Below are 43,177 nucleotides of genomic sequence, written 5' to 3' on the forward strand. Positions count from 1 at the left end.
CATCGGTGCGTCACTCGTCAGATGGAATTCGACTGGACGATCCTCAGGAATGTAGAGGTAGTTCACTGTCGCAATGTTCTGCTCTGGATAGGTGAACAGCCATTTCCAGTCAAGCGATGTCGCTTCGATAACGAGCGGCTCTTTGTCCGACTCCAGCGGCTTCGATGGTTCCAGTGCATACGTATATTTGACCGTAAACACAGCAATAACGCCGATAATGATGATCGGGATCCCCCACCAAATCGTCTCGGCAAGCGCGCTATGCGACCAAGTCGGCATGTACTTCGATTTGTTGTCTTTCGTATCGCGGTAGCGCCATACGATCCAAGCCGTCAGCAAGATAACCGGCACCATAACGATGGCACACAGAATCGTAACGATGTAGATCAAGTCGCGCTGATCCGATCCGACCGGCCCCTTAGGATCGAGTACCATCATGTCTGTGCTGCAGCCCGACAGCATGACCATCATCAGCATGATTAGCAGCGGAGCTGCATACTTGGTTAGTTTTCTCCGCATGATTGTTTTCATCTCCCTCATCCGCCCGAACGCCTCCGTTCGAGAGGTCTTATCCGAGTTGTTCTTTTCCGTAAGTCCAACATAACAGAACGCCGCAAGTTTTACGCCCCAGTTTGCAAATACGTCAATCTTTATTCTCTTTTCTGTAAAACAATTTTCACCACTTTGACACGACATAGGATGGAACTGCCATTGACCGAACCAATTACGCATTTTAATCCATTGTACCTGTTAATTTGCACGTAAAAACGGGGATTCAACCATGGAAAATATGTCGGAAGTTTGCATACCGCTCCACAATTGTGACAGACACAAAAAAAATCCCTTCCGGCCAAGCCGGAAGGGATGTCTTCTTATATAGAAGGTTTACGATTGATCATTGTCGGATTGCTGCTGCGCACGCCGTTCATTAACGAGGTGGATCGCAGTTTTGATTACATAAATATGAACGCTGCCAACTAAGAAACCGATACCGATCATCAGCTGCCAGTTGCGATCGTTGAATGGACGAAGATACATAAGGCACATTACAACGCCGATCGTCAGCGCCGCCCATGCCGCCACCGTCATTAGCCATACAAGCGGTCTAAAACCGCGCTCCGTCGATAATACGCTTGTCGATGATGTCTTTGTCGTCATGGTCAAAACGCTCCTTCATATCGTTGTAAGTGCTTCCATGTCCATAGTATATCACAAACGATCGAAGAATGTTCATATTTTGTTCAAAAAATCATCAAATTTTGTTCAAATAATGATCAACCGACAGACACATTTGCGCATTGCTCTGTCGCAACTCTCTATAGTATGGCGTTTAGAACTCAAAATATGCTTGCGCGTTGTCATAGCAAATGCCGCGTACGATCGTGCCGAGAAGCTCGTCATCGTCCGGCGCTTCGCCATTTTCGACCCATTCGCCGATCAAGTCGCATAGAATACGGCGGAAATATTCATGCCGCGTATAGGACAAGAAGCTGCGCGAGTCCGTTAGCATGCCGATGAAGCGGCTGAGCAAACCAAAATTCGCCAACGCCTTCATTTGCTCGATCATGCCGTCCTTCGTGTCGTTGAACCACCAAGCGGAACCGAATTGAATTTTGCCCGGCGTACCGCCGCCCTGGAAGCTGCCCATGATCGTGCCGATTGCATGGTAGTCGTTCGGGTTGAGCGAGTACAGAATCGTCTTCGGCAGCTTGTCATCCGCATCAAGGGCTCCGAGAATGTGAGCCAGCCCGTAAGCAACAGGGCTATCATTAATGGAGTCGTAGCCTGTGTCTGGACCAAGCTTCGCGAACATGCGGCTGTTGTTGTTGCGAGCAGCATTGATGTGGAACTGCATCGCCCAGCCGTACTCCGCGTATTGACGGCAGATGTGAAGCAGTGTAAACGTCTTGTACTTCGCTTCCGTCTCAGCGCTTGCTTTCTCGCCGCGGAGTGCTGCTGCGAACGCAGCAGCCGCTTCTTCATGCGTTGCATCTGCATATACCATGACGTCGATCGCAAGGTCCGCAACGCGGCAGCCCGTTTCATTAAAGAAGGCGATACGTGCGTCCAGCGCACTTAGCAGATCGTCATAGGCTGCGATCGGCTTGCCATTCACAGATGCCAGCTTATCGATCCAAGCCGTGAAGCCTTCACGATTGAGCTCCAACGCCTTATCCGGGCGGAACGAAGGCAGCACCTTCACGTCTTGGAAGTCTGCATCCTGCTTCAACTTAATATGATATTCGAGCGAATCCGTCGGATCGTCTGTCGTGCAGACAACGCGAACGTTCGATTTGCGGATCAAGTCGCGGGCGCTGAAGCCCTCGCCATCCAGCTGAGCTTGCACGCGATCCCAAATCGAGCGCGCATTGCGCTCATTGATGAGATCGTAGATGCCGAAGAAGCGCTGCAGCTCCAGATGGGACCAATGGTACAGCGGGTTGCCGATCGTCATTGGAACGGTCCGCGCGTAAGCGAGGAAACGGTCATAGTCGTCTGCCGGGCCAGTAACGAGATGCTCGGGCTCGCCATTCGCGCGCATCGCACGCCATTTGTAATGGTCGCCGTACAGCCAAGCTTCGGTTAAGTTATTGAATCTTTTGTTCTCGTAAATTTCTTGCGGGCTGAGGTGGCAGTGATAGTCGATAATCGGCAGGTCTTTCGCATGCTGTTCATACAGCTTTACGGCTGTAGGCGTGCGGAGTAAAAACTGTTCATTCATGAAAGGCTTCATTCGAGGAGACACCCTTCCTTCTTATCATTAATAATGAGAATGACAACTTGCCTGTTGGCTCATTCGATCCCGATGTATGCGCATTCAGAATACGATATCAGCCGCTTAATCCTTATCCTACTCTTTCTGTTTGTGACATTCAATGGATTTTTAACAACGTTGTTATTAATTTTTAAAGAAGGGTCGTCTAGCCGGGTTCAATAGCGATGGGCTACACTAGAAAAGACCATGTACATGCAGGATCGAATAGGAGGATTAGACGAATGAGTACGAGCAAATGGGCAGGTAAAAAGGCTGTGTTCCTTGGTGACAGCATCACGGAAGGCGTTGGCACAGCAAAGACTTATCACGCTTTTCTGAACGAGATGATCGGTTTCGGCCATCTGCTGCATTACGGTATTAGCGGCACTCGTATCGCAAGTCGGCCAGACGATGGCGGCAGTGCCATGTCCGTTCGTTATACGGGAATGGCTGATGAGGCCGATCTCGTTGTTGTGTTCGGGGGCACGAATGATTTCGGACACGGGACGGCACCGATCGGCACGACGGAGGACTTCGCAACGGATACCTATCTCGGCGCGCTGAATGTGCTGATGACTGGGCTGATTGAAAAATATCCGGCAGCCTCCATCTGCTTCCTGACGCCGCTGCACCGTGACTTCTACGATGGCTATGGCGAGCTCAATCCCGAAACCGGTCTGACGCTAACGCAATTCGCTGAGCATCTGAAGGAACGCGCGCGCTATTACGCGCTGCCGGTACTCGACCTGTATGCGATGAGCGGCATGCAGCCGAAGCTGCAGATCATCAAGGATCGGTACATGCCGGACGGTCTGCATCCGAACGAGGCCGGTCACCGACTGATGGCGCAGCGGATCGCTCCGTTCCTTGAGACGCTGTAGCTTATGGAAGTCTGCGCTTCATCACGAGCAGTGAACGCAGCCGGACATAAGTCCGTTTAACGCGCGGGATAGGATACCTAGTTGTATTCTATCCCCTAATTATCTGAGGGCCGAGCTAGATAGGATACTTTCATGTACACTAACTCGCCACTATCCGCCAAGCGAGCCTAATACGATACTCTAACGTACACTAAACACATCCAATTTGGCCACCAAACCACTTACGATCCTTTATTATGTTCTAACCAGGTGCTTTAACGGCCATTCTTCGATTCTGTCGGTTTTCCGAGCTTCTCCGCAGCCGCTGGCTGCAGCGGAATCGTGACCTCGAACGTCGTACCTTGACCCTGCACACTGCTCGCGTTTATCGTACCGCCGTGCTGACGAACGATCGTTGCAGCGATTGCAAGACCAAGGCCGCTGCCGCCTTTGGAGCTGGTGCGAGCTTTATCCGCCTTATAGAACCGCTCGAATACATGCGGCAGGTCCTCCTCGGCGATGCCGATCCCCGTATCGGCGATCGTTACAAATGCATGCTGCTGTTCCTTCTTCAATTGGATGCGAATCGTTCCATCCTCCGGTGTGAACTTGATCGCGTTGTGCAGCAGATTCGTCCATACTTGGCGCAGGGCATCCTCATCGCCTGTCACGGTTGCATGCTCCAAATCAATATCGAGCTCAATCCGTTTGCCCAGCCATTGCGGCTCCAGCGCCAGCGCAGTGCGCTTCAGCTGCATATCGAGCTCATAGGAGCAGGGCTCCATTATCTCTCGCTGCGCTTCAAGCATCGTCAGCTTGAGCAGGCTGTCGCTCAGCTTCGATAAACGCATGCTCTCCGCCTCAATCCGTTCCAAATAATCGAGCCGTGTCTCCTTCGACAATGTCTCATTATGAAGCGCCCTCGCGAAACCAGTTATAGAAGTAAGAGGCGACTGCAGTTCATGCGACACGTCCGAAATGAACCGCTGACGCGTCTGCTCCAATTGCTGCAGCTCGGTCGCCATATCGCTTAGTCCCTCGACGATGACCTCCATATCTCCCGACCGATTCACCTTCGGAAGCTCCACCGCGAAATCTCCTGATGCAATGCGGCTCATGGCATCCAGCATCATCTTCATTAATTGCATTTGTTTCCGCCAAGGGGTAGCAAAGAGGGCCAACAACGCAATCGTTAGGACAAACAACAGCTGCGGGGAGACCGCATAATAAAAATGATCATACCAAGCAGCCAGCGGCTTATTGATCGCCAATCGATAGGAGGTTCCGTCGCTGCCTTGAACGGTTGTCATAAGTACAGCATCGCGTGTTGTAAATGGATTGTTCCAGCGGTAGTGGTACCACTCGTCAGAACCCGTTGTGGATAATTGCTTCCGGAGACGGTCCGCTCCTTCTCCATAGATATTCCACTGTTCATTGCCCGATTGAAGCGCAATTGTTGCATTCAATTGGCGGGCATTCAGTGTAATCAGATTCGCCTGTGCAGCCGATGCTGGCTCTGCATGCGCTGCCTCCAACATCTCGACGATATGATGCAAATCTTCAAGCAGCTCATCCCGAGTGTCGTCACGATGCAGTCCATCAGCAGCATAGGCGACGACCGAGTACATAGCGGACCAGAAGATGACGACTACGATCGTCATCCCGAAGAAAGCTCCGACGATTTTCATGCGCATGTTGCTATAAAATCGTTCGTACGCGCTGGCCTTCGGCTTCTCCTTGTCCTTCTTCCTCCTCTTCATTCAGCCCCTGCCTCCATCCGGTAGCCAAGCCCGCGTACCGTTGCTATGCGGAATCCCGCCTCCGCCTCGGGAAACCGCTCGCGAAGCCGATTCACATGAACATCCAGCGTTCGTTCGTTGCCATCAAAGTCGACGCCCCAGATCGCTTCAATAAGCTGCTCACGCAGCAGCGTCTGCCCAGGATAGCTCGCCAGCTTGAACAGCAGCTCGAATTCCTTCAGCGGAAGCGAGATGCTTGCCTCCTTCATTGTCGTCTCGAACGTCCGTCGATTCAGCGTCACCTGGCCGATCTGTACCGTAGAAGAAACCGCAATCCGATACCGTTTCAACAGCGCCTTTACTCGTGCAACAAGCTCTTCCGGTACGAACGGCTTTACGACATAGTCGTCAGTGCCAAGGTCGAACCCTTTAATCTTCTGGGATGTCTCCCCCATCGCAGTGAGCATGAGCAGCGGCATATCGGGATAAAATTCGCGCAGCTCCCTACACAGCTTCCACCCGTCCATCTCTGGCATCATGAGATCGAGAATAACAAGATCCGCCTTGAACGACTCCAGCTTCCGCAGCGCATCGAATCCGTTCTCCGCATCTTCCACCGTATAGCCTGCTTCACTCATAAAATGTCCAACAAGCTTCCGAATGGACGCGTCGTCATCGACAACTAATATATTCACCATAGCTTCGAAGCACATCCTTTCCTGTCCGTGAGGCTGTGGCACTGCAAGCTTGAAACCTGTGTACCGCAGCTCTCCTTGCGAGCTTCTTCTATTATATCGAGTCAATGTAAATCGAATTTAAACAAACTTTGCTGTTCCCATTTTACTACAGTTGAAGTTCATGCACGCTTCGAACGATGGATGCTATTCCACTGTGAAGGTTGTGTTATATTTTGTTACATTGGACTAACAACTCTACACCTCGCCTTCATATACTGTTATATAACAGCATGGAAGAGCGGGGTGACAAAGATGGGAAGCAGGCCGCGGAAGGTAGCCATTATCGGGGTCGGGCATGTGGGAGCAAGTTGTGCTTATGCACTCATCAATCAGTCCATCTGTGATGAGATTATGCTGGTTGGCAGAACGCCGGAGCGCGCCTATGCGCAGGCACTCGACCTCTCTCATTGCATGGATTTCACTTATACGCGAACCAAAATCTATACTGGCAGTTGGGATGATTGCGGCGATGCCGATATCATCATCCTATGTGCAGGCGGGTATCCGAAGAGCGGCAGCAACCGACTCGATCTGCTCGACAGCGCCTTTGAGCTGTATCAAGAGATCGTGCCGCGCATCATGGCAAGCGGCTTCGACGGTTTGTTTATTGCAGCAGCTAATCCTGTCGACATCGTCACCCAAATGGTGTGGAAGCTGTCTGGCTTGCCGCGTGAACGTGTCATTGGAACGGGCACCTCCATCGATACGTCGCGGCTGAAGACACTGATCGCTGAGTTCCTGCCGGTCGATCCGCGCAGCGTGTGCGGTTACGTGCTTGGCGAGCATGGGGAATCACAGTTCCCCGCATGGTCGCATGTATCGGTTGGCGGCAAGCCGATTCTCGATATTCTGAGCCAGCATCCGCAGCGCTTCAGCTTGCTGAAGCTCGACGATATCGAAGCGAAAACTCGAAACGCTGGATGGGAGATCTATCAGCACAAAGGCTCGACGCATTACGGTATTGCGAATGCAATTGCTCATATTGTGCGATCGATCCTCAATGATGATTACAATATAACGGCCGTTTCTGCTATTCTTGAAGGCGAATATGGAGAACGTGACGTATGCACCGGCGTTCCGGCCATTCTGACACGGCGAGGCATTGCCGAGCTGGTGGAGCTGAATTTGACGTCGCAGGAGCAGGCGCGATTCGCCCATTCCTGCGCCGTTCTTCGATCGGCGTCTGCACATCTTGCGCTATAGGATACAGGAATGGAAGGAATTGATCGATGAGGATGAAGAGCCGGGCGCAAGCCAGGCTTTATTTTTGGCTAATACTAGTCCTTGGAGCGTTCTGGAACAACATAGTCGGCGTGTCGTTGGCATATAGTGAGAAACTCGGCTTATTGTGCAGGACGAGCTGAATCGTTTCACGAACGTTCGGAATTTCTGCCTTTTAACCTTTGACATTGTTAGCATTACTAACATAGATTAGAAAGAACAACATCTCGACGCCATGCGAGGAGACAGGAGGCGATGCACATGGATTTGCGCAAAATGCGGTTGGACGAACCGGCAATCGGCACGTTCAGCGAGGAACGAGAAGAATATGAACGAGATTATGCCCGCCTGATCCAGTCCCCGGCCTTTCGCAGGCTGCAGGGCAAATCGCAAGTGTTCGGCGCCGGTTCCGGCGACTATTATCGAACACGGCTGACGCACTCGCTTGAAGTATCCCAGATTGCGCGGGAAGTGTCCCGCAGGCTGGGCAAGCAATACCCCTTCCTTGATCGACGTGAGCATCCGGGACTGCTGCTTGATCCGACCGTTGTGGAGTGTGCGGCGCTTGCGCATGATTTTGGCCATCCGCCGTTTGGGCATAAAGGGGAAGAAGTGCTCAACGAGCTGCTGCAGGAGTTCCATGGCATGAAATATGAAGGCAACGCGCAGAACTACCGGATTCTCATGTTCCTGGAGAAGCGTGCCGGAAGCGGCAGCGGACTGGATCTGACGGCATCGGTTCTGCTAGGCGTGAACAAATATCCGTTTTGTCTCGATGATCCAGGTCGGCTAAAAGGCGTATACCGTGAGGAATGGGAACGAATCAACTATCTTCGTGATCTATGGGGCATGCCCGTGGAATGTTCGACGCTTGAAGCGCAGCTAATGGACCTATGCGACGACATCGCCTATTCGACGCATGATATAGAAGACGGTATTCGCGCCGGCAAAATCCAAATGAACCGCACGTTCTTCGAGGATGATCGGCTCATCGACAATCTCATTCATGAGATTGAAGTCGACCAAGGCAATGGCCGCCTACGCTGGGACGAGGTCGATGTGCGGGCCATGTGCCGCCAAACGATGGACGTATACCTCGAACAGTGGGAAGAGCTCTACATTCAGTGCGAGCGTGAATCGTCGAGAACGCGGCGAGAAATGAAAGCCCGCTGGGTGAGCACGTTCGCCGGCCGCGTCGGCATTATCGACGATCCGGATAAAGGATGGAAACGCGTCACGTTCGTTCGTGAAGGCGTGGAGGATCTCGATCTGCTGCGGACGATGGAGATTCTGAAGAAGCTCGCGTGGGTGACGCTTATTAAGGACTTCCGTATCCAGCGGCTTCAAATGCGCAGCGAGATTATGATCCGCCGACTGTGGGACAGCTTTATTGACCCCGATCGCGGCCGGCTCATTCTGCCGCCTGACTGGATCGAGAGCTTCGAGCGCCACAAGTCGCACTGGTCATGGCCGCGCTTCATCGCGGACTACATCTCCGGCATGACGGACGCCTATGCGTCCAAAGTGTACAATGAGCTGTACGCGAGCAAGACCGGCTCGATTTATGAGATGGACTGAGGTAAGGTTCGACAAGCCAATGGCCGCTCTTCATGCTGATAAATGCATGAGGCGGCTGTTGGCTTTTTTACTAATTAAATTTCAGTGAACCTTCAGTCACGCTTCAATTTATATTCAGTCTTGTTAAATAGACTGGGGCCTAGATGATCTCAGATCTCAGATCAGATGGGATCATAAATCGAGCTTAAACGGAGGTCTTAAATTTGAAGAAAATTTCGTCTAAAGGAATGAAGGGCTTTGCCGTCGGCGTTGCGGTAACCGCTGTCATGACGGTTCCGTTCACCTCGTATGCAGAAACGCTCAAGCAATCGATTGCGGTGACGTACAACGATATTCTGGTCAAAGTAAACGGAACAACCGTCACGTTGAAGGATGCGTCGGGAAATGCGTTGGAACCATTCAACTATAACGGTTCGGTATACGTGCCGCTTCGGGGCGTATCCGAAGCGCTCGGGATGAACGTAACGTATGACAGCGCGAATAAAACAGTCAACATTGCTGGCAGCAGCTCCAGTTCAACCGGAGCAGCATCAACAGACGGCAAAGACGGTTCGCCACCAGACGGCATGCCGCCGGAAGGTTCGCCAGGAGGCACTCCGCCTTCAGGGACGAACGGAGCTGCCGCTAATCGCGTAACGGACGTTGCGGCAAATATCGTCAATGATCCCGCCGAATCAGACGAAAGCGTAGTAGCGTTGACCAAAGCGTTCATGGCGACCTTGTCGGATGACGAGCTTGAATCGCTGCAATACGATATGACTGCCGATAACGCTGCCGTATGGTCGAACCTGCCGGTAGGAGCAGCCCAACGTAACGGACTGATGCTGGGCAGCTTAGACGAGGATAGCCTTGATGCGTTCAAGTCGCTTGCCGCCGCAGCGCTGGGCAATAGCGGATATGATACGCTGAAATCAATCATTCTGGCGGATGAATATCTTACGACAGACACCGGCAACAACATGTGGGATTCTGACCTTTATTATGTGGCGGTTTTGGGCGAGCCTTCGGACACTTCACCATGGATTTTGCAAATTGGCGGTCACCACTATGCAACAAACCTTACTTACAATACGGCGACGGAAAGCCCGACCCCTATGTTCGTCGGCGTCGAGCCGCAAACCTTCACGAGCAACGGTGTTACTTATTCGCCGCTTGAATCGCGCCGCAGCGCCATGTACAGTATGATCAATTCGCTTAGCGATACGGAGCTGAGCAGCGCGAAAATCTCGAAAACGTACGACGACGTTTTACTTGGACCTGGACAAGACAACAAATTCCCGACCACGAGCGAAGGCATACTCGTCTCCTCGCTCGACAGCAGCCAGAAAGAGCTGGTAAAAGCGGCGATTACGGCATGGGTACAAGATACATCGCCAGACATTTCCGAGGAACTGCTCGCCTCCTACTTGTCCGACGATGCGCTTAACCAGACGAAAATCGGCTGGTCCGGCTCGACGGATTCAACTGTTCACGGCTCCTATATTCGAATCGACGGACCTCGGGTATGGATCGAATTCGTCTGCCAAACGGGCGTCGCGTACACGGATCAAATTCACTTCCATACTGTATGGCGTGATAAAACAGCCGACTACGGCGGAAGCTTCGGGGGTTAATGTATGATCAAGCGGAAAATAATCGCACTGTTGACCGTAACGTTGATTCTCCTTTCCACGATGGCATCGGTCGCTTCGGCGCATTCCATGCCAAGCTCGGTTGTCTCGCTGGATTTCAATGATAACGTAGTAACAGCCGAGCTTATTCTTCCGCTTGACCGTCTTGAAATCTCGTTCGGCAAAACGCTGACGGACGCGCCAGCCGAGGTGCTTGACAAGTATCAGGCGGAGCTGACAGCTTATGTGAAGCAGCATATCAATCCCGTATCGCCGAACGATGAGCGTTGGACGGTTGACGTAACTGGAATGTCGCTCCAATTGAGCGCGGAGCCTTACGACTTAATCGTTGACCTGTCCATGTCGCCTCCTGATGGAGCACCGTCCGATCATTTTACATTAAATTACGACGTTATCCTTCATGAGATCGTAACGCACTCCGTCCTCGTGTCAGTGCGCAGCGATTGGAATCATGCCGTAACCAGCGACAAGCCGGTCCTGCTGGGAACGCTTCGAGCCGACGTAACCTCCATCGAAATCGATCGCAGCGGCGGCAATTGGTGGACCGGTTTCGAAAATATTGTGCGGATGGGTATATCGCACATTGCCGAAGGAACAGACCATCTGCTGTTTCTGCTTGTACTGCTGCTCCCGGCGCCTTTGGTTGCGCACAACAAGCGATGGAAGGAGTTCGGCGGCGTTCGCCATAGCATCCTTCAGCTGCTTAAGGTCGTAACCGCCTTTACACTTGGCCACTCTTTGACGCTCATTGCCGGCGCACTCGACTGGATTCCGGGCACCAGTCAACTGATCGAAGTGCTCATCGCTTTTTCGATATTGATATCGGCCGTTCACGCTCTTCGTCCGCTGTTCCCGGGACGCGAGGCGCTCGTCGCGTTCGGCTTCGGTCTGATCCACGGCATGGCATTCGCATCGCTGATCGGAGATATCGGTATAAGTCCATGGCATATGGTATCCAGCATATTCGCTTTCAATATCGGCATCGAGCTGATGCAGCTGACGGTCATCGCCGTTACGATGCCATGGCTTTTGCTGCTCAGCGTAACACGCGTATTCCCGTACGTACGAATTGTCGGTGCCTGTATCGCAATTACCGCATCCGTGGGCTGGATAGCCGAACGCATCATGTCGAAATCCAATCCCGTTGCGGCTGTCGTGAATGTATCCACGCCATATGCAGCTTGGCTGGTTGTTGCGCTAGCCGTGCTCGCGATCGCTGCGACTTTAAAGCGGACTGTGATGACGAAGAAGCATCGTTCTAAGTATGTGTAGAACGCTTAAAGGGCTCCGGACTTTATCCGGCAGCCCTTATTTTATGCGATCAGCATAGGGAACCATTATATCATTCGAACGCCCCACTCCCCGAGCAAGGCTCTTGCACAAGTTAGGCACATGCTTGTGAGGAGGCCCTGCTCATACAGGCATTGGTTTAATCCGCTCTATTCACCTCTACTTTAACTTATACCCGACGGTCTACCATCGTCACTTCCGCAGCATCAACAAACCGAGCCTTTGTGCGGTTATCTTGCTATCACCGCCGCACTCCCTCTTAACACGTTCCATCCCTGCCGAAATACCCACCTTGAAAATACAAACCTACATCCTTAAGTTCGCACATTGTTGAAATAGTCCTGTCCAGAGCATAATAAGGTCACACCAAACAAGGGGGAATCAATCAATGCGCACGAGCTTTAAATGGATGAGCCTCGCAGCTGCAGCAGCACTTATGGTTTCGCTCGCAGCTTGCGGCAACAGTGACAAGGATGAAACGACAAACACAGACAACGGTTCGGCTTCCACTGACAAGGCAGAGAATGTGACGATTACCTTCCAGAACATTTATCCGGACCCGAACACGCCATCTTACAAAATCGCGCACCAAATCGGCGATCAATACACGAAGGATCACCCGAACGTGAAAATCGAGTGGGACTCGCTCAACACGGATCAACAGAAGCTGAAGCTGAAGACGCAAGCGGCTTCCAAAGAAGTTCCGGACATCACGATCGTTAACCCAGCAGCACAAATGAAGGACTTCGTTGATGCGGGACTGTTCGCTCCACTGAACGACATGCTCGATCAGAACGGTCTGAAAGACACGTTCCAAGAAGGCATCCTTGATTTCTATAGCTTCGACAACAACGTATACGCACTGCCGGACGGCAACAACGTAGGCGTTATGTTCTACAACAAAAAACTGTTCGAGCAAGCTGGCATTACAGCTACGCCAACCACATTCGACGAACTAATCAATGATGTTAAAACATTAAAAGCTAAAGGCATCACGCCAATGGTTACAGGCGAAAAAGATACGTGGACAGGCTCCTTCCTGTTCATGAACGTACTGCTCCGCACGAACAACGGCCCAGGCTTCCTGTCCGATGTCGCTGCAGGCACGAAGACGTTTAACGATCCAGCATTCGTTGAAGCTGTAGACAGCTTCGAGAAGCTCGTTCAAGCAGGCGCGTTCCAAGATGGCGCTACGTCGATGGACTACAACGCTGGCGAATCCCTCTTCAAAACGGGTAAAGCAGCGATGTACTACATGGGTACGTGGGCAACCGGCGCAATCGATCAATCCGATGTTGGCGCGGACGTGGGCGTATTCAAGTTCCCTACGGTTAACGGCAAAGGCAACGCAGACGAGTACATGCTGGCTCCAGGCAGCGCGTTCGCAATCTCGGCTAACAGCAAGCACCTGCAAGAAACAAAGGACTTCCTCAACTACTTCATGCTGCAATATCCGAAAGTGTCGTTCGACATGAAGAACGCCGTTTCCGTTGCACAAAAAGTAGAAGGCGACTTCGCAGCAGCAGGCTACTCCGCTCTGCAAATGGAAGTAGCGGGTCTGAAAGGCGCAGTTAAAGGCGGCGACCTGTCGTTCGATAATACGATGAACCCAGCAACGTCCCAAGCTCACTTGACGAGCATCCAAAACCTGTTCGTACAACAAGTTGATCCAGCTTCCGTTGCCAAAGAGCACCAATCCGCATTCGAAGCTAACAAGTAAGACATGGATTTAAACGGAAACAGATGATCCATTCGCTAAGACCGGCGAAAGGGAGCGCTCCGTCGCTCCCTTTCTTCTGTGTTAGCCCTTGAATGGCCATCCCCATGATTTTGAAGGAGGCGAGCCCAATGAATGCGCTCAAAGTGCCTGCACGTACGATTGCCGTGTTCGTGCTGCCATGTCTGCTACTGTATGTCTGCCTCGTGTTTGTTCCGATCTTCTTCAGTATGTACAACAGTACGTTTGACTGGAACGGCATTGGCGTTAAAAAGTTCGTCGGTTTAGACAACTACGTAACACTGTTAACCAAAGACAATGTATTCTGGCCGGCAGTCCGACACACCTTGATGTTTGCCGTATTCTCCATGCTTGAGATTCCATTTGCACTGTACCTTGCTACACTGATCAACCGTTATGTGAAGAAACCGAATTTCTTCGTTACCAGCTATTTCGTTCCCGTTATCCTCTCGGTCGTTATTATCGGCCAGCTCTGGAAAACGATCTACAACCCAGCTTCGCTTGGCGGCATGCTCAACCAAGTGCTCGACGGCCTTGGTCTTCACAGCTGGACGCACGCTTGGCTCTCTGAACCAGACTATGCCATGTATGCACTCTACTTCGTTGCGCTGTGGCAATATCTCGGATACCACCTGCTCATTCAGTTCACGGGTATCTCGAACATCCCTACGGAAATTTACGAGGCAGCCAAAATCGATGGAGCAGACGGTTTCAAAGCAGACTGGTTCATTACGTTCCCGTTGGTTGTCCCGATTTTCAAAATATCGATCATTCTCGCTTTCATCGGTTCCCTGCAGTCGTTCGACATGATTATGGTCATGACCGGCGGCGGTCCCGCCCATTCGACAGATGTTATCGCAACGCATATGTACAACATGTCCTTCATGTCGTCGAAGTTCGGCTACGGCAGTTCGATTGCGATGGTACTGGTCGCTGTCTGTCTGATTGCAACTGTCATTATTAACGCGCTGTTCAATAAGGTTGAGAAGAAAATCGGCTAATGGATTGATCACAACCTGCATTGTACTCGCGAAAGGAGTTATGACCCATGAGTCAGACATTCTCAACGGCGGCTGCCCGTATGGATGAGCCTGGTCGGAAGCGATTCTCGATCGTCAAGCCACTCGTATTCATCCTGCTCGGCGTCCTGCTCGTCACGCAGCTGTATCCGCTGCTGTGGCTGCTCACCTATTCATTGAAAACGAACGATGAAATATTGTCCGGGAAATTTTTTGCGCTGCCGAAGACTATGCAATGGAACAACTATAAGCAAGCCATTGATGCACACTACTGGCAGTACTTATTCAACAGCATATATGTCACGCTTGTCACGCTCGTTTGCGTTATCGTATTAGCGAGCATGGTCGCTTACGCGATTACCCGTTTCAAATGGAAGCTTGGTCCGGTCGTCATGCTCGTCTTCCTGATCGGTATGATGATCCCTGTACAAGCAACCCTGCTTCCGCTTATGCTGATCTTTAAGCACATTCATATCGGCGATCACGGTCTGATGGGTACACGCTGGTCGATTATTTTGCCTTACATCGCTTACCAAACGCCAATTGCCGTCTTCATTCTGAGCGGCTTCATGCGGACGATTCCACATGAGATTGAAGAATCGGCACATATGGACGGCGCGGGCGTCTTCCGTACGTTCCGCAGCATCATCCTGCCAATCTCGATTCCACCGATTATGACCGTCTGCATCCTGACGTTCATTAACATCTGGAACGAATATATCTTGGCTGCTACATTCATCTCTGCCGAGAAGCTCAAGACGCTTCCGTTCGGCGTGAACAGCTTCGTCAGCCAATACTCGTCCAACTATGGCGCGATTGGCGCATATCTTGTACTAGGTGCATTGCCTGTTATCGTGCTGTACTTCCTACTCTCCGAGAAAATTACGAAGGGTATGGTTGCCGGCGCAGTTAAAGGCTAAGCATCCGTCAAACGCAACCCACATAGCATGAAAAACCTCCGAGCAGCTTTTGCGGCGCGCTCGGAGGTTTTAGTGCTATTGTGGGGTATTCCATTTAGGAGGCGTCACCGGTCATGATCCGCGGTTTTCGAGGCTTTCGCAGCTTCCGCACGTTCCGTGCCAGGCTGTTCATTCTGCTCATCATTAGCATGATCAGCCTATTGTCGATCGTCAGCTACTTGTATTATCGGCAAGCAACAACCCAATACCATGACAAAGTGACCGAGATCGCTGAGAAGAACGTCAAGCAGGCCATGCAGGTGTACGATCTGCTGCTCGACAGCTACAACAGCTTATCCAAGTCGCTGGTCGGCAACGCGGATATGCTGCGGATCCTGCCGCAGACGCATACGGATAATCCAGCGCTGAACATTATCAACGAGCGTGCCGTACAGAACATTATTGGAACCGTATTCTACTCGCGTGAAGATATCGTATCGGTTCACGTGTTCTCGCAGAGCGGTGCTGTATTCAGCTACGGCAACTTCCTCAACGTCGTTGACCCTAACTTTGCCCAGCGCGAGTGGTATAACCGGATCAAGCAATCCGATGGCGGCATGGTGTGGCTCGGTGCATTCAAACACTCTCTAACCGACCAGACCGTCGCTCAGCCGGTCTTCGCCTTCGGCCGATTGCTGTTCGACCTGACAGCGCATAAGCCTATTGGCGTGCTGCTCTTCCAGATGGATGCCTCGGCAGCGATGTCGGCACTCGGCAACATGCGGCTTGGACCGGACAGTGACGTATACATTATGTCGGAAGACGGCCGTCTGCTCGCATCCGATGACCCAGAGGAAATATCCTCCGTTCCATGGAGCGTCCATGCTGGCGACGATTTCGACTCTGACACGTTCCATACACCAAATTCGGCTGAGAGCGCCGAAAGCATGGCAGCTGATTCACTTAACGAGAACGGCACGAAGCCTGCCCATCTGCAAGCACTTGAGCTGCTGCTCTCGCTGCATGAGAACGTGTCTCCTAACGAGGTCCTCTTCGACCAACGTGCAAACGATCTGGTCGTTGCAGCCAAGGCGAAGGAGGTCGACTGGACGTTCATTAGTCGGACACCGAACAGCAACTTGAACGTCGAGTTCAAGCAGACGCGGCATTTCTTCTTAATTGTCGTCTCAGTTCTTGTGCTTGTATCCATTGCGATTGCGAGCTTTATCGCCCGAACCATTACAATGCCGCTCAAACGGCTCGTACAGGAAATGCGACAGGTCGAGATCGGTAATTTCCGCGGTGTGGCTCATCCCAAATCCACCTATGAGGAGATTGATATTCTTGTCTCCTCGTTTAATCAAATGGTGCACCGGATGGATGACCTCATTCAACGGGAGAAAGAGTCTTCCGGCCGCGAGAAGCAGGCGCAGCTGCAGGCACTGCAATCGCAGGTGAATCCACATTTTCTATATAACACGTTGAACATGATCTACTGGCTGCTAGATGAGCAGGAGAATGATAAGCTAGCACGAATCGTCTTGTCACTGTCACAAATGTTCCAATACAGCAGCGAGTGGGAAGACAATTCCAACTCCACGCTTGGCGAGGAACTGGAGCAAATCCGGCATTATTTGACCATTATCGAAGCAAGGCTGGAGGATCGACTGACCGCCGACATTGAAGTTGCACCAGCGTTTCTGGACGTCCAATTGCCGAAGATGACGCTTCAGCCGATCATCGAGAACGCCGTCAAACACGGACTTGAGCCTGCCTATACTCCCGGTATTCTGACCGTTCGGGCACAAGCGGAAGGCCAGCGGCTGCATATTACGATTACAGACAATGGCGTTGGCATGGAGCCAGCGGCACTCAGCCAGCTCCAGCAAGCGCTTGGCCAGCCTCCTTCCAAGGCGCAATCTGGCGAGGCCGTGCAGCGAAGCAGCGCCGGGCGCCGAGGAATTGGCATCGCGAACGTCCACCACCGCCTCGTATTAATGCATGGTGAATCCTATGGTTTGTCCGCAGACAGCAAGGAAGGTATCGGAACGACGATTATCGTTACCCTGCCGCTCCCTCCACGCATCGTCTATGACCGATCACCGGAATAAAAGCTACACTGGAAAGGAGTATCAGACGATCATGAACATTCTAGTCGTTGATGATGAGAACGTCATTCGCAGCGGCATCAAACGAACGATCCAGACTCATTATCCCGATTGTCGGATTTCTCTTGCCTCATCGGCTGATGAAGCGGTCGTTCAACTGCGCAATGAACCGATCGACCTCGTATTGAGCGATATTATGATGCCGGGCATGTCCGGCCTTGAGCTAATGAAGCTCGCCAAGCCGCAGCACCCGCATGTGCGGTGGGTGTTTATATCCGCGAAATCCGAATTTTCTTATGCACAGGAGGCACTTCGGCTCGGAGCCCGCGATTACATTCTTAAGCCGATTGGCAAAGAGCGGATCGTCGAAATCATCGATAAGTTTCAAGAGGATGTACGACGCGAATCGGAGCAGACGCGGGAGGCGCGCGGCCTTACAATGAACTTGAAATATTTGCGAGAGGCAGTATTCCAACGTTGGGCCGCCGGGCTTGATATCGGCAACTTCGACATGAAGCCGCTAGCCGATACGTATTCTTCTTTTTACCTTGTCATGGTCAAAATGGATGCGGATCGCCCCGTTCATTTGGAGCATTTTATAATCGATAACGTGCTTGCCGAGCTGATCGAGCGATACGGACACGGCTTCGTCATAAGCTATGATGCGCAAAGCCTGCTGGGGCTCATCTCCTTGCCAGAGGCGTCGCTGCCCCTGCTCGTGAACGAGCTTCGGACGCATCTGCGTCAATATTTGCGCGTTCCATTCCAAGCGATTGCTTCCGAGCTGATCGAGAACTTCCACCTCGTGCCTGATGAGATCCGCCGTCTGCGTCAGGCGTCGCATACCCAAATGTACGAGCAGGATGAACGCGGCGGCGATCGTGCAATAGAGACTTCGATTCAGTACATTAAATCGCACTTCAACGAGGATCTATCGCTTGAGAAGATTGCCTCCATCGTCTATTTGAACCCGGTCTACTTCAGCCAGCTGTTCAAGCAGAAGACAGGGCAAGGCTACAAGGAGTTCGTCATCCAGCTGCGTCTTGAGCAAGCGAAGCGGCTGCTCAACAATCCTAGCCTGAAGCTTGCCGACGTAGCAGAGAGGATCGGCTACCAGGACTTGCGCCACTTCTCGCAGCAGTTCCGCAAACGGTTCAGCCTTACGCCATCCGAATACCGTCAACAGCTGCAAGCGAACAGCACGCAGTTGAATTGGTAACACAAAGAAGCCTGAACATCGATGCACGTTTACCGCGCATGGATGTTCAGGCTTCTTCTACTATTCAGAGACCTTGATCTGTGCTGCTCAGCGGCTCTCCGCCTTTCGGCGACTCCCCCTCCTGCTCCGCAAGGCGTGCCTCATAAGTCTTGCCCCATTCATAGATTTGAAGGATGATCGGCTTCAATGTGAGCCCGAACGGCGTAAGCGAATACTCAACGCGCGGGGGCACCTCCCGATACACCTCGCGGTGGACGATGCCGTCCTGCTCCAGCTCCCGAAGCTGAAGCGTCAGCATACGCTGCGTGATCATCGGCATGAGGCGGCGAAACTCATTGAACCGACGAGGTGAACCCGTGATCAGATGGAAGACGATAATTCCCTTCCACTTGCCCCCGATGACATCCAGGGCAGCCTCGACCGAACAGGTATAGCGGCTCCCTGCCGCAGGCTGTTCACATTGTTCACTGGCAGCCGCGATCAACTGCTCCTTCTTCATGCTCATCGGACTTCACTCCGTTCCAATAGTACCTTTTTTAATACTATATCACAAAAATGTGCGTACTTTCCAAGACGAAACTATCCTCCTATAATGAAGCCATTCCCAGTGAATTGGATGCGAAAGGATGATGGATCATGGAAACAACTCGCCTTACGAAAGCCGAAATTATGGATGCTTATCAATTCCGACATGCCACCAAATTATTCGATCCCGCGCGCAAAATTGCCGATGAAGACTTCGATTTTATTTTGGAGACAGGACGTCTATCACCTAGTTCCTTCGGCTTCGAGCCTTGGCGATTCGTCGTTGTTCAGAACGAAGTGATTCGTGAACGAATCCGCGCTGCAGCATGGGGTGCACAGCGTTCGCTGCCTACAGCCAGCCATTTCATCGTACTGCTGACTCGCACCGCACCGTCACTCCAACCGGACTCGTCATATATTACGCACATGATAGAGCAAATCCAGCAGCTTCCGCCAGAAGTCGCGAACGGGAAGCGCCAAGCCTATCGAAACTTCCTTGAATCGGATTTCCATCTACTCAGCGATGACCGCTATGTGTTCGAATGGGCTAGTCGTCAGACGTATATCGCCCTTGGCAATATGATGACTGCTGCTGCGCTCATTGGGATCGATTCCTGCCCGATAGAAGGATTCGTGCTGGATGACCTGAATCGTGTCCTCGCAGAAGAAGGAATACTTGATCCCGATCAGTTCAGTGTTTCTGCGATGGCTGCTTTCGGCTATCGTGCGCAGGAGCCGCGTGCGAAAACACGCCGTACCATCGACAACGTCGTTCACTGGGTTCGCTGACGCTAGGTTTCGCACACCCACCCAAACCCTCCCTCTCCCGAGAGGGAGGGCTCCAAGGGTTGCACCCTTTGGAATCCCGCAGGACTGGTCTAGATACGGTCGGGCATGTGCTCGCTTGTCGTCCCTGCGGGACACGCTCTTGGTCGGTGCTCGACCGGATAAAGGGGCTTTGCCCCTTCAGAACTTGCTTCTGAACGAAAAAGCCCCCGATCAACAGTGGCGCGAATGCGCCGCTTGAACGGGGGCTAACGTTTTATTGCTTATCGATTACCTTCACCGGCACTTCAAGCTGCACGCCTGACGGCCAGAATTCCAGTGTGATGGTTGCATCTTTATCGAACATATTAGCGAATCGGGCCTTCAGGTAGACACGATTCGCATCGAAGGAGTAATCATCCGATAGATTCACATACTGCTTATCCTTCCACTCCGTATGGACGGGCTGGCCATCTGCCTCGACTGCCTTCAGCCGCGCCAACTCCGTACCGTTGAACGCCAGGCCAATCTCGACATCGCTGACGATATCCCCGCCGCTTCGATCAATGACCAGCTCTTTCTGCTCCAGCACAGGGTCGGTGTACTGATGAACGTGGACAATCTGATCAGCGCCTTGTGAGAAGCGGAATGTGAGCTGTCCGATATCGCCTAATTCCTTGTCCCTCAGCATCCCTTCCAGGTACGCCTGCTTAATCGTAACCTTCGCTTGATCCTCATCGTAGGTATAGTCGTCTTGTCCGAGCGGAGAGTCCCCGTTGTATATACCCACCAGTGCGTTTCCGTTCAACTCCAGCTGAAGCACTGTATCCTGCGCCATGCTCTGCCGAATATACAGATCGCCAGTCTCAACGAACGAGTTTGCTATCCCACGTGACGCATTCACGATAATATCCTTCATAACGGGGTCGTTCCACGATCCGCGCAGCCGATCGAGGTGCTCGCCATTGTCCCACCAGACAGATACAATGCCATATTTCTTCGCGGTGCGTACAAAATAATCGTGGTAGAGCCACTTCGAATGCCGCTCATTCGTGCCGAGCGTACCAAATTCTCCGATAATAATCGGCTGCCCATCAGCAACGAATTTGTCATGCAGACGCTTGAACATCTTATCGAAATAAGCTTTATCACTGTCCGTTCCCCATGTAATATGGCCCCACCAATTAGCGACATAATCCCATGGCTCATAATTATGGACGGTCAGAATGACATAAGGATCATTCGGCTTCTTGAAAGTCCTGATCGTCTCATTCATATTCGTATGAAGCCCAGGCTCCACGACAAGCCGTTCCTTGTTATTGCCGCCTGAGCTTCGAATCAGCTGCAGGATCTGCTCATTCAGCTCGTCCAGCCTGCTCGGATCCATATCCGTCGGCTCATTAAGCGTCTCCAGCATGAGCTTCTCGCTCTTGCCGCTGAATCGCTGCGCGATCTGCTCCCAAACCTTCATAAACTTGCGCATCGATTCGTCTGGATCTGCCTGTTTGTCCAAATTCATATACTTCCATGAATCATGATGGACGTTAAGCATGACCCACATATCCCGTTCTAACGCCCAGTCAACGACTTCTTCCACACGGTCCATCCACACGATGTCGATCTTATAATCAGGAGCAGCGCCAATATGATCGTTCCAAGAAACCGGAATCCGAACCAGATCGAAGCCGGCTGCCTTCACCTCATCGAACACGCTTGCATCAACAATGCCATTGCCCCAATCTCCCTCACCCGGCATCGCATCAAGCTGATTGCCTAGATTCCAGCCTACGCCGATCTGAGCGACCGCATCGATGGCTGTAACCGGCAGGAAAGGGGCTGCCTTCTCCACGGCCTGAATTTGTCCCGCTTCATAGTCTGTTGGTTGTAACACACCTGTACGGATGGAGTCTCCACTGTGCCCACTCTGCAGTGGACTTACACGCTTATCCTTCGGTAGTTCCGGCTTATCCTCACGAACTAGGAACAGCGCCGAGATGATGACCAGCATGCTAATCACAAGAACGACATACAGCCCGTATCTGCCGCGTGATTGCATCTCTTATCTCCTCTCATTAACTCGCAATGATTCACAAACAAGATTCGAAACCGTTTTCAAAATAGGTTGCAACAACCAAATTACATCGACTGTTATGCGCCTGCAGACGGCCACAACACGTATTTAGTAGTTCTATTGTATGACGCCAATGTAAGAGATTTCAACTATTATTTTACATTACAAGCACGTTCTGACCCTTTAAGAATGGATGGGTGAGACGGGACACTTTTCCTGCTCCACGCAAGTATAAAACCATAACAAAAAAGCCCATCCTTAGAATGAGCGGGTAGTCTGTCATCCTACCGCTACAACGAAGGACAGGAGGTGACATCTATGGCAAAAGACGTTCTGTGTGAAGTAAATTCGTGCAAATATTGGGCAGCAGGCAACAAATGCAGCGCAACCTCGATCTATGTGGTTAGCCGTTCGAATCAACCGCGGCAATCCGAAGAAACGGACTGCAAAACATTCGAATCCAAAATCTAATCCTTTCACTTGCGTGCAAACGGGGTCTTAAGCCTTCGTACTGGGCAGCCTTGCCGAGAGGCTGCCCATTTACTTCCGATCCTTCCGCCACCTGTATTATATCCAATAATGATAATTATTATCACCCCATACAATATATCTGTTGAAGCACAACTTAATGCTTCAACAGTTTGCCTGACAACAACTCCTGCTTCTGCTGCTTGATTGGCAGCGTTACGGATACCGTCGTTCCGACACCCACCACACTATCGAAATGAATCGTACCTCCATGCCGTTCCACAATGCTGGCTGTCATCATCAGCCCGAGCCCGTTGCCTTTTTCCTTCGTTGTATAGAATGGCTCTGTCAGCCGAGCCAACTGCTCTGGCGGCATACCTTTTCCTTGGTCCTTCACGACGACTCGTACGTTGTCCTCATCCGCTCGCTCAATGCAGACCTTAATGACCCCGTTCTCCTCCATCGATTCGATTGCATTCTTGAGCAGATTAACGAACACTTGCTTAATTCTTCGCTGCTCGCATTCAATTGGCGGAACAGGATCGAAGAGGCGTTCGATTTCGATGCCTTTCATGACAGCCTGCGTACTAAGCAATTCAATAATATAATCAAGCAGCTCATCCATCGGGTAGAGGGCGAGCTCCATAATCTGCGGCTTGGACAACACAAGCATCTCATTGACGATAAGCTCGATACGATCCAACTCACCCTTCATAATATCCAGGTACCGAAGCTCCCTTGTCTGCAGGGCAGGCTCAATGAGACGAATGAACCCCTTCAACGAGGTGAGCGGGTTCCGAATTTCGTGCGCTACGCCGGCAGCCAGCTGCCCGATCATCGACAGCATCTCCGAGCGGCCGAGCAAGTCTTTCGTCTCCCTCAGCTCGCTAACGTCCTTCATAATAATGGCGAAGCCTTCTTGATCAGGAAAAGGAATCATGGACAGCAGTCCCGTCATGATCGTACCATCGCCACGTACAACGTCGATCTCCTGACTTTGGATGCCGCCGCATTGTATGAAGCCCTTCAATTGTTCATCCGAGTGTGCAATCGAACGGGCGAAAGGCATCTCCATCAGCTTCATCGTTCCTAGCGCCTGAGCTTGATTAGAATAGCCAAAGACGCGCTCAAACGCTGCGTTCACTTGACGCACAGATCCATCATTATGGAAGAAGCCGATGGCATCCGGATTGTAGGCAATGAAGCTTTCCAGCTCCGCCTTCGCTTCCCGTACTTGGCGATACGCCTCCTGCTGCCCGGTGTGGTCACGTAATATTGCGATCCAGGTAGCCGATTTATTCTGCCCGCCAGCCATTGGCGTGATCGACAGCAGCATGTTGAGAGGCGTTCCGTCCTTCTTCAGCCGCAGCGTATCAATGACGAGAGCCTTGCCCTGTTCGATAGCAGTCTGACAAGCGCCCTGAAGCTCCAGATGATAACCTGGGGGAATGAATCCGCACTCATCGCTGGATAGACCTTCTACTTCTTCTCGTTCGTATCCGAACAGCGCCGTGAACGCTGGGTTCACTCGAGCCACTCGTCCATCCGCATCCCAAATGACGACCGGATCAATATGACGGTCAATAAAGGCTGTCATATGGTAGTTGAGAAGCTTGACCTCGTCCTCCAGGCTATGCGTTTTCGTGCTATCCTGTACAATTCCGACACATCGCTTTGGTCCAAAAGCTTTGAATCTCGTATGCAGCCAATGGGTCTGGCCATTCGAGCGAACGACGCGAAAATCGAGCGCATGTACAGAGCAAGAGTCTGAAGCGATGCGATAATAGTCCTTAACCTTATCCAGATCATCTGGATGCACCTGCTTAAGCACCTGCTCCAGCGATAACCGTTCATCTGCTCCTATGTCGAATAGCACATAAAATTCTCTCGTTCCATGGAAACGGCCGCTTTCCAAATCATATTCCCAGCTGCCGAGCATAGCCATCCGCTGTGCATCGCGCCGCAATTCGTGCTCCTTCACACTAAGAAGCAAGCTAGAGATAACTCGTCGAAGCTTGGATAACCATCGTCTCACCATCAAGTCCTCCTGGGACGCCGCTGTAAGTTACACGCACCACAACATAGATGCTATTTATATTCGATTTATACCGGGTATCTCCTTGCTTGTTAGAAAAATTTACATATGTAAACGGAGCCCAGCGTTTCGACATATTTCTTCCATATTCTGCTGGAACGCTGCTATTAAGACAGAGCCTTACGAGCCGCCAATATATACTTCGCTTGATCAAGCGGATTTACGCCGCGCCGCTGCCGCTGGGCTGTAACATCAGGCGGACATTCTTGATATCCATGGAAAAAGGTCGATAGCGCCCCTCTCCCTTTCGTCATGGCACCCAGCCTTGCCGGAAAATCGAGCGAGGTCGCCACCGGCAGCAGCCCCTCAAGCTCCATCCGTCCGTTATGAAGCGCTGGCGGCTCAAACTCCGCTCGCATGATCATCAACTCGTTCATCACTTTGCCGCCGAATTCCTCCGGCACAGACAAGCGGAATCGTACGATCGGCTCTAACAGCTGCGTGCCGACTCGATTCAACCCATCCATAATCCCCATCGGTGTGGCCACAACGAAGTCGAGTGGATGGGTATGCCATACATGATGCTCACCCTCAACGAGCGTTACCTTAAGGTCCGTGACCTCCCAACCGCGCAGCCCTTGCTGCAGCGCTTCTGGGACGCGACGTGCAACCTCGTTCTGATAGCTCTCTAGCAGGTGCTCGCGCCGGGCGATGGATGAATAGACGAGACCACTGCCGCGCTCCCCGGGTTCGATCGCGAAGCGTAGAATAGCCCAGCACGGCTTCGGCATCAAATACGCAACATAGCCTTCGCCCGCCGATGCCGGGGTTTCCTTGTAGATGACCGACGGCGCGCCGAAGGTGACATCAAGTCCGAACCGCGTGCTGATCAGCTGTGTCAGCACTTCGATCTGGATCGGCCCCATAACCTTCAAATGCAGCTCTCGCTCATCCTGCAGCCACTGCAGATCGAGCAGCGGATCTTCATCAGCCAGCTCTTGGAGCGCTGCGACAACGGCCGGATAAACCGCGTCGCTTGGCCAGTGCGCTTGCACCGTAAGCAGTGGTACCGCAAGCTGCGCGCTGCCTGGCACCAATTCGGGCGAGCCGATAATATCGCCGATCCGCACTCGTCCCCAACCATACACCGCTGCGATATCACCAGCCTCGACAACGCCAATATCTTCGGAACGCCGCCCCTCTGCTGTACGAATCTGCGTTACCTTGTCATTCGTCTGCTGAGTTACGTTCAGCACCGTGTCCCGATTGCGAAGCTTACCGCTGTACAGCCGAACGTAAGCGACGCGTCCCATCACGGCGTCCCGCTCCAGCTTGAAGACGACGCCAGACAGTGGTCCGCTTGCGTCTCCCTGCGGCGGGGGCAGCAGCGACACCATCGCATCAAGCAGCTGTTCAATGCCGATGCCTCTTGCGGATGCGCCGAACAGCACCGGGTAAAGCCCTGCCTCGCGGACGGCTGCTGTGAGATGCTGCTCGACCTCGCTCATAGAGAGCGAGCCGGTGTCCAGATAACGCGTCAGCAGCGCTTCATCGCGTTCAGCGATCGATTCAGCCAGCATCGTCCAATATAGCGATGCATCCGGCGCAGGCTGATCTGGTGCGAGCAAACTGCGAGCGCCAGTGAACGTCTCTTCTGCGCCGATAGGTGCTTGCACCGGCACAGCGGCCGGCGTCAGCAGCCGGCGAATTTCGGCTAGCACCCGCTCTGCATCCGCGCCGATACGGTCCATTTTGTTCACGTAGATGAGGGTCGGAATGTGCATCTCGCGCAGCGCCTGCCAAATGACCTCGGTCTGGGCTTGTACGCCCTCAGCCGCCGATACGATAAGCACAGCTGCATCCATCACCCGCAGCGACCGTTCCACCTCTGACAGGAAGTCGACATGTCCCGGCGTGTCGACCAGATTAATGCGGATGCCGTTCCATTCGAACCGCGTCACTGCCGCTCTCACGCTAATGCCGCGCTGGCGCTCAACCTCCAGCGAGTCGGTCTGCGCCGTCCCTTCGTCTACGCTGCCTAACGTCCTGATGCGGCCGCTTCGGTAGAGCAGCTGCTCGGTCGTTGTTGTTTTGCCTGCGTCGACATGGGCGAAAATGCCGATATTGCGTATCGCTTGTCCGTTGCTGACTCGTTCCATCGTGTGCTTCCCCTTTGTATATAAGCCCGCCAATGCGGCAGCTTGTTTGCTAGTGCTATTGTCCTCTATGGTACAACCGCTTTCGGCATGCGTAAAGTTGGGTATTCTTTACCTCATTTCAAAAATGAAGAACGCCGCCGGTTGATCCGGCGGCGCATGTTCAGCCTCTATCCGAAATTAGCGGCGGCCTCTTGTTCTGCTGCCACGAGTTGCGCCTCTCATCAAGCCCATGTTTACGTCGCGTTCAACGACAACGTGCACATGTTTAGGGCAAGGAACGCAATGATGACGTCTAATGACTTCAACCGTGTGGATAACCTCATATTCTTGCGGGTAGTAGAAATCTTGGTAGACTTGCGTTGGGTCAAGCATCACCGGATCCAGCTTCGTGTTACAAGGGTTATGATGGCAATTCGACATTCTCGCTGCCTCCTAAATAATTGATTTTGGTTATAGTCTATCCTATGCAATTCGTCGATCCTCGTATGGACGTACCCCCATCAGCCATTGCCTTTTCTGCAAACGTCCTGCCGCATTCCGTTGATTTATCGCACTTTCATGCGCGGATACCATCATATGCCTAGCGCCTGTACAAGATAGATAACTATAAAGATTCCGCTAGAGACTACGACTGCGCCTTGATTTAGGAGAATGGCCTAACACCACAATTGTGCTCCTGTCGGATAGGTAAATGCGTATTGTGGAACATAAATCACCAGCTGACTCCGTCTCGCGAATGAGTCAACTTTCATCCCTGTGTGCGATTACCCCCGCCTTAAGTCGTGTCATAATAGAGCTAGTCTATTACGCATGCAACAAAGGAGTAATGCCTATGTCATCCAAACCCGCTTCATTTACCAAGAATCCACTCAAAGGCTGGGTCCCCTTCTGGCGGCTCATTCGCGAGACGAAGCCGTCGCGTTCAGCGCTGGCAATTGCACTAACATTAAGCCTGTCGTCGACGGTGACTGCCCTTATCGTTCCATTATTTACGAAAAATGTCGTCGACAGCTTCTCGCTTTCCTCAATCGGCGTTCCTCAAATCAGTCTGCTCGTCGTCGCGTTCGTCATTCAAGCGGTTACGGCTGCTATATCTACCTATATGCTCGCCCGCGTTGGCCAACAGGTCATCGCCGGATTGCGCGAGCGGCTGTGGCGCAAGCTGCTGGCGCTGCCGGTAACGTATTACGATAATCATCAAACCGGCGAGACGGTCAGCCGTATGACCAACGACACTGCCGTCGTCAAAGGGCTCATCACGGAGCATATGACGAGCTTTATTACAGGCATTATCAGCATCATGGGGTCCGTCGCGATTCTGATCGCACTCGATTGGCGAATGACACTTGTTATGCTGACGGCTGCCCCGCTGCTTATGCTGGTTATGGTGCCGCTTGGGCGGAAGATGCATCTCGTGTCCAAAAGCATGCAGGACGAGACCGCCCAGCTGTCCGGCGTGCTCAGTCAGGTGCTGTCCGAAATTCGGCTTGTAAAGGCATCCAATGCGGAAGATCGAGAGTTCGAAAGCGGCATGAAGGGCATCCGCAATATGTTCAAGCTCGGCCTATCGGAAGGCAAGGTGCAAGCGCTGATCGGGCCGCTGATCTCGCTCATCATGATGCTCATGCTCGTTATCATCATCGGATACGGCGGCTTCCGCGTATCCTCGGGTGCTCTATCTGCCGGCGACCTAGTCGCATTCATTTTGTACTTGTTCCAGATCATGATGCCAGCAAGCCAGATCGCCATGTTCTTCACCCAAATGCAGAAGGCAATCGGTGCCACGGAGCGAATTAACGAGACGCTCATCGATACGGAAGAAGTGTTGGAGACTGGCGTTGTGCTGACAGGGGCCAATAAGCCGATTGTTGCTGATCATGTCCGGTTCACTTATGAGAGCGGCGGCGAGCCGGTACTGGATGGCATCAGCTTCGTCATCCCGCCAGGCAAAGTAACGGCACTTGTCGGCCCAAGCGGCGGCGGCAAAACGACATTGTTCTCCATGCTGGAGCGGTTCTACACACCAACTGAAGGTACGATCCGGCTTGGCGAAGAGCCAATCGATTCGTATTCGCTTCGCTCGTGGCGCGCTGCAATTGGTTATGTCCAGCAGGAGAGCACATTGATGACAGGCAGTGTTCGAGACAATATCGCCTACGGCACGGAACGCGAGGTAAGTGAGGAAGAGATACAACGGGCGGCTTCGATGGCCTATGCCGATCGTTTCATCGACCAGCTGCCGAACGGCTACGAGACCGAAGTTGGCGAACGTGGCATCAAGCTGTCCGGCGGTCAGCGGCAGCGGATCGGCATCGCCCGCGCGCTGCTGCGCGACCCGTCCATTCTAATGCTCGATGAAGCAACATCGAGTCTGGACAGCGAATCCGAGCACTATGTACAAGAGGCGCTGCGCAACCTGATGAAGGGCCGCACAACGATCGTCATCGCTCATCGGCTGTCAACCGTCATCGATGCCGATCAGCTGCTGTTCATTGAGAACGGCCGTATTACTGGCCGTGGAACACATGCCGAGCTGCTCAGCAGCCACGAGCTCTATCGCAAGTTCGCTGAACAGCAGCTGCAGGCGCAGACTGTACAGTAATGGGCCGAGATTCGGAACCCATGTGAAAATCACACAATTAGCCCCGTTGAGGCCGAACGGGGCTGTTTCTGATGCATGAAAGGCAGTGGAATGACGCACAACGTACGGGAGCGCTCGGATATGCCGTACATTTTGCAACGAATGTCCTCGATTGCCGGTTGAACACGCCGTAGCAGCTGTCCTTTCATCTGAATAGGATGCTAGTAACGCAACCTGCGCGCGCCTGCTGCTGATCCTGCAGCTTGGACATCATGGATGTCCACGTGCGACGAGGAGCTATAGGGCCAAGGAGTGAGCGCCGATGACTGTATGGCAGGAGCTGGACAAGGATGGATTCGAGCAGTTCATTTGGTGCCGCGACCAAGAAAGTGGTTTACGGGCCTTCATTGCAATACACAATACGAAACGTGGTCCCGCGCTGGGCGGCTGCCGGCTGTGGCCGTATGCCAGCGAGGAGGACGCCGTAGCAGATGCGATGCGTCTCGCACGTTCTATGACATATAAAGCTGCCGCTGCCGGGCTCGCCTACGGCGGGGGCAAAGCAGTCGTCATCGGCCGCGCCGACGATCCCCGCAACGAGCAGCAATTCGAGGCGCTCGGAAGGTTCATCGAGCGGCTCGGCGGCAGCTATTGGACCGGTGTTGATGTCGGGACAACCACTGCACATATGGATGCGGTAGCCCGCTTCACCAGCTATGTAACCGATATGACCGGCTCACTAGGCGGCACAGACGATTGGACTGCGGATATGACAGCGTATGGCCTGCTGCACGGAATGAAAGCAACCGCCAAGCGCATCTACGGCACAGATCGTCTGCACGGTCTGACGATTGCTGTTCAGGGACTAGGCAAGGTCGGGTGGGCGTTGTGCCGCTATCTGCATCGTGAAGGTGCAAGGCTCATGGTCACCGACCTCAGTATGCGGCTGGTCGAGCAGGCCGTTCTTCAGTTTCAAGCTTTGCCGATTGCGGCGGATCGCATCTATGATGTACCTTGTCATATTTGGGCCCCGTGTGCGCTTGGCGGCATTCTGAACTTGTCTACGATCGATCGGCTGCAGTGCCGGATCGTGGCAGGATCAGCGAATAATCAAATGGCGTCTCCACAGCAGCTGCACCTGGAAGCTTTGCAGCAGAAGGGCATTGTGTATGCACCGGACTACATTGTGAATGCTGGCGGCATTATCGCTACGGCAGCCGAACTCGATGGAGATGGACCTCGCCGTATCCGAAGCCGCGTCAAACGAATCGCTCACACGCTGGAGGAAGTGTATCACCTGTCTGAGGCTGAAGGCATCACTACAGCTGCAGCAGCGGATCGGATAGCAGAACACGCCCTGCATTCTTATGAATAGATGGGTGCTCGTCGTGGTCATTGGCACTACCGTGACGATCATTCGGCTGAATGAATGCCAAGAGGCGCCTGCAGCAATTGCTGCAGGCGCCTTTTCTCTTGTCTATCACATATAGGAAAACCGCGCATAACGTTAGATTTAATCACAATCTAACCTTTCCTGTAGAAACGATAAAATTGAGATTCTGATGTGGTAAGATAGTAAAACCCTCATAGGCTGGTTGTCCCTTTTTTTCTCGCGGGCACAGTCACATCCGCTGAACAGAATCATATTGTAGAGCATAACGGGACAACATCTAGGATAACGAGCAGAGGAGCTAAAACATGGACAAGTTGAACATTCGAGCTGCCACCATTCATGACGCGGAGCCGGCCGCCAGACTCATCTATGAAGCGATTCACGACATTGCCTACCAGCTGACTGGCGAGACAACGGCAGAGGACGCGCTGAGCGCATTGGCGGAATTGTTCCGCCAGGAAGGCAACCGATTCAGCAGCAAGCAAATACTCGTTGCAGAGGTCGAAGGAAGCGCAGCCGGCATCATTTTGTGCTACCACGGGAGCGAGGCGGACAAGCTGGATGCCCCCATAGCAGAACGTCTTCGGCAGCGTACAGGCAACCCGAACCCCCAAATTGATAAAGAAGCCGATGAGGATGAGTACTATATCGATTCGATTGCTGTCTTCCCCGAATACCGAGGCAGAGGAATTGCGAAAGCGCTTCTTGCTGCGGCGGAGGAAGCGGGGGCGGCGCTTGGGTACGGACGCATCGCGCTTAATGTCGAGTATGGCAACGACAGTGCAGCTCGTCTCTATCGATCGATCGGGTATGAATCGGACAAAACGATTACGATCAACAACTCGTCGTTCTATCACATGGTCAAACCGTTAACGAGTCTCTAGCAGGCTCATCTAGTTGAATCCGCGGCATGATAACATCCACTGCCGCATACAATAGACAGCTTCAAACAGGCTGCTGCTCATTTCTGCTTCCCATCGCAACAATGGACAAACCTTCCGTCGTCTCTTCAAGTAAGCTAGCAGCTGAACAAGCAAGCTGGACCCCAGTAATGGAGGTGGATGTAGATGGCAAGAAAATATCATTCGTCCTGGTGGCTTCTTCGCGCCGCGCTCGCCCTTATCCTCGCTTTTATCGTTGGCGCAGCGGTCAGCTGTGCCCATTCGAACAGCAGCACGGCTGACCCTAACACCGATAACCCGCCTGCGGCAGCATCCGACAAACCGGTGAATGGCAGTCCTGACGACAATGGCTCCGGTACAGCTGTGGACCAAGGCAGTCAATCAACCACTGGCCAAGGTGCTGGCTCCAACGAAGGCAGCGTTGTCACTGTGGGTGGTGGAACCGACATTGGAACTGGCACAGGCAGCAATCCAGGTGGCAGCACTGGCGAGGACAAAGACCCGGTCACCAGCAGCGGCGGCATTACGGATACGGACAGCGGTACTGGCGGGGCCTCTAAACCAACAACCGGCAGCGACTCCGGCAGCACAGCGACACCAACCAAGCCAAACCATACGCCGTCAAAGCCGGTGAGCAGCAATACGAGCGGAAGCAAAGAACCGGTTATAGTCGCAAAGAACGAAGCGTTCCGAATCTATGCGCCTGCGGAGGATGCGGTTGTCGGGACTACCTTCAAAGTGACGGGCGAAGCGCGTGTGTTTGAGGCTGCATTCAGCTACTCGTTCGAGGACGGACATAACGTGCTTGTCGAAGGCCATGTTATGGCTGACCAAGGCGCGCCGGAATGGGGCAAATTCGAATTCGAGGTCACCTTCAAGGAAGCGACCAGCCCTTTTGGCATTCTCGTCATCTACGAGAACAGCGCGAAGGACGGCAGCCGTATTCACCAGCTCGAGATTCCGGTTCAATTCGCCGACGGCATTGTAAAGCCAGTGTCGGGGGAGGAATAGGACGGTCGGTTCAGTCAGTAACCCCGATCAGGTCACGAGCGGAAACGTCTTGCTGTTCGGTTCATCCTTCAAGGCTCACCGCCGATGCGGTGAGCCTCTTCCATTTGCCATCGCGATTAAATCGTTCGCTAATGGATCACACGAACGATTGTTTCCAATACTTAGAAGAGTCTTGTATGCAACCTTTTAGCGCCCCGCGCTCGTCTGTAGGGTTATATGGAATCGAAGAAAGGGTGACCTTCATGCCTATCCATCGTCTTCGGGCTTTCCGCCGCTTCTTACATGGCTCCATAGGAGCCGCTATAGTGCTTGCTTTATGCCTGCTTGCAGGCTGCGGCAGCGCCGATGATACCGGAAGTCCGTCCAAAGCGGCGGATTCGAATACAACCGTAGGCTCGCAGCCTTCAACGGCGGCGCCTGCCACCACCCCAACAGCGCTCGATGAGCGTAATCCCTATGAGGTTGCTGGGATCAATGATCCCCAAGCATTCGAGCTGATGTTCACTAACGTGCAGCAAGCGATCGCCGCAGGCGATCAAACGCTCGTCGCAAGCTACGGGAACTACCCCATTCGCGTGAACTACGCGGATGGCACATCGGAGCAAGTCGCCGATGCGAAGCAGTTCGTCGCGAGGTACGATAAGATCATCACACCATCCGTCGTCCAAGCGATGAAGGACCAGGCGATCGATAATCTGTTCGTTAATTGGCAAGGTGTAATGGCCGGCGCGGGACAAATGTGGTTCGGCGCCACTGACGATTCGCCGCAGCGTTACGGCATTATCGCTATCAATCCGTAAGCATCGCAATGGGTTGCCGCAGCAGCACAAAAAAAGACTATCCAACGACGTGACGTGGATAGTCTTTTTGTATTTTACACCGAAACCTCAACCGGAGCGCCATTAACTGCAGTCGACTTCGCGTCAGGGGTTTGCTTCACAAGCGCGTATTTCTCCCAACGACGGGACTTCCAGCGGAAGGACATAATAATCGCGCGGAGCCATTCATCCGACGCAATCGCGAGCCAGATGCCTGGCAGACCCATGTCGAGCTTGAATACGAACAGGTAACCAAGCGGTACGCTGATACCGACCATCGTCACCATGCCGATCCAAAGCGGGTACTTCGCATCCCCCGCCGCGCGGAGCGAGTTAATCAGTATGATATTGATCGTCCGACCTGTCTCCAGCACGATGCTGTACAGCAGAATATGTGCGCCAATCCGGATAATTTCATTATCGGTGGTGAACATACTGATCAATGGATGACGGAAAATCATGACGAGTGCGATGACGCAGAGCGAAACGATCGATGCCGAGCGTACGCTCAGCCAGACGCGCGTATACGCCTGATCCTTCTTATTAGCACCGACTAGACGACCGACCAGAATCGAGGTGCCGATTCCGACCCCGAAGGCGAATAGGAAGATGAACATCGAAATATTTTGCGCATACTGTCTTGCCGATAGTGCCTGATCGCCCAAGTAAGTCGCGTAGAACAGAAACACGAGCTGACACGAGTGGTACATCACTTGCTCCAGTGCAGACGGAACGCCGATCCGCAAAATCTTACCGATGTACTCTTTCGTCAGGTTCCAGTAATAACGGAATTGAATGCGTGCCCGCATGACGCGGTAGAGCAGCCAGAACAAGACGACAACCGCTAATCCTCGGCTAATGACGGACGAGATTGCAGCGCCTTGAACACCGAGCTCTGGCGCACCCATGTTGCCGAAAATCAGCATGTAGTTGCCGATAATGTGGACGACGTTCATACCAAGTGAGACGAGCATCGCTTCCTTCGTGAAGCCGTGCACCCGCACGATTGCAGCTACTGAGTTCACGATAGCCTGTAGAAAAATAAATCCGCCCACGATGCCGAGGTAATCCGTTGCATAAGTAAGCGTGTCGCCATGCAGGTTCATCCCGCGCATCATGATGCTGCTGAAGATGAGGAAGAAGCCGCTGATGATAACCCCGACCATAAGGTTGAGCGTGACGGCAACCGCCGAAATGCGCGATGCTCCCTCATAATTGCGTGCTCCGAGATACTGCGCGACGACGATGGATGCGCCGTTGCCGATAACCTCCAGGATCAGTAACGCGATGGTCAAATATTGGTTCGACGCGCCCACACCGGATACCGCTTTGTCCGACAATGCGCTTAGCATGAACGTATCGGCGATCCCCATCAACATAAAGAGGAAAAGCTCTAGAAATATCGGCCAGGTCAGCAGAAACAGATTGTTTTCGCGCGATCTGTCCTTCACCTTCCCTGCCGCTTGCGTACTACTCATGGTGTCTTTATCTCCTATCCATTCGTTCGTGTTTAGTTCGTGATCAAAAGCGGACTTTTGAACGACCTCTGAAACATTCTATCTATAGTCATAGACGGTATCGTACCATAGGCTCCTGCCGATTGCACCGTTATTCAGAGTGGATTTTATATGTAGTTTTGGTGAAATGATTGCTAATTTTTGATGTAAACGCACACATTGGCAGAATCGTTCCGAACACGCTTCTAACACGCCCCATTATGCTTTACTATAGAAGCAGCAATCATAGGGAACGGGACAATGAAGGGATGACGGAGACGATATGGACGCTTGGGGACAAAAGGAATCGCAGCCGCTTGCGCGGAGCGAGCGCGATGCTTGGACGGACGAGAAGGTGAGCTCGGGGGAAGTTGGCGGCAGCATTTCGGCATCCGCGTATGCCGATGATTATAAAGGCATGCTCATCTTGGACCGCATGAACGAGGGGCAGCCGAACACCGACCCCCTCTACTCGTTCGCGCTCGATGAGCTGCTGTGCCGGCAGGCCGGCGAAGGCGGACCGCCGATCGTGCACCTATGGCGCCATCCGTCCGCCTTCATCTTAGGGCAGCGCGACAGCCGGCTGCCGCATGTAGAGGCGGCATGCCGGCAGATCGAGGCGCAGCACTATCATACCGCCGTCCGCAATTCGGGCGGCGCGGCGGTGCCGCTTGATCAGGGCGTCGTGAACGTATCGCTGATCGTACCCATCGGCAGCGCTTCGGGTATGCGATTCAACCACGATTTCGAGCGGATGTACGAGCTAATCTCGCTTGCCCTGTCGTTCACCGGATGCCGGGTGGACAAGGGCGAGATCGTCGGGGCGTACTGCCCGGGCGACTATGATCTGAGCATCGATGGGCGCAAGTTCTGCGGCATTGCGCAGCGCCGCCAAGCGAAAGCGCTCATCGTGCAGGCGTTCGTCGTCGCCGAAGGCTCCGGCAGCGAGCGTGCAGCGCTTGTTCGCGCGTTCTATGACGCGGCGGCGGGAATCGGCGAGGCCGATGCTGGTGCAAGCGGCGAAAGCCGCGTCGGAGTCGACGCTGACGATGGCGGTCCAGCAGGCAGCAGCGGAGCGGCGCCTGCTTCGCATCCGATCGTCGTGCCAAGCAGCACCGCCAGCTTGGAAGAGCTGACGACGATCGGCGCCGATGCGGCGCGGACGTTCGCCGAGCGCGTGAAGGATGTCATCCGCGCGTGCCAGCAGCAGGATGCGGTGGCTGACTCTGCCACACGGCTTAAGCTGCCGCCAGCCGATCAGCTCGAGGCGATGATCGCTTCGCTGCACGCACGGTATAAGCGGTAGCCGACTCGCGCTGCATGCTAATAACGAAACAAGGAGCCATCCCCGATCAATTGGGATGGCTCCTTTTGCTCATTCACTGACTATGTGTCCTTCGTAATCCGATTGGAAATGAGCAGCATAATGAAGGACAACAAGATCATCGAACCCGACCATGCCCACGCCATCTTCATGCTCCCGCCGTCGGAAGCGACGTAGATCGCAGTTGGGATAGTCTGCGTACGGCCAGGTATGTTACCCGCAACCATAAGCGTCGCTCCGAATTCGCCGAGCCCTCGGCAGAAGGCTAACAGGTACGCGGACGTCAGCTCACGACTCGCGAGCGGCATCGATATGTACCGGAACACCTGCCACTCGTTCGCGCCGTTCGCACGGGCGGAATCCTCGAGATTGCGGTCAACGCCCTCGAAGCCCGTCTTCATCGAGCGATAAGCGAGTGGGAAGGCGACAACTACCGCAGCGATTGTGGCAGCCCCCCATGTGAACAAGATCGGGCCGCCCGCGATCGCCTCGTACGCCTTGCCAATCCAGCTGCGGCGTCCGAGCAGGACGAGCAGCAGCAGGCCGACGACAGTAGGCGGCAGCACGAGCGGCAGCAGCAGGATCGTCTCCAGTATGCTTTTACCGAAGAAACGGACTCTTGCCATCCACCATGCCGCTGCCAGCGCACAGACGAATATAATAACGCTAGCGACTAACGATATTTGAATTGAGAGCCCGATCGGCTCGAAGAAGGTTGACCAATCCATGCTACCACACCTGCCTGCCGCATCCTTAGTCGACCAATGATCACGAAGCTCCTCAAGAAGCTTACTCCGTGCTGATTGGTCTTTAATAAATTAGCCTAGCTTAAATCCGTATTTCGTGAAGATGGCATCTGCCTTGTCGGATTGCAAATACGTATAGAATGCCTTGGCCTCTGCTGCATGCTTCGATTCCTTCACCACACCTGCCGGGTACACGATAGCCGTATGTACATCTGGCGCGATATGGAGCGCAATCTTCACTTTTTTCGACGTTAATGCATCCGTCTTGTACACGAAGCCTGCATCCACGTTGCCCGTCTCGACGTACGTCAGTACTTGGCGAACATCCTTCGCGTAGACGAATTTATCCTTAAGCGTATCCCACACGTTGCGCTTGGTTAGCGTTTCTTGCGCATATTGGCCGGCTGGCACGGATTCTGGTTGTCCGATCGCGATTTTCTTGATCGACTTGCTCGTCAGCTGCTTTACCGTATTGAATGTCAGCTTCGAGTCAGATGGCACCACCATAACGAGCTCGTTCTTCAGCAGCGTCTTATGATCGCCGATCAGGTCTTCCTTCACGAGCGCGTCCATTTGCTTCGCACCTGCTGAGAAAAATACGTCTGCCGGAGCACCCTGCTCGATTTGCTTCTGAAGCGTACCCGATGACCCATAGTTGAATGTTAGGTCGATATCACTATGCTGCTGTTCATACAGCTTCTCGATCTCATCGAGACTGTCCTTCAAGCTTGCTGCTGCGGAGATAATGAGTTCCGTCTTGCTGCTAGCGGCTTCTGCCTGCTCGGCTGGTGCATAACGTGTTGGAAGTACCCCGGTGAGTGTAAGTGCGAGTGCGAGTAACAATAAGAATTTAGTCAACAAATGTTTCTTCGACTTCATCTTGCTTCTCCCTCCAATCCCTTATCTGTATGTATTTCAACCCGATTCTAGCATAACTAAATATAATTAGATATATCTAGTTATAACGAAATGTGATGTTTTCTAACGTTTTTATGACAAAACAAAAAAGAACCCTCACTGATTGTGATGGAACGCACGATTTGAGCCTAATACGTTATAAGTTTAGCCTCCAGCCTCCCTGCTGATGACATCCGCAAAGCTGTCCTCGTTCATTCACGACAAAGAAGCCCCCATCACCTCCTGCTTGGGCGATGATGAGGGCTTGCCTTATTGTTCCGGCTGCGGGCGGTCCGCATTCGACTTCGCCGACGACGGCAGCAGCAGCCGATTTACAACTTCCGAGAGTACGAGGCCGATGGCGATGGCGCCGGACATCATGAATGCTTTCGCCGCCAATGGCAGCGACTCGTCGTATCGATTCTGGACGATGCTTCGCATGGCGTCATAGGCGACGCCGCCGGGAACGAGCGGAATAATGCCGGCGACGCTGAAGACGATGACCGGGATCCGATAGGTACGAGCGAACAGCTGCGCGACGACAGTTACGATCAATGCGGCGGCAAGCGTCGCTGGTACAGCGTCTAATCTGCGATCGAGCAGGACGTAAGCGATCCAGCCGATCATGCCCGCAATGCCGCATGGCAGAATGGTCCGTTTCGGTACTTGGAACAGAATGCCAAACGCCGCGGCCGCGATGAAGCTTGCAATAGCTTGTCCGATCAAGGGCAAAGCCTCATGTGCATAGGTTATCATCGACATCCCGATTCCCTCCTTTTCCCCATCATCAGCAATTTCTAGCCGACATACATCGAGAGTACGAATGCGATACCTGTCCCAATCGCAAACGCCGTCAGGAACGCCTCCGCTCCCTTGGACAGCCCCGATACAAGATGCCCTGCCATCAGGTCACGCACTGCATTCGTCAGCAGCAGACCGGGGACTAGCGGCATGACCGCCCCGATAATGATGCGATCCAGCTCATGTCCGAACCCTAGACTGACGAATAGACAGGCAAGCGCCCCAACGACAACAGCCGCTAGCAGCTCGGCGAACAGCTTCGCCCGTACGTAGCGGTGGAATAGGACTAGCCCCGTGAAGCCTGCGCCGCCAGCTATTGCGGACGGAACAATATCTGCCGCCGTGCCGTTGAACATGAGCAGAAAGCAGCCGCTTGCCAGCGTAGCCGCCGCCACCTGAACGATCGGACGGTACACCGGCGGCTCCTTGTCAATGTGCTGCAGCAGCCGGCACGCTTCCTCCGGCGTCAGCTCGCCGCGGCTGATCCGCCTTGACACGTCATTGACGAGTGTCACCTTGCGCAGATCGGTCGACCGCTCATTAATTCGAATGAGCCGCGTACCCGGCGATCCGCCGTCAATCGCGAACAGAATGCCGGTCGGCGTCACGTAGCTGTGTGAGTTTGCTTTGCCGAAGGCAGCGGCGATTCGCATCATCGTATCTTCGACACGGTACGTTTCGCCGCCGTTTTGCATCATGATTTTGCCTGCCAGCAGACAGACCTCCGTTACTTGTTCCCACGAATGCTGGTCCACTCCGCTCATCGCCGCCCCCCCTTGCTGCACCGTCTCTTACTTCGCCTCGGCCTCGCCCGTAAGCTCTACAACCGTCTCTTCCGTATGGCGCATATATTTCGCCTCAAGCCGCTTCATTACAACGAGCGACAGCCCGATCAACAGTACAATATAGATCAGCAGCTCCGGATTCCGATAATAACGGCCAACGTCATGTCCAACGATTGACACCGCCAACACCATGATGCCTTTGCCAGCCGCCACCGCTAGCAGGAACGACCGGAACCGCATGCCAGCGAGCGCTGCCGCAACATTAACAACCACGAACGGTCCCACGGGAAAAATACTAAGAATAAACACGTAGCTGAACGCATTACGCCGCACCCACCGCAGCCCGTTCTGCACCTTCTTCCGCTGCGCATAGCGCTTAAGAAACGGATGATCCGCAATCCGCCGCACGAGCAGAAACGTTGTAAGGCAGCCGGCTACAAGGCCGATCCATGAATAGAGGAAGCCCAGCCATAAGCCGTATACCGCTGCGTTCACCCCGACGATGACAAGCGTCGGCAATGGCGGAACGAACGATTTCATAAACGTCAGCGCTACGCCTGGCAGCGGGCCAAGCGATCGATACTGCTCAAGCAGGTCGAGCAAATGATCCTTATCTGTCCAATAGGCAATCCAATCCGACATCGACATGTTATCGCAACCTACTTTCCGCTCAGCCATCCATATGTACGAGGCTAGCATAGCCTGCTAGTTTACCTTTTATGTAACGCCATAACGGCTAGACCCGCTCTGCGCACCGACGGAACGCCGCAGCCGCCACCTCTTGCTCCTGCTGCAGCTGCCCTCTAACCTGCGCATCGACATCCGAAGCCAGCTTGCGTTCAATCTCCTGCAGCATCCAGAACGAGAACACCGCGGAGAATAGGCTGTATTCTCGCATGAACTTCTCCTGCTCAGCGGGTACGATACCTTCCCCTGCCTGCTGCCAATAGGCTGTAAGCAGCCGCTCCCACTCCTCGTCGTTGATTGTACGAAGAGCGGTCGGCGATGGCATATCGAGCATATGATACAAGTCCCAGTAAGGGCTGTTTCGGTGCATATGCGCCCAATTCAGCACAACAAGATTACCTGACGCTGACCGTCCATAGCTGCCGGCATGCAGATCACCATGCGACAGCACGTATTTGATCACGGGTGGCTGCTGCTTCGCGATATCATACACACGCTTCACAAGCGCTGCATCCACGCCGAACACCTGCTCGTTCTCGCTAGGATACCAGTTCCAGCCCAGCGCCATGATCAGCTCTGCTGCCAGCTCCTCATAATCCGGTCTAGGTCCCCGCTCGCCACCGAGCGGCAGCCCTGCCGTCGACAAGGCATGCCAGCGCGCCATGTGCCCGATCAGTTCCACCGCCAGCTGCTCATCGAAACCATAATCGATCTGGCCCGCATCCTCATAGATGAGCGATGCCGTCTCTTGCTTCTCCACCGTCGCATATGCGAGCAAACGTGGATAGACCGGTGGCAGCTGTGGCAGCACCTCCGCGTACAACCCTGTTTCACGAGCCGCCAATGCTTGATCCGATGTCGTCTTCCGGATCACGGTCAACTCCGGCTGATCGGACTGTCTTAGCGTGAGCCGTTCCACGACCGCACCGTCAGGCACATGACCGAGCAGGGTACGCTGTATAATCGCATTCTCGCGAATCGTACCGTCCGAAGCGAGAAATGGGTTAATGTTGAAATCATTCATTGCTACCCGCACCTATTCCGTTATAATAGCCCTATTGTAGCACAGCTTGTAGAGCTGTTGTCTATTGCGCGTCATACCGGCCGTAGGCCCGAGCGAATGACATCATGCGCTGGTAGGCGGCTCGATCCAGCTTCTTCAGCGGATGAAACTGCGGATGGTTGGAGTTCACTTCGAGCACCCACAGCTTGCCATCCCGATCGTAGGCAAAATCAATGCCCATCTCGCGCATCCCCTGTTTTTTGCCGCTGAGCCAATGTGCCGTCTCCAACGCCTTAACCGTTAACTGCTCCGTCAACGTGCGGCTCTTATCCGCGTCATAGCCCTTCTCACGCAGCAGCCGCTCCAGCGTCCAAATCTGTCCGCCTTGATAATAGTTCGTGACGATGCTCCCGCTGCCGCCGATCTTCGCCATGAACCCGGTACACGTCCACGGTCCGCCCGGCCGACGCTGTACCATTACGCGAATGTCATACGGCTGATCGTCAACATGATCGATAGCGATCGCTGCCTGAATCAGCATCCGGCCCGCGCCATGCCCGCGCAGCAGCCGATACGCTTCCTTTACATCTTTCGCTTCGCGCTTAACCTGCCTGCGCCACTGCGTCGAATGCAGCATAAACCCGTTCGCTGTGCGAACGAGCTTATGGATGCCGATCCCCATCGAGCCGATGTCCGGCTTTACATAGATAGCATCATGCGCTTCCGCCATCGCAGCCAAGTTGGCCGGCGTCAGCAGCTTGCTGTGCGGTACGGACGCACGCAGCGACTCGTTTCCCGTTAAATAGCGACATACGCGAAGCTTCCCCCATATAGCTGCACTCTTGTAACGTTTGGTGTACATTCCGCTCACCCCGTCATACCTTATGCGCCCCCTTGTCTAGCTTTGTGTGCGAATCGCGCTGGCCAGAAGCATATTCCGCGTTATTCCGGCTTTCGATGCGCAATCCGCCCAAGCCAAACAAGCCCGTTTGCGTCCTCTCCCTTTCGTCAAATCCACCCCTCTCAAAAAAAGGAAGTACAGCCCATTTGCCGAATCCTTTGTTTGAAGGATTATACATTTCAAAACGCAAAGGATGGGTCCCGATGAGCACATCGTCGCTTCAAATCGAACGCGTCTATCAAGTATCAATACCCGTACAGGAAATTTCGCAGGCGGTTACATTTTATAACGAGACGTTAGAACTGCCTCTGTTGTTCCAACAGTCCAACATGGCCATCTTGTTGTGCGGCGGCATGCAACTGCTGCTCAGCGTACCAGAGTCACCCGAATTCGATCATCCGAGCTCGACTGTTTATTTCTATGTGCCTGACATTGAAGCAGCCTGCAGCAAGCTTGATTCACGCGGCGTGACGTTCCGTGGCAAGCCGCATAAGATCGCTGAGATGAACGGTGTACAGACATGGATGGTATTCTTCAACGATCCCGACGGCAACACACACGCATTGACGAGTGAAGTCCGAACCGGATCATTCGACTGAACCGTTTGCACACTACGACTTAGGGGGGTACATGAAAGATGACACAGTGGCAAGGCCGATCGGACTTCCTCGCGTCGCTCACCTCCGGTGAGCTGCTGTTCCCACGTGGCGCACAGCTTGCAATTGCAGAATGGGAAGCACCCGGCACACCGCCTGGCGAAGAGCCCCTATGGATCGCACCGCTGCACCTGCATCACCACGATGACGAAGCGTGGTATGTGCTGCACGGTACGCTGAGCGTTCGAGTCGGAGACGAGGTGGTGACGGCTAAGCAAGGCGAAGCGGTGATCGTGCCCCATGGTACGCCCCACACGTTCTGGAACCCCTCCGCGGAGACGACCCGCTATCTTATCATCATGCAGGGGCAGGTCCATCCGCTCATCGAAGCGATTCACCGCTTGGAGCAGCGAGATCCA

General features: G+C 53.4%; 38 protein-coding genes (1 of these 38 cut by a window edge). 20 read left to right on the forward strand and 18 right to left on the reverse strand.

The features are described 5' to 3' along the window. From cyoA to uxaC, 3 genes are all read right to left on the reverse strand, one after another. Nucleotides 1-519: the 5' portion of a ubiquinol oxidase subunit II gene (gene cyoA / locus DFQ01_RS01215; RefSeq protein WP_110042367.1), read on the reverse strand. Its footprint begins 357 nt before the window's first position; only the first 519 of its 876 coding nucleotides appear in the window; it begins with the start codon at nucleotides 517-519; its stop codon lies off the left edge, out of view. 366 nt (nucleotides 520-885) lie between these two features. Continuing rightward, complete coding sequence (locus DFQ01_RS01220) at nucleotides 886-1,158, reverse strand: hypothetical protein (protein WP_110042053.1); 273 nt, start codon at nucleotides 1,156-1,158, stop codon at nucleotides 886-888. A gap of 172 nt (nucleotides 1,159-1,330) precedes the next feature. After that, nucleotides 1,331-2,734, reverse strand: a complete 1,404-nt coding sequence (gene uxaC / locus DFQ01_RS01225) for a glucuronate isomerase (RefSeq protein WP_110042054.1) — start codon at nucleotides 2,732-2,734, stop codon at nucleotides 1,331-1,333. 263 nt (nucleotides 2,735-2,997) lie between these two features. Between uxaC and DFQ01_RS01230 the strand changes: the two genes are divergently transcribed. Continuing rightward, nucleotides 2,998-3,636 (forward strand): SGNH/GDSL hydrolase family protein, encoded by a 639-nt coding sequence (locus DFQ01_RS01230; protein ID WP_174812882.1) that lies wholly within the window; start codon nucleotides 2,998-3,000, stop codon nucleotides 3,634-3,636. Between the two features lie 254 nt (nucleotides 3,637-3,890). On the opposite strand, the gene DFQ01_RS01235 is transcribed toward DFQ01_RS01230, so the two are convergent. Further along, the gene (locus DFQ01_RS01235; protein WP_110042056.1) at nucleotides 3,891-5,375 is read right to left on the reverse strand and encodes a sensor histidine kinase; all 1,485 of its coding nucleotides are present in this window, start codon (nucleotides 5,373-5,375) and stop codon (nucleotides 3,891-3,893) included. Beyond that, complete coding sequence (locus DFQ01_RS01240; protein WP_110042057.1) at nucleotides 5,372-6,052, reverse strand: response regulator transcription factor; 681 nt, start codon at nucleotides 6,050-6,052, stop codon at nucleotides 5,372-5,374. Before DFQ01_RS01240 ends, DFQ01_RS01235 begins: the two co-directional genes overlap by 4 nt. 291 nt (nucleotides 6,053-6,343) lie before the next feature. On the opposite strand from DFQ01_RS01240, the gene DFQ01_RS01245 reads away from it, so the two are divergent. From DFQ01_RS01245 to DFQ01_RS01285, 9 genes are all read left to right on the forward strand, one after another. After that, nucleotides 6,344-7,294 carry an L-lactate dehydrogenase gene (locus tag DFQ01_RS01245; RefSeq protein WP_110042058.1) on the forward strand — a complete coding sequence of 317 codons (951 nt, stop codon included), beginning with the start codon at nucleotides 6,344-6,346 and terminating at the stop codon, nucleotides 7,292-7,294. A gap of 279 nt (nucleotides 7,295-7,573) precedes the next feature. Then, nucleotides 7,574-8,890: a deoxyguanosinetriphosphate triphosphohydrolase family protein gene (locus tag DFQ01_RS01250; RefSeq protein ID WP_110042059.1), complete on the forward strand. Its 1,317-nt coding sequence runs from the start codon at nucleotides 7,574-7,576 to the stop codon at nucleotides 8,888-8,890. Nucleotides 8,891-9,093: 203 nt separating this feature from the next. Then, complete coding sequence (locus tag DFQ01_RS01255) at nucleotides 9,094-10,503, forward strand: DUF3500 domain-containing protein (protein ID WP_110042060.1); 1,410 nt, start codon at nucleotides 9,094-9,096, stop codon at nucleotides 10,501-10,503. Nucleotides 10,504-10,506: 3 nt separating this feature from the next. Further along, nucleotides 10,507-11,793 carry a HupE/UreJ family protein gene (locus DFQ01_RS01260; RefSeq protein ID WP_110042061.1) on the forward strand — a complete coding sequence of 429 codons (1,287 nt, stop codon included), beginning with the start codon at nucleotides 10,507-10,509 and terminating at the stop codon, nucleotides 11,791-11,793. A gap of 406 nt (nucleotides 11,794-12,199) precedes the next feature. After that, the gene (locus DFQ01_RS01265; protein WP_110042062.1) at nucleotides 12,200-13,531 is read left to right on the forward strand and encodes an extracellular solute-binding protein; all 1,332 of its coding nucleotides are present in this window, start codon (nucleotides 12,200-12,202) and stop codon (nucleotides 13,529-13,531) included. Nucleotides 13,532-13,659: 128 nt separating this feature from the next. Then, a complete protein-coding gene (locus tag DFQ01_RS01270) occupies nucleotides 13,660-14,550 on the forward strand; it encodes a carbohydrate ABC transporter permease (protein WP_110042063.1) in 891 nt (296 codons plus the stop codon). Nucleotides 14,551-14,630: 80 nt separating this feature from the next. Beyond that, the gene (locus tag DFQ01_RS01275) at nucleotides 14,631-15,488 is read left to right on the forward strand and encodes a carbohydrate ABC transporter permease (RefSeq protein ID WP_425452345.1); all 858 of its coding nucleotides are present in this window, start codon (nucleotides 14,631-14,633) and stop codon (nucleotides 15,486-15,488) included. Nucleotides 15,489-15,601: 113 nt separating this feature from the next. Then, a complete protein-coding gene (locus tag DFQ01_RS01280) occupies nucleotides 15,602-17,578 on the forward strand; it encodes a cache domain-containing sensor histidine kinase (protein WP_110042065.1) in 1,977 nt (658 codons plus the stop codon). A gap of 31 nt (nucleotides 17,579-17,609) precedes the next feature. Further along, complete coding sequence (locus DFQ01_RS01285; protein WP_110042066.1) at nucleotides 17,610-18,794, forward strand: response regulator transcription factor; 1,185 nt, start codon at nucleotides 17,610-17,612, stop codon at nucleotides 18,792-18,794. Nucleotides 18,795-18,858: 64 nt separating this feature from the next. Here the strand turns inward: DFQ01_RS01285 and DFQ01_RS01290 are convergent, their stop codons facing one another. Next, nucleotides 18,859-19,293 carry a winged helix-turn-helix transcriptional regulator gene (locus tag DFQ01_RS01290; protein WP_110042368.1) on the reverse strand — a complete coding sequence of 145 codons (435 nt, stop codon included), beginning with the start codon at nucleotides 19,291-19,293 and terminating at the stop codon, nucleotides 18,859-18,861. Nucleotides 19,294-19,430: 137 nt separating this feature from the next. Here DFQ01_RS01290 and DFQ01_RS01295 point away from each other — a divergent pair, with 137 nt between their 5' ends. Then, on the forward strand, nucleotides 19,431-20,108 hold the full coding sequence (locus DFQ01_RS01295; RefSeq protein ID WP_110042067.1) for an NAD(P)H-dependent oxidoreductase: 678 nt from the start codon (nucleotides 19,431-19,433) through the stop codon (nucleotides 20,106-20,108). A gap of 253 nt (nucleotides 20,109-20,361) precedes the next feature. Here the strand turns inward: DFQ01_RS01295 and DFQ01_RS01300 are convergent, their stop codons facing one another. Next, nucleotides 20,362-22,140, reverse strand: coding sequence for a cellulase family glycosylhydrolase (locus tag DFQ01_RS01300; protein WP_110042068.1), 1,779 nt, complete (start codon nucleotides 22,138-22,140; stop codon nucleotides 20,362-20,364). Nucleotides 22,141-22,473: 333 nt separating this feature from the next. On the opposite strand from DFQ01_RS01300, the gene DFQ01_RS01305 reads away from it, so the two are divergent. After that, the gene (locus DFQ01_RS01305; RefSeq protein ID WP_110042069.1) at nucleotides 22,474-22,626 is read left to right on the forward strand and encodes a DUF1540 domain-containing protein; all 153 of its coding nucleotides are present in this window, start codon (nucleotides 22,474-22,476) and stop codon (nucleotides 22,624-22,626) included. A gap of 154 nt (nucleotides 22,627-22,780) precedes the next feature. Here DFQ01_RS01305 and DFQ01_RS01310 read toward each other — a convergent pair whose 3' ends face one another. From DFQ01_RS01310 to DFQ01_RS01320, 3 genes are all read right to left on the reverse strand, one after another. Further along, a complete protein-coding gene (locus DFQ01_RS01310; protein ID WP_110042070.1) occupies nucleotides 22,781-24,661 on the reverse strand; it encodes a PAS domain-containing sensor histidine kinase in 1,881 nt (626 codons plus the stop codon). A gap of 164 nt (nucleotides 24,662-24,825) precedes the next feature. Then, nucleotides 24,826-26,817 (reverse strand): GTP-binding protein, encoded by a 1,992-nt coding sequence (locus DFQ01_RS01315; protein WP_110042071.1) that lies wholly within the window; start codon nucleotides 26,815-26,817, stop codon nucleotides 24,826-24,828. A gap of 177 nt (nucleotides 26,818-26,994) precedes the next feature. Next, nucleotides 26,995-27,237, reverse strand: coding sequence for a hypothetical protein (locus tag DFQ01_RS01320; protein WP_110042072.1), 243 nt, complete (start codon nucleotides 27,235-27,237; stop codon nucleotides 26,995-26,997). Nucleotides 27,238-27,649: 412 nt separating this feature from the next. Here DFQ01_RS01320 and DFQ01_RS01325 point away from each other — a divergent pair, with 412 nt between their 5' ends. From DFQ01_RS01325 to DFQ01_RS01345, 5 genes are all read left to right on the forward strand, one after another. Next, complete coding sequence (locus tag DFQ01_RS01325; RefSeq protein WP_110042073.1) at nucleotides 27,650-29,419, forward strand: ABC transporter ATP-binding protein; 1,770 nt, start codon at nucleotides 27,650-27,652, stop codon at nucleotides 29,417-29,419. A 301-nt stretch (nucleotides 29,420-29,720) separates the two neighbouring features. Further along, complete coding sequence (locus DFQ01_RS01330; RefSeq protein ID WP_110042074.1) at nucleotides 29,721-30,773, forward strand: Glu/Leu/Phe/Val dehydrogenase dimerization domain-containing protein; 1,053 nt, start codon at nucleotides 29,721-29,723, stop codon at nucleotides 30,771-30,773. 323 nt (nucleotides 30,774-31,096) lie between these two features. Then, nucleotides 31,097-31,675 carry a GNAT family N-acetyltransferase gene (locus tag DFQ01_RS01335; RefSeq protein WP_110042075.1) on the forward strand — a complete coding sequence of 193 codons (579 nt, stop codon included), beginning with the start codon at nucleotides 31,097-31,099 and terminating at the stop codon, nucleotides 31,673-31,675. A 183-nt stretch (nucleotides 31,676-31,858) separates the two neighbouring features. Next, complete coding sequence (locus DFQ01_RS01340) at nucleotides 31,859-32,704, forward strand: Gmad2 immunoglobulin-like domain-containing protein (protein WP_110042076.1); 846 nt, start codon at nucleotides 31,859-31,861, stop codon at nucleotides 32,702-32,704. A 305-nt stretch (nucleotides 32,705-33,009) separates the two neighbouring features. Further along, the gene (locus DFQ01_RS01345; RefSeq protein WP_110042077.1) at nucleotides 33,010-33,504 is read left to right on the forward strand and encodes a hypothetical protein; all 495 of its coding nucleotides are present in this window, start codon (nucleotides 33,010-33,012) and stop codon (nucleotides 33,502-33,504) included. Between the two features lie 74 nt (nucleotides 33,505-33,578). Here the strand turns inward: DFQ01_RS01345 and DFQ01_RS01350 are convergent, their stop codons facing one another. After that, on the reverse strand, nucleotides 33,579-35,000 hold the full coding sequence (locus DFQ01_RS01350) for an MATE family efflux transporter (RefSeq protein WP_110042078.1): 1,422 nt from the start codon (nucleotides 34,998-35,000) through the stop codon (nucleotides 33,579-33,581). A gap of 436 nt (nucleotides 35,001-35,436) precedes the next feature. On the opposite strand from DFQ01_RS01350, the gene DFQ01_RS01355 reads away from it, so the two are divergent. Beyond that, nucleotides 35,437-36,324: a lipoate--protein ligase family protein gene (locus tag DFQ01_RS01355; protein ID WP_110042369.1), complete on the forward strand. Its 888-nt coding sequence runs from the start codon at nucleotides 35,437-35,439 to the stop codon at nucleotides 36,322-36,324. 80 nt (nucleotides 36,325-36,404) lie between these two features. Here the strand turns inward: DFQ01_RS01355 and modB are convergent, their stop codons facing one another. The 7 genes from modB to DFQ01_RS01390 form a co-directional block, all read right to left on the reverse strand. Continuing rightward, nucleotides 36,405-37,070: a molybdate ABC transporter permease subunit gene (modB, locus tag DFQ01_RS01360; protein ID WP_110042079.1), complete on the reverse strand. Its 666-nt coding sequence runs from the start codon at nucleotides 37,068-37,070 to the stop codon at nucleotides 36,405-36,407. A gap of 90 nt (nucleotides 37,071-37,160) precedes the next feature. Continuing rightward, complete coding sequence (modA, locus tag DFQ01_RS01365) at nucleotides 37,161-37,946, reverse strand: molybdate ABC transporter substrate-binding protein (protein ID WP_425452346.1); 786 nt, start codon at nucleotides 37,944-37,946, stop codon at nucleotides 37,161-37,163. 309 nt (nucleotides 37,947-38,255) lie between these two features. Beyond that, nucleotides 38,256-38,747, reverse strand: coding sequence for a threonine/serine exporter family protein (locus tag DFQ01_RS01370; RefSeq protein WP_245946472.1), 492 nt, complete (start codon nucleotides 38,745-38,747; stop codon nucleotides 38,256-38,258). 35 nt (nucleotides 38,748-38,782) lie between these two features. Beyond that, complete coding sequence (locus DFQ01_RS01375) at nucleotides 38,783-39,550, reverse strand: threonine/serine exporter family protein (RefSeq protein WP_110042081.1); 768 nt, start codon at nucleotides 39,548-39,550, stop codon at nucleotides 38,783-38,785. 27 nt (nucleotides 39,551-39,577) lie between these two features. After that, on the reverse strand, nucleotides 39,578-40,219 hold the full coding sequence (locus tag DFQ01_RS01380) for a TVP38/TMEM64 family protein (protein ID WP_110042371.1): 642 nt from the start codon (nucleotides 40,217-40,219) through the stop codon (nucleotides 39,578-39,580). Between the two features lie 88 nt (nucleotides 40,220-40,307). Then, nucleotides 40,308-41,282 carry a phosphotransferase gene (locus DFQ01_RS01385; RefSeq protein ID WP_110042082.1) on the reverse strand — a complete coding sequence of 325 codons (975 nt, stop codon included), beginning with the start codon at nucleotides 41,280-41,282 and terminating at the stop codon, nucleotides 40,308-40,310. A 61-nt stretch (nucleotides 41,283-41,343) separates the two neighbouring features. After that, nucleotides 41,344-42,123, reverse strand: coding sequence for a YheC/YheD family protein (locus tag DFQ01_RS01390; protein WP_110042083.1), 780 nt, complete (start codon nucleotides 42,121-42,123; stop codon nucleotides 41,344-41,346). Between the two features lie 242 nt (nucleotides 42,124-42,365). Between DFQ01_RS01390 and DFQ01_RS01395 the strand changes: the two genes are divergently transcribed. Both DFQ01_RS01395 and DFQ01_RS01400 read left to right on the forward strand, forming a co-directional pair. Next, nucleotides 42,366-42,761, forward strand: a complete 396-nt coding sequence (locus DFQ01_RS01395; RefSeq protein ID WP_174812883.1) for a VOC family protein — start codon at nucleotides 42,366-42,368, stop codon at nucleotides 42,759-42,761. 38 nt (nucleotides 42,762-42,799) lie between these two features. Then, nucleotides 42,800-43,177, forward strand: a 378-nt coding sequence (locus DFQ01_RS01400) for a cupin domain-containing protein (RefSeq protein WP_110042085.1), incomplete at its 3' end; no start/stop codon positions are given.

The sequence above is a fragment of the Paenibacillus cellulosilyticus genome, assembly GCF_003182255.1.
In the GTDB taxonomy this organism is placed as follows: Bacteria; Bacillota; Bacilli; order Paenibacillales; family Paenibacillaceae; genus Paenibacillus_T; species Paenibacillus_T cellulosilyticus.

Coding starts and splice junctions, on each gene's coding strand:
- DFQ01_RS01220 (WP_110042053.1), bottom strand. CDS start 1,158: ATGACGACAAAGACATCATCGACAAGCGTATTATCGACGGAGCGCGGT.
- uxaC (WP_110042054.1), bottom strand. CDS start 2,734: ATGAAGCCTTTCATGAATGAACAGTTTTTACTCCGCACGCCTACAGCC.
- DFQ01_RS01230 (WP_174812882.1), top strand. CDS start 2,998: ATGAGTACGAGCAAATGGGCAGGTAAAAAGGCTGTGTTCCTTGGTGAC.
- DFQ01_RS01235 (WP_110042056.1), bottom strand. CDS start 5,375: ATGAAGAGGAGGAAGAAGGACAAGGAGAAGCCGAAGGCCAGCGCGTAC.
- DFQ01_RS01240 (WP_110042057.1), bottom strand. CDS start 6,052: ATGGTGAATATATTAGTTGTCGATGACGACGCGTCCATTCGGAAGCTT.
- DFQ01_RS01245 (WP_110042058.1), top strand. CDS start 6,344: ATGGGAAGCAGGCCGCGGAAGGTAGCCATTATCGGGGTCGGGCATGTG.
- DFQ01_RS01250 (WP_110042059.1), top strand. CDS start 7,574: ATGGATTTGCGCAAAATGCGGTTGGACGAACCGGCAATCGGCACGTTC.
- DFQ01_RS01260 (WP_110042061.1), top strand. CDS start 10,507: ATGATCAAGCGGAAAATAATCGCACTGTTGACCGTAACGTTGATTCTC.
- DFQ01_RS01265 (WP_110042062.1), top strand. CDS start 12,200: ATGCGCACGAGCTTTAAATGGATGAGCCTCGCAGCTGCAGCAGCACTT.
- DFQ01_RS01270 (WP_110042063.1), top strand. CDS start 13,660: ATGAATGCGCTCAAAGTGCCTGCACGTACGATTGCCGTGTTCGTGCTG.
- DFQ01_RS01275 (WP_425452345.1), top strand. CDS start 14,631: ATGGATGAGCCTGGTCGGAAGCGATTCTCGATCGTCAAGCCACTCGTA.
- DFQ01_RS01280 (WP_110042065.1), top strand. CDS start 15,602: ATGATCCGCGGTTTTCGAGGCTTTCGCAGCTTCCGCACGTTCCGTGCC.
- DFQ01_RS01285 (WP_110042066.1), top strand. CDS start 17,610: ATGAACATTCTAGTCGTTGATGATGAGAACGTCATTCGCAGCGGCATC.
- DFQ01_RS01290 (WP_110042368.1), bottom strand. CDS start 19,293: ATGAAGAAGGAGCAGTTGATCGCGGCTGCCAGTGAACAATGTGAACAG.
- DFQ01_RS01295 (WP_110042067.1), top strand. CDS start 19,431: ATGGAAACAACTCGCCTTACGAAAGCCGAAATTATGGATGCTTATCAA.
- DFQ01_RS01300 (WP_110042068.1), bottom strand. CDS start 22,140: ATGCAATCACGCGGCAGATACGGGCTGTATGTCGTTCTTGTGATTAGC.
- DFQ01_RS01305 (WP_110042069.1), top strand. CDS start 22,474: ATGGCAAAAGACGTTCTGTGTGAAGTAAATTCGTGCAAATATTGGGCA.
- DFQ01_RS01310 (WP_110042070.1), bottom strand. CDS start 24,661: ATGGTGAGACGATGGTTATCCAAGCTTCGACGAGTTATCTCTAGCTTG.
- DFQ01_RS01315 (WP_110042071.1), bottom strand. CDS start 26,817: ATGGAACGAGTCAGCAACGGACAAGCGATACGCAATATCGGCATTTTC.
- DFQ01_RS01320 (WP_110042072.1), bottom strand. CDS start 27,237: ATGTCGAATTGCCATCATAACCCTTGTAACACGAAGCTGGATCCGGTG.
- DFQ01_RS01325 (WP_110042073.1), top strand. CDS start 27,650: ATGTCATCCAAACCCGCTTCATTTACCAAGAATCCACTCAAAGGCTGG.
- DFQ01_RS01330 (WP_110042074.1), top strand. CDS start 29,721: ATGACTGTATGGCAGGAGCTGGACAAGGATGGATTCGAGCAGTTCATT.
- DFQ01_RS01335 (WP_110042075.1), top strand. CDS start 31,097: ATGGACAAGTTGAACATTCGAGCTGCCACCATTCATGACGCGGAGCCG.
- DFQ01_RS01340 (WP_110042076.1), top strand. CDS start 31,859: ATGGCAAGAAAATATCATTCGTCCTGGTGGCTTCTTCGCGCCGCGCTC.
- DFQ01_RS01350 (WP_110042078.1), bottom strand. CDS start 35,000: ATGAGTAGTACGCAAGCGGCAGGGAAGGTGAAGGACAGATCGCGCGAA.
- DFQ01_RS01355 (WP_110042369.1), top strand. CDS start 35,437: ATGCTCATCTTGGACCGCATGAACGAGGGGCAGCCGAACACCGACCCC.
- modB (WP_110042079.1), bottom strand. CDS start 37,070: ATGGATTGGTCAACCTTCTTCGAGCCGATCGGGCTCTCAATTCAAATA.
- DFQ01_RS01370 (WP_245946472.1), bottom strand. CDS start 38,747: ATGTCGATGATAACCTATGCACATGAGGCTTTGCCCTTGATCGGACAA.
- DFQ01_RS01375 (WP_110042081.1), bottom strand. CDS start 39,550: ATGAGCGGAGTGGACCAGCATTCGTGGGAACAAGTAACGGAGGTCTGT.
- DFQ01_RS01380 (WP_110042371.1), bottom strand. CDS start 40,219: ATGTCGATGTCGGATTGGATTGCCTATTGGACAGATAAGGATCATTTG.
- DFQ01_RS01385 (WP_110042082.1), bottom strand. CDS start 41,282: ATGAATGATTTCAACATTAACCCATTTCTCGCTTCGGACGGTACGATT.
- DFQ01_RS01390 (WP_110042083.1), bottom strand. CDS start 42,123: ATGTACACCAAACGTTACAAGAGTGCAGCTATATGGGGGAAGCTTCGC.
- DFQ01_RS01395 (WP_174812883.1), top strand. CDS start 42,366: ATGAGCACATCGTCGCTTCAAATCGAACGCGTCTATCAAGTATCAATA.